Below are 55398 nucleotides of genomic sequence, written 5' to 3' on the forward strand. Positions count from 1 at the left end.
CAGCGCGACGAGCAGGTCCAGCGTCGGGGTCATCCCCGGTCTCCGTTCGGGTCGGCCCCGGCGGCGGCGGGGCTGCGGGCAGGGACCGGCGGGCGGCGCAGCAGCAGCGCGAGGCTGACCGCGAAGGCCGCCCCGGAGCCGATCGCGAAGGCCAGGCCCGCCCGGGCGACCAGCCCCGGGGCGACGGCGAACACGACCGCGGCCACGGCCAGCCCCGCCGTCCAGGTGAGCGCGACGTCCCGGTGCCGCGCGGCGGCGAGCAGCGCCTGGGCGGTCACCAGCAGGCCGAGGTAGAGGCCGCTGCCGGCTGCCAGCAGGGCCATGGCCCCGCCGCCGAGGACGTAGCGGTCGCCGAAGAGCAGCCGGACCAGCAGCGGGCCGGCGACCCAGCCCAGCAGGGCCCCGGCGGCGGCCAGCCCGGCGACCGCGCCCGCCGTGCGCAGCGCCAGCCGGCGCACCCCGCCGGGGACCTCGGCGGCCCCGGTCAGCGCGGGCACGAGGGCGCCCTGCAGCGGGACGGCGACGAACAGCGGCAGCCGCACCAGCGTGAAGCCGGCCACGAACTGGGCGGCCAGGACCCGCTCGTCCGGCGCGGCGGCCGCCGCGGTCACCAGGACCGGGGCGGCGTTGAGCAGCGCCTGCCCGCAGACCGTGCCCACCACGAGGTGGCCGATCGCGGCGGCCCGCACCGGCGGCCCGGGGTCCGGGGCGCCGGACCGCCCGCCGCGCAGCAGCCACGCCAGCAGCGGGACGTGGGCCAGCACGACGGCGGCGACGAGCGTCCAGCCGAGGTCCGCGGCGGTGCCGGCGGAGCCGAGGACGACGACCGCCCCGGCCAGCAGGCAGCGGACGAGCGCGTCGAGCAGCAGGACGACGCCGTGCGCCAGCAGCCGGCCGCGGCCGAGCAGCAGCCCGCGGAGCACGAACTGGGGCCCCGACGCGAGCACCAGCACGACGAGCGAGGCCAGCAGGGCCGGGCTGCCGCCGAGCACCGGGCCGAGCAGCGGCCAGCCGGCGAGCAGCACCAGCAGCGTGAGACCGCTCACGCCTCCGGCCGCCCGGAGCGTGCCCGGCGGCAGCGGCGCGCCCTCCGGGCGCAGGTGCACGACCCGGGCGAGCTCCAGCTCGAGGGGCAGGAAGGCCCCCAGCCCGATCACCAGGGCCACCGACCAGAACGCGCCGAAGACCGCGTACTCGGGTGGTGGCACCGCCCGGGCGACCACGGCAAGGTAGAGGTAGGTGAGAATGCCGGAGACGACGATGCAGGCCGCGACCCAGCTGAGCGAGAACGCCAGCCGCGGGCTCCGGCGGCTCAGGACCCGGCCTCGTGCGCGCCTCGGTGCCGCTGGTGCCCGGTTCCCACGGCGACCACGGTAGCGGCGTGCGCCGGGCGGGACGACAGGGTGGCGGGCGGGGACGGGTAACGGGGAGGACGGGGCGCGCGTGGACGTGATCGACCCGGCACGGTCGGGGGAGCGGGCCCCGGACCCGGCGCCGGCCGGCCGCCGCGGCCGCGTCCGCTCCCTGCTGCCGCTGCTGGTGGCGCTGGTCGCCGTCCTCTGTGCGGTGCTGCTCCCGCTGGCGCCGGTGCGCATGGCCCTGCCGACGGTGAGCTGGCCGCAGGAGCCCACCCGCCCCACCTCGACGATGCTCGAGCTGACCAACCAGACGCCGCGGGCCCTCGACGTGCGGTTCAGCTGCGCCGCGGTGCGCGCCGCCGCGTCGACCGGGGAGGGCCTGCTGCTGTCGACCCTCGTCCCGGGCCAGCCGGCCGCCGACACCGAGGGGCTGCTGGTCACCGCCCGCGACGGCCGGCTGGACGTGCTGCTGCGCGGCGTCCCGCTGCTCGACGCCCCGCTCCCTCCGGGGCAGTGCACCCACCGGCTCCGCGCGGACGGCGAGGGCGCCGTCCTGCAGCGCGACGGCACGGTGCTGGCGTCGGTGGACGAGGACGTGCGGCCGGACGTCGACGTCCTGGCCACGGGGGTCACTTCGCTGCCGGGGGACGACGACCTGCGGGTCGCGCTGGAGGTCGACGCCCAGTTCAACACCACCCCGACCGCGGCCAAGCTGGCGCTGTCGGTCGCCGTCACCGCCGCCGCGCTGGCCTGCCTGCTGCTGCTCGCCCGGGCCGACCGCCGCCGCGGCCCGCCCGCGGCCGACCCCGGCCCCCCGGCGCGGGTCGGGTGGCCCGGCGGCGCCGTCGACGTGCTGGTCGTCGCTGCGGTGCTGCTGTGGTGGTTCCTCGCCCCCGCCTCCGACGACGACGGCTACTACGCCGCGATGGCCCGCAACGCCGGGGTCGAGGGGCAGGTCGGCAACTACTACCAGCTGCTCAACCAGTCCTTCACGCCGTTCACCTGGTTCTACCGGGTGCTGGGCTGGTGGCAGGAGGTCGGCGACAGCCCGGTCGTGCTGCGCGTCCCGGCGCTCGTCGTCGGCCTGCTGACCTGGCTGCTGCTGCGCCGCTACGTCAGCCGGCCGGGGGCGCTGCCGGCCGCGGTCCTCGACCGCCGCGGCGGACCGGCGGCCGCCGTCGTCCTCACCGGGGCCGCCTTCCTCGCCTGGTGGCTGCCCTACGGGATGGGCGTGCGCCCGGAGGCGATCGTCGGGGTGCTCGCGCTGGCGGCCCTGACCGGCGTGGTGACCGGGCTGCGCCGCCGCCGGCTGCTGCCGGTCGGCCTGGGCTTCGCCGCGGCGGCGCTGGCCGCCGCCTGCCACCCCACCGGCCTGGCGGCCCTCGGCCCGGTCCTGGTGGCCCTGCCCCGGCTGGCCGGGCTGGTCCGCGAGGGCGCCGACCGGCTCACCGCGCTCACCCGCACCGCCCTGCTCGTCGCGCCCGGTGCCCTGGCCGCCGTGGCCGCCTTCGCCGACGGCACGCTCAACGACTTCCTCCGCGGCCAGGAGATCTTCCTGTCGGTGCAGGAGCAGGACGCCTGGTACGACGAGTTCCAGCGCTACGCCTTCCTGCTCAGCGAGATCCCGATGGGCTCCTACGCCCGCCGGACCGCCGTCCTGCTCGGTCTGCTGGCCCTCGTGTGGTTCCTGGCGCTGGCCGCCGCCGCGCGGGTCCGCGGCGTCGCGGTACCGCTGCCGCTGCTGCTCGCCGGCTCCTCGCTCGGGGCGGGGTTCCTGCTGCTGTGGATCACCCCCAGCAAGTGGACCCACCACTTCGGCGCCCTGGCCGGCGTGGGCCCGGCGTTCCTGGGGCTCTTCCTCGTCTCGCTGCCCTGGCTGGTCCGCCGGGTGACCCGGGACCGCCCGGCCGGGACCGGCGTCCGGGTCGCCGCCCTCGGGTCGCTGGTGCTGGCCTGCGCGCTGGCGTTCCAGGGCCCCAACCAGTGGGCGTACAGCTGGCTGCCGGGCATGCCGCAGCCCATGGTGGCGCCCTACCTGGGGCCGGTCGAGCTGGGCAGCCCGGTGGTGTGGGCGCTGGTCGTCCTCGCGGTGCTGGGCGCGCTGACCCTGCTGCGCCGGCGCACCGGCCGGCCCGCGGACCGCACCTGGGTCGCCGTGCCGGTCGCCGTCCTCGTCTTCCTCGGGACGTCGCTGACCTACCTGCTGGGCAGCTTCTCCTACGCCACGCTCACCACCCTGGACGGCTGGTCGCCCTGGGCCGACGCCCTCACCGACCCGCTCGCGACCGACTGCGCGGCCGCGGGTGGCATCGAGGTCTACGACGTGACCGCGGGCGACCCCCTGCCCGCCGGGCCGCAGGGGGCCGCCGACGCCGCGCCGGAGGCCGTCCCGTCGGACGCCTTCGCCACCGGCGCCGGGTGGTTCGGGGTGAGCCCGCCGCCCTGGGCGGACGGCGGGGCGGCCGGCGGTGCGGCACCGCAGGTCTGGGGCAGCCTCACCGGCCCGGAGGAGGAGGACACCACCGGCACGCTCACCACCGGGTGGTACGAGCTGCCCGCCGGTGCGGGCGGGGAGGCCCCGGTCGTGCTGGCCGCCGGGCAGCTCGCCGGCGGCAACGGGCTGCGGGCCGAGTACGCGGTCGCCGGTCCCGCCGGGACGCCCCGGGTCACCGGCGCGCAGGAGCTCACCGACGCCGTCGACTCGACGGCCTGGCGCAGCTTCGTCCTGGACCCCGCGACCGCCGGCGCCGACGCCGCGGACCTGGTCCGCCTGGTGGCCGAGGACCGGTCGGGCGGGCCCGGTGGCTGGCTGGCGTTCGCCGCGCCGGTTCTGGCACCGGCGGTGCCGCTCGGGCAGTACCTGCCCGAGGACGCCGCCGTGGCCACCGCCTGGCAGATCGCCTTCCTCTTCCCCTGCCAGCGGCAGCCCGAGATCCGGCTCGGCATCACCGAGCCGGTGACCCACGGCGTCGTGTGGCGCCCCGGCCCCGGCGGCTGGGGCCTCGCGGACAACACCTGGCAGGTGCCGCGCGGCGGGCTGTTCGCGCCGGTGCAGCGCACCTCCGGGGTGACCGAGCTGGCCACCCGGTTCCCCGCCTGGCCCGACGTCCGCGACGTGCAGGCGTTCGAGTTCGACCTGCCCTACCCGACCGGCGGCTACGACCTGGCCGTCGACCGGGCGACGGTCGGGGGCTGGTCGGGTCCGCCGACCGGGTGAGCCCGGCGTGTCCTGGCCCACCCCGGCCCGGGTGCACTGGCGTCCGCGGCCCGGGGCGGGGAGGCTCGGCGGGGGCCGCGCCGCGGCCCGCCGACCCGGGGGACGACAGGAGGGCCAGTGGACGTCGAGGGGGAGACCCGCAGCACCGCGGTGCGCCGCGGCGACGGCGCCCGGCGCGGCGGGGGCGAGGCCGTGCGCTACCGGGACAACGTCGTTGCGGACCCGCCGGCCCCCGCCGCGGCCCCGGCCCCCGCCGCGAGCCCTGCCCCGGCTGCGGCACCGGCCGCCGCTGTGACGCAGTCCCCGCCGGCGCCCCGCACCACCGGCGGCGTGCTCGGCGGCCTGGTGCGCACCATGCGGCCGCGGCAGTGGGTCAAGAACGTGCTGGTCTTCGCCGCACCGCTGGCGGCCGGCTCCATCCTCGACCCCGACGTCCTGCTGCCGACCCTGGTCGCCTTCGGGCTGTTCTGCGTGGTGGCCAGCGGGGTGTACCTGCTCAACGACGTCCGCGACGTGGAGGAGGACCGCCGGCACCCGGTCAAGCGGTTCCGGCCCGTCGCGGCCGGGGTGCTGCCGCCGCCGGTGGCCGTGGTCGCGGGGGTCCTGCTCATCGCCGGCGCGCTGGTCGCCGCGGTGCTGCTGACCCGTCCCGCGCTCGCCGCCGTGCTGGGCAGCTACGCGGGCATCTCCCTGGCCTACGCCTACTTCCTCAAGGACCAGCCGGTCATCGACCTCGCCGTCGTCGCCTCCGGCTTCCTGCTCCGCGGGGTGGCCGGTGGCGCCGCCGCCGGGATCGCGCTGTCCCAGTGGTTCCTGCTGGTGGCCGCCTTCGGGGCGCTGTTCATGGTGGCCGGCAAGCGGTACGCCGAGCTGGTCGCGCTGGGGGAGCAGGCGGCCACCCGGCGCTCGCTGAAGGAGTACTCGGCCAGCTACCTGAGGTTCGTGTGGAGCCTCTCGGCCGGCGTCACCTGCACGGCCTACTCGCTGTGGGCCTTCGAGCTCCGGGAGGACGACCTCGGCTTCCCCTGGCAGACGATCTCCATCGCGCCGTTCGTGCTCGCCCTGCTGCGCTACGCCGTGGACGTCGACCGCGGCGAGGCCGGGGCGCCGGAGGAGATCGTGCTGCGTGACCGGGTGCTGCTCGGTCTCGGGACGGTGTGGGCCGTCTTCGTCGGCCTGGGGGTCTTCACCGGCTGACCACCGCGGGTGGCCAGGGGCACGGGCCGCGAGCGCGGGGGGTGGCCGGCCTCCCGGGCGGGCGGCGGCCCGCGCCTCAGCCGAGCAGCCGGGACACCGCCGCCAGCCGCTGGTCGCCGGCCATCGCGGCCAGCCAGGCCGACCACCCGGGCCGGTCCCGCATCGCCTCCAGCGCCGCCCGCGCCGCGGCCCGGTCGCCCCGGCGGGAGGCGGCCAGCGCGGCGTAGAGGTCCCGGGCGCCCTCGGGGGCGAACAGCGCCAGGTGCTCGTAGTCGCCCTCGTCGTAGGCCCGCTGCAGGTTGCGCAGCATCCGCAGCTGGGCCACCGGGTCACCGGAGTCGTCGACCCGCAGGTCGATGCGGACCCCGTCGTCCTCCTCGCCGGCCGGCTCGCCGCTGACCACGAGCAGCGCCGCCGACTGCCGGCCGCGCACGTCGCCCCCGGCGTCCTGCCCGGCGCCCAGCGCGGCGAGCAGCCGGTCGGCCAGGTCCCCGCGCGCGGCGGTCCAGGCCTGCAGCATCGCGGGCAGCACCTCGGCCGAGGCCAGCATGTTGCCCTGCACGCCCACCTGGTCCCCGAGCAGGTGGCCGCTGACCGGGAACGACCCCCGCCCGGTGTCCGCGGCGACCGCTCCTGCGGCGTCGAGGACGGCGATCTGCCGGTCGACGTCCTCGGCCGCGTGCGCCGCCGCCCGGACCAGCTCCGCGGGCTGCCGGCCCGCCTCCAGCCCGGCCAGCAGGCTGCCCCCGAGGCCCCGCCGGCTGCGCGCCTGGACGGCGACCACCCCGACGCCGGGCCGCGCGCTGGGCACGGCCCGGCCGACGGCGAGGATGCACGAGGAGACGGCGATGCCGAGCTCCCCGGTCGCCGGGTCCCGGGCGACCACGGAGAAGGTCACGCCGCCGGCACCCCGGATCGCCGGTGCACGACGGTGGCGGGGGATCCGGCGCTCACGCCCCGAGCCTAGGGGCCGGTGACCTCCCCGCTCGCGCGCGCGTAGGTCAGCGTGCCGCCCTGGAAGCGCTGCCGCAGGCCGCCGTCCACGGTCCGCGCGGGCTCGAGCGGGTAGCCCAGCGGGCCGGAGACCCCGCCGGCCGCGGTCCACGCCTCGAGGAACGGGGCGGTGACCGGCTGCGCCCCCGTCGTCGGGGACCACAGCACGGTGCCGCGCACGAACGACTGGGACGAGCCGCCGCCGGGCAGGCCGTACACCTCCTCGCCGGTCGGGTACCCGAGGGCGCCCCACTCCGACCCGGCGGCGGCCCACGCGGTGCGGATGCCGCCGCGGACCACCTGGGCACCGGTCTTCGCGGTCCAGTAGACCGACCCGCCGTCGAACACCTGGTAGCAGCCGCCGTCGGCCAGACCGCAGAGGGTGTAGGTCCGCGGGTAGCCGAGCAGCCCGCCCTCGGCGCCCAGGGTGCGCCACCGGTCGCGGATCGGCCCGCGGAGGACGAGCGCCCGGCTGCCGGTCCAGGAGATGGTGCCCCCGCTGAACTCCTGCCGGCAGCCACCCGAGGGCAGCCCGCAGGTCTCGCCGCCGAGCGGGTAGCCCAGGGCACCCCACTCGGCCCCGGCGGCCTGCCAGGCGGTGCGGATCCCGCCGTACACCGGGTGCGCCCCGGTGGCCGGGCTCCAGTAGATCGAGCCGCGCTCGAACTGCTGGTAGCAGCCGCCGCCGGCCAGCCCGCAGATCGTGTCGTGCAGCGGGTAGCCCAGCCCGGCCTCCCGCCGGAGGAGCCGCCAGCGCTCGGCGATCTCCCCGGACACCACGCGGGCCCCGGACTGCGCGGTCCAGACGACGACGCCGTGCTGGAACGTCGACAGGCAGCCCCCGCCGCGCATCCCGCAGGCCTCGTCGGCCGTGGGGTAGCCCAGCGGGCCGTTCTCGCTGCCGGTGCGGACCCAGCGCTTGCGGATGTCGCCGCGCACCATCCACGCGGGCCCCCCGGCCGTGGCCGCGTAGAGCGCCGCCCCCTGGTGGATCTGGTAGCACCCGCCCCCGACGAGACCGCAGGTGACGTCCATCAGCGGGTAGCCGACCCCCGCGCCCTCGTACCCGAGGGCGCGGTAGCGGTCCCCGAAGGGCCCGGCCGGGACGATCCACGCCCCGCTGCCCGGCGACCAGTAGACCGACCCGCCGGCGAAGCGCTGGTAGCACCCGCCGCGCAGCAGGCCGCAGACCAGGGCGGAGGAGACCTCGCCGAGGGGGCCGGTCGCGCCGCCCGAGGAGGTGTAGCGGGTCCAGATGGCCGAGCCGCCGACCGACTGGGTGGAGCCGAACCAGTCGGTGAAGTAGTTCCAGAAGTTCCGGTTGCCGTAGGAGGAGCACGGGTCCCCGGTGCCGTACCCGGCGGCGAGGGCGGCCTGGTTGGGGCGGTAGGGCGTGTAGTTGTACAGACCGGCGGTGGCCTGGTTGACGATGTAGACGTCCGACCGCCCGCACCCCGAGTTGGGGTGGTACAGGATCGAGTTGACGCGGCCGGCGCGGTAGCCGTAGGACGTCGGCTGGGCGGCGTACCGCTGGTACTGCCGGGCGGCGCTGTAGAGCTGGTTGACGAACCCCGCGTAGAGCAGGTCGCAGGGGGCGGTGTCGGGGCAGGCGAAGCCGGTGGCCTTCTGGTACCGGGTGGCGCTGGGGTTGGTCCCGCTGACCAGGCTCTGCTCCTTCTGCAGCAGCACGAGCAGCACCCGCGGGTTGGTGGAGCAGGACCGGGCGACCTTGGCGATGATCGTCGCCGCGCTCTCGCGCGCGGCGCCCCGGTACCCGTCGCAGAGGTCGTCCGCGGCCCGGTCGACGGTGTCCTGGACGTGGTCCTTGAGGCACGGGCTCCCGTCGGTGCCGCGGACGCAGCGGGCCCCCTTCGCCTCGAGGAAGGCCTGGATCGCCGGGGCGTCCATCGCCAGCGCGTCCCAGAAGACCGCGTCGCTGATGATGTTGCCGGGATCGAAGTACCGCAGGTCGGCGGCCCGGGCGGTGTCGGCCGGCACCGGGGTGGCCACCGGGACGGCGACCGCCGCCGCGGCCACGACGGCGCCGACGACCAGCCGGAGCAGGCGCCTCACGGGACGACGACCTCGAACGGCTCCGAGGCCGCGGTGGAGGTGGGCGAGGTGTAGACGACGCTGCCCTGCCACGTCCCGGGGGCGAGCCGGTCACCCGGGACCGCGAGCAGCGAGCAGGCGGTCGACGTGGCGTCGGCCGTGGCGGGGGAGGTGGTCTCGACGGCGACCCCGTCCCGGGACAGCGTCAGGGCGCAGGAGCCGGTGTCCTCGACCACCCCGGGGACGTAACCGGCGGCCTCCACGGTCCCGTCCACCTCGGCCCACCCGGCGTAGGTGAGGACCAGGTCCCCGCCGGTGACGGGCGCGGGGGTCTCCACCGGCGGGGCGTCGGTCGCCACCGCGGTCGGCTCGGGCCGGACGGGCACGGGCGCGCCGTAGGTGCCCGGGGCAGGAGCCGCCTCGGGGGTGGGCGTGCCGGCGGCGGACGGGGTGTCCGCCGCCGGGAGGCGCATCGTCCCGCTGACGGCGAGGCCGGCGCCGGCGACGAGTGCGACGGCTCCCAGGCCGAGGACGATCCGGCGGCTCCGGGCCATGGCTGTCTCCACTCCTGCTGTCCCGGGCGGCCGCGAGGGCGGGCCGCGAGGGCTGCCGGGGCCGTTCCAGCCGCCGGAGGACGCAGGGAGGTTACTGCCCGGAGCCGCCCGATCACCGCAGCGACATGGGAGTGGGACGGACGAGGTCGTCCCGGCCGGTCAGACGCCGGCCGGCAGGCGCATCTCGGGCACGTCGTCGGGCACGGTCAACGGCGCGCCGGTGTTCTCCGCGACCTCCTCGGGGCTCACCCCGGGGGCGGTCTCGACGAGGAAAAACCCGCCGGGGGTGACGTCGACGACCGCGAGGTCGGTGATGACGCGGTCGACGCAGCCCTTGCCGGTCAGCGGCAGGGTGCACTCCTCGACCAGCTTCGGGGACCCGTCGCGGGCGACGTGCTCCATCATGATGACCACGCGTCGGGCGCCGTGGACGAGGTCCATCGCGCCGCCCATGCCGTTGACCATCTTGCCGGGGATGAGCCAGTTGGCCAGGTCGCCGCGGGGGTTGACCTGCATCGCGCCGAGGACGGCGAGGTCGAGGTGCCGGCCGCGGATCATGGCGAAGCTGGTCGCCGAGTCGAAGAACGACGCGCCCGGCAGGATCGTCACCGTCTCCTTCCCGGCGTTGATGAGGTCGGGGTCCTCCTCGCCCTCGTAGGGGTAGGGGCCGACGCCGAGGATGCCGTTCTCCGAGTGCAGCACCACGTGCACCCCGTCGGGGATGTGGTTGGGCACGAGGGTCGGCATGCCGATGCCGAGGTTGACGTAGGCGCCGTCGGTGAGGTCGGCGGCCACGCGGGCGGCGAGCTGGTCGCGGGTCAGGGTCATGGTCAGTTCCCCTCGGTGGTGGCCTCGTCGCCGCCGGCGGCCGGGGTGGCCGGCGCGGGACGCGGGCGGGTGGTGCGCCGCTCGATCGACTTGCCCTCCGGCCCGACCTCGACGACGCGGTCGACGAACACCCCGGGCAGGTGGACCTGCTCGGGGGTGATCTCGCCGGGCTCCACCAGCCGCTCGACCTCGGCGATCGTGACCCGGCCGGCCATCCCGGCCAGCGGGTTGAAGTTCATCGCCGACTCGTGGAAGACCAGGTTGCCGTGCCGGTCGCCCACCGCGGCGCGCACCAGCCCGAAGTCGGCGGTCAGCGCCGTCTCCAGCACGTACTGGCGGCCGTCGAACTCGCGGATCTCCTTGGGCCGGGAGGTCTCCACGACGTTCCCGTCGGCGTCGTAGCGCACCGGGATGCCGCCGTCGGCGACCATCGTGCCCACGCCGGTCGGCGTGTAGAAGGCCGGCACCCCCGCGCCGCCGGCGCGCAGCCGCTCGGCCAGCGTGCCCTGCGGGGTGAGCTCGACCTCCAGCTGGCCGGAGAGGTACAGGCGCGCGAGCTCCTTGTTGCCGCCCACGAAGGAGGAGATCGTGCGCCGGATCCGCCCGGCGTAGAGCAGGACGCCCAGCGCCTGGTCGTCGACGCCGCAGTTGTTGCTGATGGTCGTGAGGTCCTTCGCGCCCTGCTCCAGCAGGGCGTCGATGAGGACCACCGGTACACCGCACAACCCGAAGCCGCCGACGGCGAGCACCGCGCCGTCCCTGACGTCGGCGACCGCCTCAGCGGCCGACCCGATCACCTTGTCCACGTGCACCACCGTCCGTCGGGCGGGCTGGGACCGGTCGGTCAGTCGGGGCGGCCCAGCTCGCGGATGCCCTCGATCGTGGCGCCGAGCGTAGCCGTGACCCGTTCCCCGGCTGCACGGGCGGGCAGCCGGCCCGGGTCGGCGCCGCGGACGAGCACCACCGACGCCCCGGCCGCGAGGGGCGCCAGCAGCCAGGCGACCGGCCCCGCCTCCGCCGCGGTCGCGGCGTCCACGAGCAGCCGGTCGCCCGCGACGACGCCCAGCCGGCCGGCCAGCTCCTCCGCGGCCGCGACCAGCCCGCCCAGGGTCAGCTGCAGGCCGCCGGCCAGCAGCCCCGGGTCCCCGGGGGCCGCCGGCTGCCACGGGGTGAAGACGTCCCCGTGGGCGCGGACCTCGAGGGCGAAGTCGCGGGCCGGCCCGGCGTACCCGGCCATCCCCGCGCCGAGCGGGTGCAGCGAGAGCCCGAGCAGCTCCGGGACGCCGGCGTCCTCCAGGGGGGCCAGTCGGTCCTGCGCGGCGAGGACGACGGCGACGTCGTCGAGCCGGCCGTCGTCCTCGGCGGCGGTGTCGAGCACCGCCGCGCCGCAGCTCCACACGCCGAGCAGGACCGCGGCGGTCTGCCAGTGCACCGGCAGCGCGACGGCCACCGTGCCGCCGGGCGCCACGTCGAACTCCTCCTGCAGCAGGTTGGCCGTCTTGGCCACCCAGTTGGCCAGCGTGGCAGCCGACAGCTCGACCCGGGAACCGGCGGCGTCGTCGTAGTCGGTGAGCAGCGGCGCGGCGGCGTCGCGGCGCAGCGCCCGGGCGAGGAGGTCGGCGGGGAGGGCGGCGGGCTGTGGCACGGACCCAGCCTGGCAGGCCCGGGCGGCACCGGCCGCCGGTACCCCTACAGTCGGCCGGCGTGCTGACCCGACTCGACCACCGCCTGCTGATCGCCACCCGCCGGGTGCTGGGCGGGACCCCCGCCGTCCCGCTCGCGCGCGGCCTGTCGGTGTTCGGCGAGCACGCGATCGGCTGGCTGGTCGTGGCGGGCGCCGGCTGGCTGACCGGCCGGCACCGGCGCGAGTGGGTGGACGGCGCGGCCGGTGTGCTGGCCGGGCACGCGGCCGGCGTCGTCCTCAAGCGGCTCGTCCGGCGCAAGCGGCCGCTGCTGGCCGAGGTCCCCGCGCTGGTGCGCACCCACCCCAGCTCGCTGTCGTTCCCCAGCGCGCACAGCTGCTCGTCGGCGGCGGCCGCGCTCGGCTACGCGCCGCTGCTCGGCCGGCCGCTCATGGGCACGCTGCTCGGCGGGATGCTGGTCTCCCGGGTGCTGCTCGGTGTGCACCACCCGAGCGACGTCGTGGTCGGCGCCGCCGTCGGCGCGGCCGCCGCCCGCGGGACCCGAGCCGTCCTGGCCCGGGTCCGCGCCGCGCGGCCCACCCGACACGCGGAAGAGGCCGCCGTGCCCGTGTCCAGCAGCGCCTGACGCAGGCACGGCTTCCTGTCCCGCGGGGAGGCCCCGTCCAGAGGCTCACCCCGAGCGTGCGAGGGGTGAGGAGGACGGGGTCCTTCTTCAGTTGATGCAGTCGGTGTCGGCCGCGGTGAAGGCGTCCTCGCCCTCCACCGGCTCGGACGGCGCGGCCGGCGCCGGCGGGGTGACCGCCTGACCGACGCCGTTGAAGTCGCTGCCGAGGACCAGGTGGACGGTGCCGGTGGCCGGGTCCTCGCTCTCCACCGTCGTCGCACCCGGGATCCGGTCGGCCAGCGTCCGCGCCAGGGCCTCGTCCCCGGCGGCGTGCCGGATCTCGGTGACCTCGTAGTCGGTGGCGTCGGCGTTCCCCGTGCTGCTCACCGTGAAGCCGGCCCCCTCCAGCTCCGCGGCGGCCTCGGCGGCCAGGCCGGGCACGCCGGAGCCGTTGAACACCTCGACGGAGACCTGGGAGGGCGCCACCGTCTCCGGTGCGGCGGGGGTCTCGGCGGCCGGCGCCTCGGCCTCGGCCTCCGGCTCGGCCGACAGCTCGGCGAAGAACTCGTGCAGCGTCTCGGTGTCCTCCAGCCGGAGGATGTAGCGGTCCTGGTCGTCCCGGTCGTCCCCGACGTAGGGGATGGTCTGGAACTCGATGCTGCCGGCGGTGACCGACTGCATCTGCCCGGCGAGGGCGAACAGGTCCAGGGACTGGTCCACGGTCAGCGACTCGGCGGCGGCCTGCACGAGCTCCCGCTGCTTGCCGAGGTCGAGCAGGACGTTGTCCGAGAGCATCTTGCGGATCATCCCGGCGATGAAGGTCTGCTGGCGGATGATCCGGTCGAAGTCGCCCCGCGGCAGGCCGTGCCGCTGGCGGACGAAGGCCAGGGCCTGCTCACCGCTGATCGTGGACTTCCCGGCGGGCAGGTCCACACCGGAGAAGTCGTCCTGCGCGGCCTGGCAGAGGTTGACCTCCACGCCACCCACGACGCTGGAGAGGTTGAAGAAGCCGAGCAGGTCCACCTCGGCGTAGTGGTCGATCATCAGGCCCGACAGCTGGCTGATGGTGCGGATGAGCAGCTGCGCCCCGGCCGCCTGGCGCTCGCCGGCCGAGGCGCCCTCGTCCGGCTCCGCGTAGCCGTAGGCGTAGGCGGCGTTGAGCTTGTCCCACCCGTAGCCGGGGATCTGCACGTAGGAGTCGCGGGGGAAGGAGACGAACGAGGCGCGCGACCCGTCGGCCGGGACGTGCACCAGGATCATCGTGTCGGTGTTCTGGCCGGAGTTGCTGCCCGTGCTCAGCTGCGAGGCCTGCTCCTCGCTGAGGGACGCCCGGCTGTCGTTCCCCACCAGGAGCAGGTTCATCGCGGCGCGCTCGTCGCCCGAGCCGTCGTTGCCGTCGAGGGGGATGGCGTTCGTCCGGTTGACGCTGGCGTCGGCGACCTGCCCGAGGTACCAGCCCCAGCCGCCGGTGCCCAGCAGCACGACGGACAGCACGCCGGCGACGACGCGGACGGCGGTGGCCACCCGGCTGCCCCGGGAGCGCTGCGGGCGCCGGCCGGCGGCGGTCCCGCCCACCGGTGCGTCCGACGCGGCCTCGCGGGCCGGCGGTCCCTCGGGCTGCCGCTGGCGGGCCGGGCGCCCGGCGCGGGGGTCCAGTCGCCCGGGGAGCGGACGGCCTCCTCGGTCGCTCGGCTCTCGGCTCACGTCGTGTCCTCACTGCTGGGTCGCGCCGACCACGGCACGGGTCGGGCCCGGGCCCGTCGCGCCGCCGGCGTCGTGGCGTCTCGCGGCGATGGTAGGTGCGTCCGCGGGCCGTCCCGGCCCACCGACATGCCCGCACCTGGTGCGGGCGGTCCCCGACGGCCCAGCGGACCCATCCGTCACGCGCCGGCCGACTCACACCCCGGGAGGATGCAGACGGGGCCGCGGGCGGGGGAGCATGCCTGCCATGCGCATCCTCGTCACCGGCGGGGCCGGCTTCATCGGCTCCCACTACGTCCGGACGATGCTGTCCGGTGGCTACCCCGGCTTCGAGGACGCCGAGGTGACGGTCTTCGACAAGCTGACCTACGCCGGCAACCTCGCGAACCTGGCCCCGGTCGCCGACAGCCCGCGCTACCGCTTCGTGCGGGGCGACATCTGCAGCCAGGCCGACCTCGACGCCGCCGTCCCGGGGCACGACGTCGTGGTCAACTTCGCCGCCGAGTCGCACGTCGACCGGTCCATCCACGGTGCGGCCGACTTCGTGCTCACCAACGTGCTCGGGGCCCAGCAGGTCTTCGAGGCCGCGCTGCGGCACGGCGTCGGGCGGGTGCTGCACGTCTCCACCGACGAGGTCTACGGCTCCATCGACGAGGGTTCATGGCAGGAGGACCACGTCCTCGAGCCGAACTCGCCGTACTCGGCGGCCAAGGCCGGCAGCGACCTCATCGCCCGAGCCTACGCCAAGACCTACGGGCTGAACATCTCGATCACCCGGTGCAGCAACAACTACGGGCCGTACCACTTCCCCGAGAAGGTCATCCCGCTGTTCGTCACCAACCTGCTCGACGGGCACCGGGTGCCGCTCTACGGCGAGGGCGCGAACGTCCGCGACTGGCTGTTCGTCGACGACCACTGCCTCGGCATCCAGCTCGTCCTCGAGGAGGGCCTGCCCGGCGAGTTCTACAACATCGGCGGCGGTCGGGAGCTGTCCAACAAGGAGCTCACGGAGAAGCTGCTCGAGGCCACCGGCCGCGACTGGAGCTACGTCGAGAACATCGTCGACCCGCGCGGCGGCGGCCACGACCTGCGCTACTCGGTGGACTACTCGAAGACGGCCGCGCTCGGCTACGCCCCCCGGATGACCTTCGAGGACGGCCTGGCCCTGACCGTGCAGTGGTACCGCGACAACCGCGCCTGGTGGGAGCCGCTCAAGGCCGCCGCGGCGACGGCCCACCGCACGGCGGGCTCGCAGGACGCCCGGGCGTGAGCCAGGGCACGAGCACCGCCTGGCTGGTCACCGGCGCCCGCGGGCAGCTCGGGCACGACCTGCTCGAGGCGCTCGCCGGCCGCCCCGGGGACGACGTCACCGCCGCCGGCCGGGCCGAGGTGGACCTGACCGACGAGGCGTCGGTGCGCGCCGCGGTGCAGCGCTGGCTGGCCGGCGTCCGGGCCGACCGGGCCGTGGTCGTCAACGCGGCCGCCTACACCGCGGTCGACGCCGCCGAGACCGACGAGGGCACCGCGCTGCTGGTCAACGGCCGCGCGCCCGGCTGGCTGGCCGAGGAGCTCGCCGGCCGGGGCCGGCTGCTGCACGTGTCCACCGACTACGTCTTCGACGGCCAGGCGACCCGGCCCTACCCGGTCGACGCCCCGACCGCGCCCCGCTCGGCCTACGGCCGGACCAAGGCGGCGGGGGAGCGGGCGGTGGCCGCGGCCGGCGGGGACGCCTGCGTCGTGCGCACCGCCTGGGTGCACGGCCGCCACGGCGGCAACTTCGTCCGGACGATGACCGCGCTGGAGGCGACCCGGGAGACCGTCTCGGTCGTCGCCGACCAGGTCGGCGCCCCGACGTGGTCGGCCGACCTCGCCGCCGGCCTGGTCGAGCTCGGCCTCCGGGAGGACGCCGTCCCCCGGGTGCTGCACTGCACCAACGCCGGGCAGGTCAGCTGGCACGGCCTCGCGCAGGCGGTCTTCGAGGAGCTCGGCGCCGACCCCGCCCGGGTGCTGCCGACGACCACGGAGGCCTTTCCCCGCCCCGCCCCGCGGCCGGCCTACTCGGTGCTGGACCTGTCGGCCTGGCACGCCGCCGGTCTGACCCCGCCCCGCCCCTGGCGGGCGGCGCTGCACGCCGCCATGGCGGACGCGCCGGCCTGACCGGAGCGCGGCGACGGCGGGTTGCCGGATCGCCTCAAGCCCGGGCCCGCTGCCGCCGATGACTGTGGTGCACCTGGTGCCCCCGGGGCACCCCCGCACCGCAGCACTCGGAGGACTTGTCCGTGCGACGCATCCTGGTCGGCTCGACCGCGTTCCTCACCGCGACCGCCACCGTCCTGGTGCTCCCCGTCTACGCCGCCCCCCTCCCGGAGCCGCACCCCGTGGCCGCGACCACGGAGGAGCTCCCGATGGGGTCGGTGGAGGCCCCCGCCGCCGAGGCCGACGTCCAGGCGGGCACCACCGAACCGGTGGACGGCCTGGCGGGCGACGCGCCCGTGCTGACCCTGCAGCAGCTCGACGTCGAGGAGTTCTCGCTCGTGGGCGTCACGTGGGCGCCCGACCCCGCGGTGACCGACACCCTCGTGCAGCTGCGCGTCCGGGACGCCGACGGCTCCTGGGGCGCGTGGACCGAGCTGGCGGTCGAGGACGCCGAGCAGAGCCCGGACGCCGACGCCGGCGCCGCGCCCCGCGGTGGCACCGCGCCGCTGTGGACCGGGCCCAGCACCGGCGTCGAGGTGGAGCTGGTCACCCGCGCCGGGGCGGCGCCCACCGACGTGCAGGTCGACCTCGTCGACCCGGGGAACAGCGCGGCCGACGCCGCGCTCGACACCCCGGCCATCACCGACACGGCCGAGGCGGCCATGGCGATGCCGCCGGTCTACTCGCGGGCGCAGTGGGGCGCTGACGAATCCATCCGCACCTGGGACCCGCAGTACGCGCCGACGATCAAGGCCGCGACGATCCACCACACGGCCGACAGCAACGCCTACTCGGCCGACGACGTGCCGGCCATCATGCGCTCGATCTACCGCTACCACGCGGTCAGCCGCGGCTGGGGCGACATCGGCTACAACGTGATCGCCGACCGGTACGGCCGGCTCTGGGAGGGCCGCTCCGGCGGCCTGGCCAGCACGGTCGTCGGTGCGCACGCCGGCGGCTGGAACTCCGGGACGTTCGGGGTGTCCATGCTCGGCAACTACGAGCAGGTCGAGCCGCCGCGGGTGATGCTCGACGCCGTCGCCGACATCATCGCCTGGAAGTTCTCGCTCTACGGGGTCGACCCCCGCGGCACCGCGAGGATGACCGGGGGCGGGGGCACGTCGAGGTACGCGGCCGGCAGCACCGTCACGCTGCCCACCGTCTTCGCCCACCGGGACGTCGGCTACACCGCCTGCCCGGGCCGCTACGCCTACGCCCGCATGGGCGACCTGCGGGCGCGGGTCGCCGCGCAGGTCGACCTCACCATGACAGCGATCGAACGCCGGTACGCCTCGGACGCGGGGCTGCGGTCCTGGCTGGGCGCGCAGGTCGGGGACGAGCGCTCCGGCAACGGCTTCGCCTGGCAGGAGTACCAGCACGGGCGGCTGTACTGGTCCGCGGCCACCGGGGTCCGGTTCGTGCGGGGCGACGTGCTGGCGGCGTGGCTGGCCGCGGGCGGGCCGGGCGTGCTGGGCGTGCCGACCACCGACGAGGGCCCGGCGGGCAACTGGGGTGCCTACCAGCACTTCAGCAAGGAGGCGTCGGTGTACTGGACGGCCGAGACCGGCGCCCAGGTCGTGCGTGGGGGCATCCGGAGCCGGTGGCTGGGCCTGCGGGCCGAATGGGGGCTGGGGTTCCCCCGCACCGGGGAGCTCGCCGTCCCGGGCGTGCCCGGGGCGGTCGTGCAGGAGTTCGTGTCCGGGCTGGTGTTCTGGTCGCCGTCGACCGGTGCGCAGCCGCTGCGGGGCGGGATCGGCGAGGCGTTCGCGGCCGGGGGCGGGGCGGCCCGGTTCGGGGTGCCCCTCGGCGGCGAGGTGACGGTCCGGAACGGGGCCGCGACCCAGGAGTTCTCCCGCGGGTACTCCCTGGTGTGGACGACGTCGGGTGTGCGGCTGGTGGCCGGGGGCATCCGGGAGGCGTGGCTGGCGCGCGGCGGTGCCGACGGCGCGCTCGGGCTGCCGCTCGGCGACGAGGCCGACACCCCCTCCGGCGGTGGCCGGTTCAGCGCCTTCACCGGCGGCACGATCGTCTGGTCGCCGACGTCGGGGGCCGTGGTGCTGTCCGGGGCGATCGGGCGGCGCTGGGTGGCCGCCGGTGGGCTGGACTCCTCGCTGGGCCTGCCGACCGCTCCGCAGCGGGCGGTCCCCGGCGGGCAGGGCCAGGAGGTCCGGTTCCGGTCGGGGGCGGGCATCTACCAGGCCACCGGGGCCGAGAAGGCGTTCCTCGTCCGCGGCGGGGTCGGTGACCGGTGGGCGGCCATGGGCGGCCCGTCGGGGCTGGGGCTGCCGGTGACCGACGAGACGGCCTTCCAGAACCGGGCGGGGGTCTACCAGGTCTTCGCCCGCGGCAAGGTGATGTGGTCGGCGACCACCGGTGCGCACCCGGTGTACGGGGCGATCGGTGCGGCCTACGACAAGGCCGGGGCGGAGTGGTCCCGGCTGGGGCTGCCCACCCGCGGTGAGTACGGCGTCGCCGGCGGCACCCGCGCCGACTTCCAGCACGGCACCATCACCTGGAACGCCACCACCGGCGCGGTCACGATCCGGTACCGCTGACCGGACGCCGACGCAGGAGGGCCCCGTCGCACGACGGGGCCCTCCTGCGTCGTCAGGCGGGGGTCGCCACCCGCTGCTCGCGGCCGGCGGCCGGCGGCGCCCCGCCGGCCCGGTCCCCGCCCGCCGGCGCCGCCGCCGCGGCCCGCCGTGCGCGGTAGCGGCCGGTCACCTGCCGGCCCAGGAGCTGACCGGGCTTCTCGATCCAGTGGTAGGTGAGGACCGAGGCGCCGAGGGTGACGGCGAGCATCGTGGCGAAGGCGGGCACCGGCGGGAGGTCCGGCGTCGGCAGCAGCAGCACCAGCGCGTGCACCAGGTACACCGAGTAGCTGATCGTGCCGAGGTAGACGAGCACCCGGGGGTAGGCCCGGCCGCGGAGCAGGAAGAGCGCACCGAAGACCAGGTACGCCGAGACGAACGTGGCCGCCTCGGTCCACCACTGCGGAGTGGCCCCGGTGGTCGCCTCGGGCGCGCCGACGTGGTAGCAGAACTGCACGACGACGATGCCGGCGACGGCGAGGCCGAACGCCCCCGCGGCACTGCGCCCGTCCAGCTGCCCCACGTCGTACCGGTAGAGCGCGGTCCCGACGAACATCGAGGCCAGCAGCAGCAGCGCGAACCACAGGTCGTGCGGCCGGTTGAGGACCAGCAGCAGGACGGCGGCGGCGAGGGTCAGGGCCACGGCCCGCTCCCGGCCGGCCAGCCGGGGGAGGACGACCACCGCGGCGAGCACGAGCAGGCCGAGGACCACCGCCGGCCACGACCGGATCTGCGTCTGCACGAGGAAGAACGGGACGAGCGCGCCACCGGCCACCAGCGCGGTCACGACCAGGCCGGTGGCGATGCCGGCCGAGCGGCGGTGCCAGCCCAGCATGAACAGCACGGTCATCAGCAGGTAGAAGACCATCTCGTAGCCGAGGGTCCAGGAGGCGCCGATGACCAGCGGCCGGGTCGTGAAGACCTGCAGCATCGTGGTGTTGAGCAGCGTGTCGGTGACCGGCCGGTAGCCCGCTCCGGGCGTGGCCCACGGGGTGGCGAAGGCCGCGACGGCGACCAGGAGCACCGCGAGGTACAGCGGGAAGAGCCGGAACACCCGGCCGATCCAGAACTCCGCGAGGTCCCCGCGGCGCTCCATCGACGCCGGGATGATGAACCCGCTGCAGAGGAAGAAGACGAGCACGCCGAACTCGCCGGGCCGCCACCAGGTGTGGGAGAAGACGACCACCTCGGGCCAGACGTGCTCGGCGAGGTGCTGGACGGCGACGACGAGGGCCGCGACGCCTCGGAGGGCGTCGAGGAACTCCAGCCGGCCGTTGCGCGAGCGCGCGGCGTGCACCCGGTCGCCCGCGTGCGTGGCGGGGGCCACCGTCTCGGGGGTCGTCGTCACAGGGCTCCTCACGCTCAGCGGTGGGACCGGCCCGGCTGTGCGCGGTCGGTCAGGCACGGTCACGGGCCCGGCGGAACACTCCTGCCCCGACCCCGGGGAGTGGCATCGGGGGAGGACGCTACCGGGACAGACCGGTCCGTCCCGTCGCTGGCGAGGTGGCTGGTTCTCCCGGTGTGGGAGGTGCGGAAGATCCCGCGCGGGAGGGCCGGGGGCCGGGAGGTGGGCCGTGCCCGGAGAGCACCGGGCCCCGGCACCTGGGCGGGTGCCGGGGCCCGGTGCTGTGGGGTCAGCCCGACGTGGTCCCGCCGGATCCGCCCGCCGACGGGGTCGGCTGCGCACCGGTTCCCGCGAGGGTCTCCTCCCGGAGCCGGCGGATCTCGGCCGCGACGACGTCGAGGCTGTTGGCGGTCGCGGCCTGCAGCTGGTCGACCCGGGACGCCAGCGGTGCGATCTGCCACGTGGTCAGCCGCTGCACGAGCCGCTTGACCACGGGCGCTCCCGGCCGGGTGGACGTCGCCGGCGGGACCACGTACGGCGGCAGGCGCCGGACCATCCCCGCGCTGCGGTCGACCGGGGTCACGTCCTGCGCCCTGCCGGGGCCCTCGGCCGGCCGGGTGGCCCGTGGCGCGCTGCCCCGGGCGAGCGCCGCGCGCGCGGAGACCGTGGCCTGCAGGTCCGCCCACCCGATGTCGTCGTCGATGTCGGTGGCGACGTCGCCGAGCCGCACGGGGACCTGCGCGGCGGCGGCCATCTCGGCGAGGAGGGCCGCGTCGTCGTCGACGAAGACGACGTCGCGCCCCCCGGCCTGCTGCTCCAGCCCGCCGACGCGGCTGGCGATCACCCGCCGGTCGAAGAGGGCGGCCCGCTCGAGCACCCCGGAGGACCAGATCTCCCGGTAGGGGAGGACGACGGTGTCGGAGGCGAGGATCCACCGGTCGAACAGCTCGTCGGAGACGTAGCCGGTGTGCAGCCGGGCACCCTCGGTCTGGTCGGTCAGCAGCTCGAGCTCCGCGAGGTGGGCGAGGAACTCGGGCTCGTCGAGCCGCGTGGAGCCGACCACGTCCAGCCTGGCCCGCGGCGCGTCGAGCGCGGCGAAGCCACGCACGGCCCTGTCGAACCCCTTGTGCCGCTGGATGAAGCCGATGCAGAGGAACACGAACTCGTCGGGCGCGATGCCGAGCGAGGCCCGGGCCTCGTCGCGGCCCATGGCCGTCCGCCGCCGGAAGGACTGGCCGTGCTGCTCGACCCGGGTCCGGCCGGCGTCGACCGGCACCGCCTCGAGGAAGAGGTCCCGCTCGCGCTCGGAGTGGAACACCAGGGTCGCCCGCGAGAACGCGGCCCGTGCGGCCCGGCGGCGCGCCGGCGACCGCAGGACCTCGGCGTACTCGTACTCGTGCACCCAGATCTCGACCTCGGGGACGAGCCGGAAGACACCGGCCATCGCGAGATCGATCGACGAGCGGTCGACCACCGAGCTCGACCGGTAGAAGAAGGCCGGGTGCCACTGGATGACGATCTTGTCGAAGCCGCGGGCGCGACGGGCCAGGGCCGCCCAGGCCCGCGGCCCGGCCATGAAGTCGATGTGCAGGTGGGCCGCGGACGGCTGGGGGGACAGGACCACCACGTCGTGCCCCTGGCGCATCAGGTCGGCCACCGCCTGGGCGGCGTAGTTCGCGATGCCGTCGCGCTGCGGCGGGTAGGGGCTGATCACCAGGATGCGCATCAGGCGCCGCCTCCCGTCCGTGCGGCGCCGACCCGGTCCGGCACCGGCTGCCCCCCGCCGGTCACGCCGGTGGGCGGCGGGGTCCAGTCGAGGATCGACCGCTCGATGCCGTCCAGCACGGTGTCCCACTGGTAGCGGGACATCACGTACTCCCGCCCCCGCCGGCCCATCTCGTCGGCGATCCGCGGGTGCCGGAGCAGGACGGCGAGGCTCTCGGCGAAGTCGTGGGCGTCGTCGTAGAGGAGGCCGCCGCGGCTGGTCTCGACGTGGTGCCGCACCACACCGCCCTCGCCGATGCCGACCACCGGCCGGCCCGCCAGCCAGGACTCCATGATGGTGCGGGAGAAGGCCTCGTACCGGGACGGCTGAACGTAGGCCAGCGCCCCCGCGTAGGCGTCGTCACGCTCGTCGTCGGGCAGGAAGCCGACGTCCACGACGCGGTCCTCCAGGCCCTGCGGGGGGCGGACCTCCCCGGCGCCCATCGTGACCAGCGCGAGGTCGAGCCCGCGCCCGAGCACGGCCGTCCGGAAGTGCTGGAGGAGCTCGTCCCAGCCCTTGGCGCCCTCCCGGCGCCCCGCGTAGAGGACGTAGGGCCGGGTGATCCCGTACCTGGTGCGGAAGGCCTCCGGGTCGTACCTCGAGGGGACCTCCACACCGCATCCCACGACCGCGTGCGGGGCCAGCTGCGGGAAGATCCGGTGGGCCAGGTCGTGCTCGGGCTCGGTCTGCAGGAAGAGCCCGGCCACACCGGACAGGAGCGGGCGGTAGATCTCCTGGTAGGCGGCCGGCTCGTCGTGCAGGCAGGTCCACAGCAGGGACCGGTCGGGTGCCACCTGCGAGCAGGCGTACGAGGGCCAGAACAGGTAGGGGCCGAAGATCAGGGCCCGGTACTCGCCGGCGTGCAGCAGCAGGTGGTGGTAGAGGCCCGGCACGCGGACGTCGTCGTTGATCCACCGCTCCTGCTCGGTCAGCGTGAGCCGGTCGCCGGCGAGCATGCGGTGGCCCAGGTCGGAGCGCTCGGCCCCGGGCGTGGACTTGACCGCCTCGAAGCGGCGCACGGTCAGGCCGTCCTCGACACGGCACCCGACCGGCTGGTCGTTGGTCCAGCTGAAGTAGTCGGTGGCCGCCGTGGTGAGGACCTCGACGTCCCACCCGCGGCCCTGCAGGCCCTGGGCGATGTGCCGGAGGACGATCTCGGCGCCACCGACGATCTCCGGGCCGAACCGGGCGGGGACGACCGCCACGCGACCGGCGCGGTCGACAGCTCCCACCGCGCTCATCGGACCTCGACCTCCGGCTCCAGGTAGACGGGCCCGACCTGCTGGCGGTCGGAGTAGACCTTGAAGTTGGCCACTCTGTTCTTCCTCGCGTACTCGATGCCCTCGCGGCTGTGGACCGCCACGGTGAGGTGGTAGTGCCCCTCGCCCAGCGTCAGCTCGGGGATGCGGAACCGCACCGTGCGCTGCCCGGTGATGGGCTCCAGGTGCCGGCCGAGCATGTTGCTGTTGACCCCGTAGCAGAGCTGGTCGAGGTGGTTCTCGATCGCGATCCCGCTGACCCAGTCGTCGGTGCGGCTCGCGGAGGCGACGTCGAACTCGACGACGCAGGGCTGGCCGGGGGTCAGCCGCGAGATCGGGGACCCGGACCCGTCGAGCAGCCGGACGTCGCCGATCGACATCGCCCCGTTGCCCTCCTCGGCGTCGGGGATGTCCCGGGCCGCGGCCTCGGTGACGGCCTGTTCCTGCCAGGTGTCGCGGATGATCCGCACGGCCTCCACGGGGTCGCCGTCCACCACCATGCGGCCGTGGTCCAGCAGGACGACCCGGTCGCACAGCTCCCGGACCAGGTCCAGCCCGTGGGTGACGAAGACGATCGTCCGCCCCTCGCGCTGGAAGGTCTTGATCTTGTCCAGGCACTTGCGCTGGAACGCCTCGTCGCCGACCGCCAGGACCTCGTCGATGAGCAGGATCTCGGGGTCGACGTGGATGGCCACCGAGAAGGCGAGCCGCACGTACATCCCGGACGAGTAGAACTTGACCTGGGTGTCGATGAACTTCTCGATGCCCGAGAAGGCGACGATGTCGTCGAAGTAGCGGTCGGTCTGCTGCCGGCTCAGGCCGAGGATCGCGGCGTTGAGGTAGACGTTCTCCCGGCCGGTGAGGTCCCCGTGGAAACCGGCGCCCAGCTCCAGCAGGGCGGCCATGCGCCCACGCCGGCGCACCGATCCCTCGGTCGGCGTGAGGATCCCGCCGACGACCTTCAGCAAGGTCGACTTGCCGGAGCCGTTGTGCCCGATGAGGCCGAGGGTGGTGCCGGCCGTCACGTCGAAGCTGACGTCGCGGAGGGCCCAGAAGTCCGCCGTGTTCGACCGGGTGGTCCTCCGGTTGACGACCATCTCCTTGAGCGACTTGTTGGAGTTGATCCGGAAGCGCTTGCTGACGTTCTCGACGCTGATGACCGTGGGGTTCACTCAGAGCTCCTGGGCGAAGTCGCCCTGCACGCGGGCGAAGTAGCGTTGCGCCAGCCACAGGAGACCGGCTCCGACGAGGAGCAGCACACCCAGGCGGGGCCAGAGGTCGGCCTGGAACGTGTACTCGGGGCCCATGGTGTAGAACGCGCGCTGGAACGCGGCGATCACGTTCAGCATGGGGTTGGCCAGGTAGGCCGTGAGCAGGGCCTGGTGCCCGTTGGCCGCGAAGGCGTTGAGCGGCAGGGTGATCGCGTAGACGATCGGGACCAGCCAGAACAGGGCCAGCAGGACGACCTCGATGAGGTGCTGCAGGTCGCGCAGGTACACGGTGGCCGCGGCGAGGAACAGGCCCAGCGCGGTCGCCCACACGATGCAGACCGCCAGGGCCAGGGGCACCAGGGCGAGGTCCCAGGTGGGGGTCACCCGGTGGCCGGTGACCGCCGCGAGGCCGAGGGCCAGCAGCAGCACCACGAGCTGGAAGAGGAAGTTGACGATCGAGGCCCCGACGACCGACAGCGGGAAGATCTCCCGCGGGAAGTAGGTCTTCTTCAGCAGCCCGCCGTTGCCGACGATGCTGCCGGTGCAGCCGCCGACGATGTCGGTGAACAACCCCCAGACGACCAGGCCCGAGAAGATGAAGATGGCGTAGGCCGGCTGGGTGTTGCCGAGGAACAGCGTGAACGCCACGTAGTAGATGACCAGCTGGATCATCGGTCGGACCAAGGTCCAGAAGAAGCCGAGGACGGAGTCCTTGTACTTCACCTTGAGCTCTTTTCGCACCAGCTGTGCCAGCAGGCCTCGGTAGGACCAGATGTCCCTGGCGTCACTGGAGAAACCACCGAGGAACGACCGCCGGGCGTGCACGACGGTCATCGGCAGCTGCGCCACGTCGACGTCGGTGTGGCCGCGGTGCTCCAGCGTCGTGGCGGTCGACTCCCGGTTGCGCGGCTTCTCCGGGGCCGTTTCTGCAGGCCGAGGCGTCGCGGTGGTGGAAGGCATGCGAATCCTGTTCTGACGGCGGGAGACGGCTCCGGAGGACGTCGGGCGGTCCGCGATGGTCGCTGTGTCCGTCGGCCGTCGAGGGTAGCCGGGGGGAAGATGACACCCGGCCCGTCGAGCGAGTGCGGCGGGTCACCGACACGAGGAGGCGACTTGACCGACGCCGGTCCCCACGAGACCCCGCGGACCCGTGCCCGCATCGCGGCACGGGTGCTCCGCCGCCTGCCGTTGGTGCGCCGCCTGGCGATCGGCAGGGTGGGGCCCCTGGAGGCCGGGCTCGCGGAGGTGCACGCCGAGCTCGCCCGGCTGGGCGCGGCCGTCGCCGACGCGCGCAGCGCCGTGCAGCAGGTGGCGGCCGACCTCGGCCACCTCCACGCGGACGTCGCCGCCGTGTCGCACAACCACGAGCTGCTCAAGGGCGAGCTGTGGGACACCAGAGTCGAGCTGACGGCCGGTCGCGTCGCGGAGGTGCGCGAGCAGGTCACCGCGCTCGACCGCCGGCTCCGGCGCGCGGAGCGCTCGGCCCGTGAGCCCTCGGCGGGGACCGCGGTGGTCGGCGCCGGGACCGGGGCGGCGCAGCCGGTCGCACCCGCGGACATCTCCTCGACGCTGTTCGACTACGTCGGCTTCGAGCGCCGGTTCCGCGGTGATCCCGAGGTCATCAACGCCGTCCTGCACGACCGCTACGCCGATGTCCTGCGCGACCACCAGCCGGTCGTCGACATCGGCTGCGGCCGGGGGGAGCTGCTCGAGCTGCTCGCCCGGGAAGGGGTCGAGGTGGTCGGCGTGGAACCCGATCCCGGCATGGCCGACGAGGCCCGCGCCCGGGGGCTCGAGGTGCACCAGGTCCTGGCGCACGAGTACTTCGCGACCGTGCCCGACGACAGCCTGGGGGCGATCATCAGCACCCACGTGGTCGAGCACCTGCCGCTCGACGTGCTCGTCGACTTCCTGGAGACCAGCGCCCGGAAGCTGCGACCCGGCGGGGTCTTCATCGCCGAGACCCCCAACCCGGCCACGCTGGTCGTGCTCGGCTCGCACTTCATCATGGACCCGACGCACGAGTGGCCGCTGCACCCGGACCTGCTTCGGTTCCTGAGCGAGTCCGCCGGGTTCCGCCAGGTCCGGACCGAGTTCTTCTCACCGGCCACCAACCTCCAGCTCCCGCTGGGCGACGGGCCGGATCCCGCGGCGCCGGAGCTGGCCGCCCGGGTCGACGAGGGCTTCGCGCGGCTCAACCACGTGCTGTTCGGCCCCCAGGACTACGCCGTCTTCGCGGTCGCCGGGCCCTCGGCCGGCACGCCGGTCGAGGGGGCCGACGCGGGACCGCCGGAGGACCTCAGCTGAGGGCGCGGCGGTAGGCGGTGCGCGTGCGGTCCGCGCACCGCGCCCACGTCCACGCGCGGGCGTGGCCCCTGCGGGAACCGGGGTCCCCGGGGAGGGTGCCGTCGACCGCCTCGACCAGCGCGTCGACGAGCTCCTCCGACGACCCGGCCAACCGGGCCGCACCGCCCAGCACCTCCCGCGTGACGGGCAGGTCGGAGGCGACGACGGGGACGCCGCAGGCCAGGGCCTCGAGCGGGGGCAGCCCGAAGCCCTCGTACCGCGAGGGGAGGACGAGCGCGCGGGCCCCCGCCACCGTGCTGCGCAGGTCGTCGTCGGTGAGGTAGCCGGTGAACCGCACCGCGCCGGCGGGGAGGGAGCCCACCTCCAGTGCGGCCCCCCAGCCCTCGGGGCCGACGAGGACCAGCGGCGGCGCCTCCGGGCGCACGGACAGCAGCGCCCGGTAGGCGGTGAGCAACGCGGGCAGCCCCTTCCTGGGCTCGATCGTGCCCACGGCGACCAGGTAGTCCTCGGGCAGGCCCAGGCGACGCCGGTCGCCGGGACCGGGTGGGGTCGCCCCGAACCAGGCCTCGTCCACCCCCAGCGGGGTGACGGTGACCCTGTCCTCCCCGAGCCGGTAGGTCTCCCGGAGCTCGGCCGCGACGGCCGCGCTGGGCACGACGACCTGCGCGGCCCGGGCGATGCTGCGCGGGACCAGCTCGCGGTAGGCCGCCGAGGCGCGCGCGACGGTGTCCGGGTGGTGGAGATAGGCCAGGTCGTGCACGGTGACCACCCCGCCGGCCCGCCCCGTCGGGGGGAGGGTGAAGTTGGTCCCGTGGAAGACGTCGGCCCGCCCGCCCAGGAGGGTCACGGGCACGAGCTCGGTCCGGGACCACACCACGCGCAGCAGGCGGGCGGGGGCCGGACGCGGCCGGGCAGCGACCCCGGCGGGCAGGACCGCCGGCAGTCCCCGGCCACCGCGCAGGGTGAAGGCGGTGACCCAGACGTCGTCCCGGGGGGTGGCGCCGGTGGCGTCCTCGACCGCATCGCCCGCGGTGGCGACGAGCGCACCGAGCAGGCCGGACACGTACCGCCCGACACCGGTGGGCCGGCCGAGCAGGGGGGTGCCGTCCAGGCCGATCCGGATGCGGGCCTCCTCGGGTCTGCCGACGCCCGGGAGCCCCTGTTCCCTAGGCTGGGGCCCCGTGCGGTTGGCGATTCTCCTGGAGCAGGTGCTCGCACCCGTACCCGGGGGCACGGGCCGGTACTCCGCCGAGGTCGCCGCCGCGCTCGCCGCGACGGCCCCCGGCGGGGCGACGGTGACCGGGTGGACGGCGTGGCACCGCCGCACCGGCGCCGCCTGGCTGCCCGGTGTCGCCGGGCCCCGGCGCCTGGCGCTGCCACGGCGCCCCCTGGCGGCGGCGTGGGAGCGGGGCCGGGGGCCCCGGCCGCGCGGCGCCGACGTCGTCCACGCCCCGACCCTGCTCGTGCCGCCGGCCGGCGACCGGCCGCTGGTGGTCACCGTCCACGACGCGGTGCCCTGGACCCACCCGGAGACGCTCACCCCGCGCGGCGCCCGCTGGCACCGCGCCATGGCCGAGCGGGCCGCGGCCACCGCCGCAGCCGTCGTCGTGCCCACCGCCGCGGTCGCCGACGAGCTCGACCGGGTCCTGCCGCTGCGGCGTCCCCCCGTGGTGGTGGGGCTCGGGGTCAGCGGGAGCCTGGCCGAGCCGGCCGACGCCGCCGACCGGGCCCGGCGGCTCGGGCTGCCCGGCGGCCCCTTCCTGCTGACCCTGGCCACGCTCGAGCCGCGCAAGGGGCTCGACGTCCTGCTCGCCGCGCTCGCCCGCCCCGAGGCCCCCGACGTGCCGTTGCTGCTGGCCGGCGCCCCCGGCTGGGGCGGGGTGGACCCGGTCCGGTCGGCCGCCGAGGCGGGGCTGCCGGCCGGCCGGGTCCGCCACCTGGGCCGGCTCCCCGACGACGACCTCGCCACCGTCCTGCGCCGGGCGACCGCGCTCGTCGCGCCGAGCCGCGCGGAGGGGTTCGGGCTGCCCGTGCTGGAGGCCATGGCGGCGGGCACCCCGGTGGTCAGCTCCGACGCCCCCGCGCTGGCCGAGGTCGGCGGCGGGGCCACGCTCACCACGCCCGTCGGCGACCCCGCCGCCCTGGCGGCCGCACTCGGGCGGGTCGTGGGCGACGCGGGGCTGCGCGCGCAGCTGAGCGCGGCCGGGCTCAGCCGGAGCGGCGTGTACTCCTGGGCCTCGGCCGCCCGCACCCTCTGGGACCTCTACCGGACGCTGTGAGTCGCGGCCCGAGTGCCCCCTGGGGTCGGTGGGAAGGGAGCACCGCATCACGTGACGACTCGCCCACGCCAGGTCACCGGACGGCGCCACGGCGTCCGTACCGTCGGAGCACACCCGAGCGAAAGGGAGCCGCCGTGGCCGCCACCACCGGGCCCCGCGTCCTGCTGGACGCCACCGCCGTCCCCGCCAACCGGGGCGGCGTCGGCCGCTACGTCGACCAGCTCGTCCCCGCGCTCGACGCGCTGGGCAGCGACCTGGTCGTCGTCTGCCAGCAGCGGGACGTCGAGTACTACGGCAAGCTCGCGCCCTGCGGGGACGTCGTCGCGGCCCCGGCCGCGGCGTCCCGGCGCCCGGCGCGGCTGGTGTGGGAGCAGACCGGCCTGCCCCGGCTGGCCGAGCGGGTCGCGGCCGACGTGCTGCACTGCCCGCACTACACGATGCCGCGGTACAGCCCGGTCCCGGTCGTCACGACCCTCCACGACGCCACGTTCTTCACCCACCCCGACGTGCACCAGCCGGTGAAGCGGGCCTTCTTCCGCCGCTGGACGACGTCCTCGCTGCGCCGCGCGGCGCGGGTGGTCGTCCCCTCGCAGGCCACCCGCGACGAGCTCGCCCGGGTCACCGGCGGCGTGCGCGGCCAGGTCGACGTCGCCCACCACGGCGTGGACCCGGCGACCTTCTCCGTGCCCGACGTCGAGCACGTCCGGGCCGCCCGGGAGCACCTCGGGCTGCGGGCGGCGCGGTACGTGGCCTTCCTGGGCACCATCGAGCCGCGCAAGAACGTGCCCTTCCTGGTCGAGGGCTGGCGCCGCGCGGTGGCCGATCTCGAGGACCCCCCGGCCCTCGTGCTCGCCGGCGGCCGGGGCTGGGACACCCGCATCGACGAGGCGCTGGCCGCGGTGCCGGCCGGCCTCGAGGTGCTGCTGCCCGGGTACCTGCCGCTGGACCTGCTCGCCGGCTTCCTCGGCGGCGCGGAGGTGGTCGCCTACCCCAGCCTCGGCGAGGGCTTCGGGCTGCCCGTGCTCGAGGCCATGGCCTGCGGCGCCCCCGTGCTGACCACCACCTCGCTGGCGCTGCCCGAGGTCGGCGGGGACGCCGTCGCCTACACCGACCCCACCGCCGCCGGCATCGCCGCGAAGCTGGCCGCGCTGCTGGCCTCACCCGCCCGGCGGGCCGAGCTGTCGAGCGCGGCGACCGCCCGTGCGAGCGGTTTCACCTGGACCGCGTGTGCAGAGGCGCACCGGCGCACGTACGCTCGCGCGGTAGCGGCCTGACCTCCCGGTCGGGCGCTCGACGGCGACCGACACGTGAGGAGGGGGGCTGTGATGGCGGCTCCCCCGAAGGCCCCCGCGGTCCTCGACCCGGTGACCGCGCCCAGCATCTCCTTCGCCCGGGCGATCGACGACCTCCGCCGCGGCTGGCAGCAGCGCGCCCTGTGGGGGCACCTGGGCTGGCAGGACATCCGGCAGCGCTACCGGCGCTCGGTCCTCGGGCCGGTGTGGATCACCATCAGCATGGCGGTCACCGCCGTCGCCCTGGGGATCCTCTACGCCGGGCTGTTCGACCAGGACCTCGACGTGATGCTGCCGCACGTCCTCGTCGGCTTCATCGTCTGGGCGTTCATCAGCGGGTGCATCGCCGAGGGCTCCGAGGTCTTCATCGCCAACGAGGGCCTGATCAAGCACCTGCCCGCTCCGCTGTCCGTGCACGTCTACCGGCTCGTCTGGCGCCAGCTCCTGTTCCTCGCCCACAACATGATCGTCTACGCGGTCATGCTCGTGTTCTTCCCGCAGGACCTGAAGTGGACCGCGCTGGCGGCCATCCCGGCCGTCGTGCTGCTGGCGCTCAACGGCGCCTGGGTCGCCCTCGCCGTCGGGGTCATCACGACCCGCTTCCGCGACATCCTGCCGATCACGCAGAGCGTCGTGCAGCTGATGTTCTTCCTGACGCCCATCGTCTGGATCTACGACCAGCTCGTGAACAGCCCCAACCCCGCGATCGCCGAGCGGGCCCGGCTGGCCGAGTTCAACCCGTTCCTGCACTTCGTCGAGGTCGTCCGCCAGCCCCTGCTCGGCCAGGACCAGGTCTGGCGGCACTGGATCGTCGTCCTCGCCATCACCGTCGTCGGCTGGGGGATGGCGCTGCTCGTCCTCCGCCGGTACCGGTCCCGCGTCTCCTACTGGGTGTGAGCGTGTCCCAGAGCACCGGCGGTCCGGTCAGCATCGTCACCAAGGACGCCTGCGTCGACTTCCCGATCTTCGACGCCAAGAGCCGCTCGCTGAAGAAGACCGTCGTGGGCCTGGTCGGCGGGAACATCGACAGCGGCGCCAAGATCCCGGTGATCGAGGCGCTGCGGGACGTCACCCTCGACCTCCAGCACGGGGCCCGGGTGGGCCTCGTCGGCCACAACGGCGCCGGCAAGTCGACCCTGCTGCGGCTGCTGTCGGGCATCTACGAGCCCACCCGGGGCGTCGCGGAGATCCGCGGCCGGGTGGCGCCGGTGTTCGACCTCGGCGTGGGCATGGATCCGGAGATCTCCGGCCTCGAGAACATCATGATCCGGGGCCTGTTCCTCGGGATGACCCGCAAGCAGATGGAGCAGCGGGTCGACGACATCGCCGACTTCACCGAGCTCGGCGACTTCCTCCGCATGCCGCTGCGCACCTACTCGACCGGCATGCGGGTGCGGCTGGCCCTCGGCGTGGTCACCAGCATCGACCCGGAGATCCTGCTGCTCGACGAGGGGATCGGCGCGGTCGACGCCGCGTTCCTCGAGAAGTCCAAGCAGCGGCTGGTCGAGCTCGTCGAGCGCTCGGGCCTGCTCGTCTTCGCCTCGCACTCGGAGGAGTTCCTGCGCCAGCTCTGCGACACCGCGCTGTGGCTGGAGCACGGCCGCGTCAAGGCCCAGGGGGACCTCGATTACGTCCTGCGCCGGTACGGGGGGCAGCCGGGGTGACCGCCGCGCCCCGCGACCGCATCCTGTCCGACGACGTCGTCATCGCCGTCGTCGTCACCAAGGACCGCCCGTCGACGCTGGCGACCAGCCTGGAGGCCATCTGCGCGCAGACCCGGCCGGTGGACCACGTGGTCGTCGTCGACAACGGCGACGACGCGAAGGTCGCCGAGATCGTCGCCGACCTGCCGGTCCGCGGCACCTACGTGCCCTCCAAGCGCAACCTCGGCGGCGCCGGCGGGTTCGCCCTCGGCATGCTCACCGCGCTGGCGCTGGGCGCCGACTGGGTCTGGTGCGCCGACGACGACGGCCGCCCCGCCGACGACGCGGTGCTCGAGACGCTGCTGCAGGAGGCCGTCGGGCTCTCGCTCGACGAGATCTCCCCGATGGTGCTCGACATGAACGACCCGCGGCGGCTGGCCTTCCCGCTGCGCCGCGGGCTGCGCTGGCGGAGGTGGCACGCGGACTTCCGCGGCGTCCGGCTGCTCGACGGCTACGCCTCGCTGTTCAACGGGGCGCTGTTCCGCTCCAGCGCGCTCGAGGTCATCGGCGTCCCCGACTACCGGATGTTCTTCCGCGGCGACGAGACCGAGATGCACCGCCGGCTGATGCGCTCGGGCCTGCGGTTCGGCACCTCGACCGGCACCGCCTACCTGCACCCGAGCGGCACCGGCGAGTTCAAGCCGATGCTGCGCGGTGCGCTGTCCGCGCAGTACCCCGAGGACGACGTCAAGCGGTACTACACCTACCGCAACCGCGGCTACCTGATGGCGCAGCCGGGGATGCGGTGGATGCTGCCGCTCGAGTGGCTCCGGTTCAGCTGGTACTTCCTGCTGCGCCGGCACGACCCCGAGGGCTGGCGCGAGTGGCGCCGGCTCACCCGCGCCGGTCGGTCGGAGCGCTTCGACCGTCGGTGACCCCGAAGGCCTGCGCCCAGCTGCCCGGCGCGGTCAGCTCCTCCAGGTGGCCCCGGTACACGCGCTGCAGCCGGGGGAACTCCCGGTAGAGCCGGGCGTGCAGGCGCACCGACCGGCGCAGCATCGACCAGAACGTGGCCGGCTGGCGGCGGCGGAAGGTCACCCCCCGCCCGTCGGCGGTGCCGACCGTCGCGCTGTCCAACCGGGAGAGCAGGAACCAGCGGGCGTCCTGCGCGCTGATGTTCAGCTGCGGGCGCTGGGTGGTCTCTTCCCGCGGCGGGCGCACGTTGTGGGCCAGCGCGGCCAGCAGGGTGCGCCCGATGGTCAGCGGGGTGACCGGCGGCTTCATGAAGCGTTCCGCCCGGGTGCCGCTCATCGACGGCAGCGGGAGGTCCGAGGAGGAGGGGACGACGACGCCGTCGGGGTGGTCGCCCTGGTGCTCCAGCGCCGTGGGCAGGGCGGTGGGCAGCAGGGGGAACAGCCGCTGCGGCCCGGCCAGGAAGTCCTCGTAGGCGCGGTGGTGCAGCCCGGCGGTGGCGTACTGCATCATGATCAGGAACTTCAGGTCGAACTTGAAGGTGTCCCGCAGCAGCTGCCCACCGCGCTTGTACTGGCTGTGCAGGGCCGCGGCGACCAGCCGGTTGCGCGTGTGGAAGTAGGCCTGCCAGCCGGCGGTGTCGTCCTTGTCGCTCCAGGACAGGTGCCAGACCGCGACGCCGGGCATGGTGGCGGTGGGGAAGCCGTGCTCGCCGGCGCGCAGCCCGTACTCGGCGTCGTCCCACTTGATGAAGACCGGCAGCGCCAGGCCGAGCCGTTCCACCGCGATCCGCGGGATGAGGCACATCCACCAGCCGGTGTAGTCCACGTCGACCCGGCGGTGCAGCTGCGGGGACCGGCGCAGGCTCCGCTGCGCGAAGTCGTGCGCGTACTCGGTGTTGGGGGCCGCCCGCCAGAAGAACTTCTCCGGCGCGACGACCTCGCCCATGGTGTGCAGCACCGAGCGGTCCTGCAGGGCCAGCATCTGCCCGCCGACGAGCATCGGGCGCTTGGCGAAGCGGGCCACCGCGAAGGCCCGGGCCACGCTGTCGGGCTCGAGGATGACGTCGTCGTCGAGCAGCAGGTGGTGGGTGGCGCTGGTGTGCTCCAGCATCTCGTACATCGTGCGGGAGAAGCCGCCGCTGCCGCCGAGGTTGGGCTGCTCGACCAGCCGCAGCCGGTCGCCGAGCGCCTCGGCCGCCGCGGGGAAGCCGCCGGCGTCGCGGACCTTCTTCGTGCCCTGGTCGGCGACGATGACCGTGTCGATCAGCTCGCGCACGACGGGGTCACCGGCCAGCGCGGCGAGGGCGTTCACGCAGTCGTCGGGGCGGTTGTAGGTGCAGATCCCGACCGACAGCCGCGCCTCGCCCGCGGGCGCCTGGGGCGCCCACCACGCCGCCCGGTGCACCGTGACCGGGGCGTCGTCGGCGGTGACGTCGAACCAGTACCAGCCGCCGTCCTCGAACGGGGTGAGGTCGAGCTCGAACTCCAGGGTGCGGTCGTCGCCGGAGGCCGTCGACCCGGTGACGTGGATGATGCTGCCGTCGGCCTTGGACCGGTAGACGTCGACCCGGCCGGGGCCGGACAGCCGCATGCCGAGGACGACCTGGTCCAGGACGGTCCAGCGACGCCAGTAGCTGGCGGGGAAGGCGTTGAAGTAGGTCGCGAAGGAGACCTCGCTGCCGGCCGGCACGGTCACCTCGGACCGGTCGCGGACGCGCACGCGGCGGGTGCGGTCCTCGTCGACGTAGAGGGAGCGGACCTTCAGCGGGTCGCCGGGCCGCGGGAGGATCACCCGCTGCAGCAGCGTGACCGCCTTCCCGGTCGCGAGGTCGGCCGCCGAGGGGTCGCTCACGCGCTCCGGGGACACCGGGGAGTCGGTGGTGGTCATCGCGGTGCTCAGTCCTCCAGTCGGCCGTCGAGGGAGGCGCCCTCGGCGAAGTACGGGCGGATCCGGTTCTCGTACATGGTCAGGGCCGAGCCGATGGCCATGTGCATGTCCAGGTACTTGTAGGTGCCCAGCCGGCCGCCGAAGAGCACCTGCTTCTCCGCGGCCTCCTTGGCGGCCAGCTCGCGGTAGCGCTCGAGCTTGGCGCGGTCCTCGGGGGTGTTGATCGGGTAGTACGGCTCGTCGCCGGTCTCGGCGAACCGGGAGTACTCGCGGACGACGACCGTCCGGTCGGTCGGGTACGCGCGTTCCGGGTGGAAGTGCCGGAACTCGTGGATCCGGGTGTAGGGGACGTCCTCGTCGGCGTAGTTCATCACCGACGTCCCCTGGAAGTCACCGGTCGGCAGCACCTCGGTCTCGAAGTCCAGGGTGCGCCAGCCCAGCTCGCCGGCCTCGTAGCCGAAGTACTTGTCGATGGGCCCGGTGAACACGACCGGGACGTCGGCGGGCAGGTCGGCGCGGACGTCGAAGAAGTCCGTGCCGAGCCGGACCTCGATGAGCTCGTGCTCGGCCATGCGGGTGAGCCAGGCGGTGTAGCCGTCGACCGGGAGGCCCTCGTAGGTGTCGTTGAAGTAGCGGTTGTCGAACGTGTACCGCACCGGCAACCGCGCGATGACCGCGGCGGGCAGCTCGGTGGGGTCGGTCTGCCACTGCTTCTTCGTGTAGCCGCGGATGAACGCCTCGTAGAGCGGGCGGCCGATCAGCGAGATCGCCTTCTCCTCGAGGTTGGCCGCCTCCCGCGTCTCGATCTCGGCCGACTGCTCGGCCACCAGGGCGCGCGCCTCGTCCGGGGTGAAGCTGCGACCGAAGTACTGGCAGATGGTGGCCAGGTTGATCGGCAGCGAGTAGGTCTGCCCGCGGTAGGTGCTGAAGACCTTGTGCTGGTAGCCGGTGAAGCCGGTGAACTGGTTGACGTAGCGCCACACCCGCTCGTTCGAGGTGTGGAACAGGTGCGCGCCGTACCGGTGCACCTCGATGCCGGTCTCCGGCTCGGCCTCGGAGTACGCGTTGCCGCCGATGTGGTCCCGCCGGTCGAGGACGAGGACGCGCTTGCCGAGCTGGGAGGCCACCCGCTCGGCGACGGTCAGGCCGAAGAAGCCCGAGCCGACGACGATCAGGTCGGGAGCGCCGGATGCCATGTCGCTCGACAGTACCGGCGTCGGGCCGCGCCCACCGCCGCGGTCCCGGTGGTCACCCGAACGGCGACGGACGGTCACGGGCTGCTGTCGTTAGGGTTCCGTGCGTGGACCAGGGGACGGCGCCGGAGCCGCTGCGCGTGGTCGCGGTGACCTACTCCCCGGGGGAGGCGCTCGCGGGGTTCGTGGCCACACTGCGGACGGCGACCACCCGGCCGCTGGACGTCGTGCTCGCCGACAACGGCTCCACCGACGGGGTGCCGGAGCGCGTGGCGGCCGCGTCCCCCGACGTCCGGGTGCTGCGCACCGGCGGCAACGTGGGTTACGGCGCGGCGGTCAACGCCGGGCTGGCCGACGTCCGCACCGGCTGGGCGCTGGTGGCCAACCCCGACGTCCGCTTCGAGCCGGGCTCGGTCGACGAGCTGCTCGCCGCGGCGCGGCGCTGGCCGCGGGCGGCGACGATCGGCCCGGCCATCCGCACCCCGGACGGCGAGCTCTACCCGTCGGCCCGCGACCTGCCGCGGCTGTCCACCGGCGCCGGCCACGCGCTGCTGGGCTGGGCCTGGCCGGCCAACCCGTGGACGGCGCGGTACCGGCGCGAGCGCGAGGCCCCCCGCGAGCGCACCGCCGGTTGGCTGTCGGGGTCGTGCTTCCTCGTCGACCTGGCCGCCTTCCACTCCGCCGGCGGTTTCGACCCCGGCTACTTCATGTACTTCGAGGACGTCGACCTCGCCGAGCGGCTGGGGCGGCGCGGCTGGCTGCACGTCTACGTGCCCGCGGCGGTCGTCGTGCACGAGGGCGGCCACGCCACCCGGCGCGATCCGCACCGGATGCAGCGGGTGCACCACACCAGCGCCCTGCGCTACCTGGCCGGGCAGTACCCGCACCGCCGGCACGCGCCCCTGCGCGGGGCGCTGCGGGTCGGGCTGGGCGGCCGGATGCTCGTCTCGTACGTCAGCGGCCGGGTGGCGGCGGGAGCGCGGTTCCAGCGGCGGGCCGACTCCGTCGGCCGGGGGGATGGGGAGATGCCATGCGACACGCGGTGATCATGGCCGGCGGGTCGGGGACCCGGCTGTGGCCGCTGTCCCGGGCCGACCGGCCCAAGCAGCTGCTGGATGTCGTCGCCGACGGGGCGGGCGGGGCGCACAGCCTGCTGGCCGAGGCGTGGGACCGGCTGGTCGCCGTGCTGCCGGCCGAGAACGTCTGGGTCTGCACCGCCGCGCGCTACGGCGACCAGGTCCGCGCCGCCCTGCCCGGCTTGGGTGCCGACCGGTTGGTGCTGGAGCCGGTGGCCCGGGACACCGCCAACGCCGTCGGGCTCACCGCCGCCCTGGTGGCCGGCGTCGACCCGGAGGCCGAGCTCGCGGTCGTGAGCGCCGACCACGTCATCCGGCCGGTGGAGACCTTCGCGGCGACCCTGCGCACGGCCTACGACGCGCTCGCCGTCCGGCCCCGGGCGCTGGTCACCCTCGGCATCCGGCCGACCGCCCCGGCGACCGGCTTCGGCTACGTGCAGCGGGGGGCGGCGACCGAGGTGGCCGGCGTGGCCGAGGCCGCCTCGTTCCGGGAGAAGCCCGAGCGCGCGACGGCCGAGGCCTACCTCGCGTCCGGGGAGTACCTCTGGAACTCCGGCATGTTCGTCTGGCGGGCGCGCACGGTCCTCGACGCGCTCGCCGACCACCTGCCCGAGACCGCCGCCGGGCTGGAGCGCATCGTGGCCGCCCCGGCGGGGCCGGCGCGCGACGCGGTGCTCGCCGAGGTGTTCCCGACCCTGCCGAAGATCAGCGTCGACTACGCGGTGCTCGAGCCCGCGGCCACCGAGCCGGGCCGGGTGCTGGTGGCCGACCTGGACGTCGACTGGCTCGACGTCGGCTCCTGGCCGGCGCTCGCCTCGACCCTGGCCACGGCCGACGGGAACGCCGTGCACGGGCTCGTGGTGAGCCTCGACAGCGCCGGCAACGTCGTGTTCAGCGCCGACCCCGACCACCTGGTGGCGCTCGTCGGCGTCCGGGACAGCGTCGTGGTGCACACCGCCGACGTGACCATGGTCTGCCCCGTCCGCGACTCCGAGCGGGTCAAGCAGTTGCTCGCCGAGGTCCAGGAGCGGCACGGGTCACAGTTCAGCTGAACGACCTGGCTAGCCTGCCCGGCATGAAGAACTTCGACGTCGCCGCCGTGGTCTCCGGCGGGGCCTCCGGGCTCGGCGAGGCCACCACCCGCGCCCTGGCAGCCCGCGGGGCGGCCGTGACCATCCTCGACCTCCAGGAGGACAAGGGGGAGAAGCTGGCCGCCGAGCTCGGCGGGCACACCACGTTCGTGCGCACCGACGTCACCGACGAGGCGTCGGTGGAGGCGGCGGTCGCCGAGGCGACCGGCAAGGACCGGCCGCTGCGGATCGCGGTCAACTGCGCGGGCATCGGCTGGGCGCAGCGCACCGTGGGCAAGGGCAACGTCGCCCACGACCTCGACCCGTTCGTGAAGACCGTCATGGTCAACCTCGTCGGCACCTTCAACGTGCTCCGCCTCGCGGCCGCCGCCATGGCGGCCACCGAGCCGGGGGAGGACGGCGAGCGCGGCGTCGTGGTGAACACGGCCTCGATCGCCGCCTTCGACGGCCAGATCGGGCAGGTCGCCTACTCGGCGTCCAAGGGCGGGATCGTCGGCCTGACGCTGCCGGCCGCCCGCGACCTCTCCGGCGTCGGTGTCCGCGTGTGCACCATCGCCCCCGGCCTGGTGGACACCCCGCTGCTGGGCAGCCTGCCGGAGGAGGCCCGGGCGGCCCTGTCGGCAGGGATACCCTTCCCGAAGCGCCTCGGCCGGCCGGAGGACTTCGCCGAGCTGGCCCTGGACATCGTCGAGCACGGCTACCTGAACGGCGAGGTCATCCGGATGGACGGCGCCCTGCGCATGGCCCCCCGCTGACCTCCCCGTCCCTCTTCCCCGGGGAGCACCGGTGAGCACCACCACCCTCGACGCGCCGGTGTTCACCGACGCCTGGCGGCCGCACTGGTCGCTGGACCTCCGGCGCGCCCTGTCGCCGAGCCTGCGCGGGACGGCCGACCCGACGCTGCGCTTCACCCCCGACGGGGCGTGGCGCACCACCAGCACGCCCGACGGGCCCGCCACGGTGCGCATCGTGCTGGGCGCCGGCGAGGTGCGGGTGACGGCCTGGGGCCCCGGGGGGGAGCGGGCGGGGGCGGCGGTGCCCGGCTGGCTGGGCGCCGCGGACCGGCCGGAGGAGTTCGACCCCGGGCAGCACCCCCTGGTCGTCCGGCTGCACCGCAACGCCCCGTGGCTGCGGCTGGGCCGGACCGGGCGCACCTGGGACGCCCTGGTGCCCGCCGTCCTCGAGCAGAAGGTGACCACCGTCGAGGCGCACCGGGTCTTCCGGGCGCTGCTGCGGCTGGCCGGGGAACCGGCGCCCGGCCCGGCGCCGGAGGGCATGCGGGTGGTGCCCACCCCGGAGCGGGTGCTGGCGGTGACCGACTGGGAGTGGCACCGCTGCGGCCTGGACGGCGCCCGCCGCCGCGCGCTGCGGGCGGTCACCTCGGTGGCCTCGCGGCTCGAGCCCTCCCCGGGGTGGGACGCCGCGACGCTGTCCGCCCGGATGCGCACGGTGCCCGGCATCGGCGTCTGGACGGCGGCCGAGGTGGTGCAGCGGGTGTTCGGCTGCCCCGACACCGTGAGCTACGGCGACTACCACCTGAAGAACCTGGTCGGCTGGTCGCTGGCCGGCCGGAAGACCGACGACGACGGGATGATGGAGCTGCTCGAGCCGTGGCGCGGGCAGCGGCAGCGGGTCGTCCGGCTGCTGACCATCGGCGGCAGCCGCCCGCCGCGGCGCGGCCCGCGCGTGGCGCCGACCGACTACCGGCGGCTGTAGCCGGACCGGCGGCCTCCCTGCAGGCGCCCGCTGCGAGCTCGCGAGCGGCGGGGGAGGAAGGACCCCGTCCTCCCCACCCCTCGCAGGCTCGGGGCGGGACCCGGGCCGGGGCCGGTCAGACCAGAGGGTCGTCGAGCAGGCCGAGCAGGTAGTCGCCGTACCCGCTCTTGCCCAGCGGCACGGCGGCCCGTCGCAGGCCGTCGTCGTCGAGCCAGCCCTGGCGCCAGGCGACCTCCTCGATGCAGCCGATCTTGAGCCCCTGCCGCTCCTCGACCACCGAGACGAACTCGGTGGCCTGCCGGAGCGAGGCGAAGGTCCCGGTGTCCAGCCACGCGGTGCCCCGGTCGAGGACCGTGACGGTCAGCCGCCCCTCGCGCAGGTAGTGCTCGTTGACCGCGGTGATCTCCAGCTCCCCCCGGGCGCTGGGCCGGATGCCGCGGGCCACCTCGACGACCGAGCCGTCGTAGAAGTACAACCCGGGCACCGCGTAGGAGCTGCGCGGCCGGGCCGGCTTCTCCTCGATCGACAGCACGCGCCGGTGGTCGTCGAACTCCACCACGCCGTAGTCCTGCGGGTTGGCGACGTGGTAGGCGAAGACGTGCCCCCCGTCGGGTTCGGGCAGCCGGCCGAGGGCGGTCCCGAGCCCGGCGCCGTAGAAGATGTTGTCGCCCAGCACCAGGGCCGCCGAGGAGCCGTCGAGGAAGTCCGCGCCGATGAGGAACGCCTGGGCCAGGCCCTCGGGGCGCGGCTGGACGGCGTACTCGATGCGCATCCCCAGGCGCGACCCGTCGCCGAGCAGCGCGCGGAAGGCGTCGCGGTCCCCCGGGGTGGTGATGACCAGGACCTCGCGGACGCCGGCCATCATCAGCGTGGACAGCGGGTAGTACACCATCGGCTTGTCGTAGACCGGCATGAGCTGCTTGCTGACCGCCTGGGTGATCGGGAAGAGGCGGCTGCCGGTGCCCCCGGCCAGGATGATCCCCCGCATGGTGGGGGACCGTACCGAGCGCGCGCTGCCGCGGCCGGTCCCCGCGGGCAGGCCCACCCCGGAGGGGGGAGCCTCCCGGCCGCCGGGCGGCGCGGTGCTCGGCCGCCGGGCGGTGTGCTCAGCCGGCCGCGCGGAGCTCGGCGTAGCGGGCCAGGCACTGCTCCATCGTCGGCAGCAGCCCCTGCTCCCGGGCCTCCTCCAGCGTCGGGGCGGCCCGGTCCTTGGCGGAGAGCTCGAACTCCACGTCGGCCGGCCACGGCAGGTCCAGCGCCGGGTCGAGCGGGTGGACGCCGAACTCCCGGCCCGGGGAGTAGCCGGTGGACACCAGGTACGTGACGGAACTGCCCTCGGCCAGGGAGACGAAGGCGTGCCCGAGGCCCTCGGCCAGGTACAGCGCCCGCGGCTGCTCGCTGTCGAGCAGCACGCTGTCGTGGACCCCGAACGTCGGGCTCCCGACCCGCACGTCGACGACCACGTCGAGGACCCGCCCGGCCGGGCAGTACACGTACTTGGCCTGCCCGGGGGGCACCAGCGCGAAGTGCACGCCGCGCAGGACGCCGCGGGCCGAGACGCTGTGGTTGGCCTGGGCCAGCGGGAGCGGGTGGCCGGTCGCCGCGGCGAGCACGTCGGCCCGGTACCACTCGGTGAACCGGCCGCGGGGGTCGCCGTGGGGGACCAGGTCGAGGACGTAGCTGTCGGGCACGGCGAGCTCACGGACGTCCACGGACCCGACGGTAGCGAGCCGGCCGCCCTCAGGTCGGCGGCGAGCCGAGCCACAACCTCCCGACGAGTGAGCTGCCGCCCGGCGTGCCCACGGGCTCCCAGCGCGTCGTCCAGCCCTCGGCGTGCAGCTGGACGACGACCGCGCCGAGCAGCGCCCCGAGGTTGAGCGCCGTGGTGGTCGTGGCCCGCTCCTGCAGGTGGACGTCGACCACCCCGTCACCCTCCCCGCCGTAGCGGACCACCACGGGGAACTCCGGCAGCGCGGCGACCGCCACCCGGAAGGCCTCGGCGACCGCGTCGAGCTCGCCCGGTCGCGGCACCAGGTCCGCGCCGGGCGCCCGGGAGCCGACGAGGTCGCGGCTGCCGTAGGGGAACAGGTCGCCGGGCCCCAGGCGGACCAGCGGCCGCGTACCGGCGTCCTCGGCGGGCGGGTCGAACGCCAGCCCGCGGACGACGGCCACCGGGACCCCGGCGAGCTTGCCCTTGACCAGGTCGGCCGCGGCGGCCAGCTCGTCGACCACGGCCACCTGCGTGGTCTCCAGCCGGTTGCCGTGGGCGTCGACGTCCCCCCGGTGGTCGGTGAGCGCGGCGATGCCGGCCGAGCCGACGGCGACGTCGGTGAGCCCCTCCCGCCAGGTGCGGCCGAAGGTGTCGCTGACGACCACGGCGACCTGCACGCCCAGCAGCGCTCGCAGCCGCTCCCGCAGCGCCCGGGCCGAGGCGTCGGCGTCCTCGGGCAGCAGGACCAGGGCATCACCGGCCACGTTGGAGGCGTCGATGCCGGCCGCGGCCACCACCCAGCCGTGCCGGGTCTCCACGATGCGCAGCGGCCCGCGGCGGGCGACGACCCGCACGGTCTCCGCCTCGACCGCCCGCTGCCGCGCCACCTCGCGGTCGGTGCCGGGCTCGACGCGCACCAGGCGGCCCTCGACCTTCGACACCACCTTGGAGGTCACGACGACGACGTCACCGTCGGCCAGCCACGGCGCGGCGCCGGCGACCGCGGCCGCGAGGTCGTCACCCGGGGCGAACTCGGGCAGTCCGCGCACCGGAAGGAGAAGGACCCCCTCCTCCTCAGCCCTCGCAGGCTCGGGCCGGGCCTCTGGAGGGGGCCGGTCTTCAGACATCGGCGGCGTCCAGCGCGGCCCGGGCCAGCGCCGCCGTCGCGTCGGGGTCGCTCATGAGCAGCGGTACCTGCCGGACGTCGACCCCCGGCACGTCGGCGGTGTCGTCGGGGGCCACGAGCCAGGCGTCGAGCAGCCCGCCGCCGGAGCGGGCCCCGTAGTGCCGCCCGACGCCCTCGGCGCTCACCTCGACGCCGATCGCCGGCAGGCAGCGGTCGGCCATGCCCCGCACGACGGCGCCCCCGATGACGGGGGAGACCCCGACGACCTTCCCCGGCGCCGCGCGGACGGCGTCCCGGACGCCCGGCACGCCGAGCACCGTGCCGATCGACACCACCGGGTTGGAGGGGGCGAGCAGCACGGCGTCGGCGGTGGCCAGCGCCTCCACCACCCCGGGGGCCGGCCGGGCCGCCTCGACGCCGACCTGCACGAAGGCGGCCGGTTCCGGGGCCGCGCGGTGCCGCACCCACCACTCCTGGAAGTGCAGGGCCCGCCGGCGGCCGTCCTCCGGGTCGGTGACCACCACGTGGGTCTCGACCCGCTGGTCGCTCATCGGCAGCAGCTCCACGCCCGGCTGCCAGCGGTCGGCCAGCGCCGCGGTCACCTGGGAGAGCGGGTACCCCGCGTCGAGCATGCGGGTGCGCACCAGGTGCGTGGCGATGTCCCGGTCGCCCAGCCCGAACCAGGTCGGCTCGGCGCCGTAGGCGGCCAGCTCCTCCTTCACCGTCCAGGTCTCACCCGTGCGGCCCCACCCGCGTTCGGGGTCGATGCCCCCGCCGAGGGTGTACATGACGCTGTCCAGGTCGGGGCAGATCCGCAGCCCGTGCATCGTCACGTCGTCGCCGGTGTTGACCACCGCGGTGATCGACGACGGAGGCGTGACGGCCCGGAGCCCGGCCAGGAAGCGGGCTCCGCCGATGCCTCCGGCGAGGACGACGATCTGCACGAAAGTCATCGTGCCCGATGGGCAGTTGTCGACTGTTCGCCGGGCGTGTCGAGGGTCCCCACGAGATGTGACGAACGCCCTGTGACGCGTGGGGCGCGTGTGGCCGGCCGCTTACACCGGGCGAAGTTGACGGCCACGGAGCGACACGCGTGTAATTCCGGCGGTGTCATCGAGCGGTCAGCGGCCCGGGAGCGTCCCGAGGAGCGCGCTCCCGGACGAGAGCGAGAGGGGACGCGTCGTCATGGCAGAGGTCTCGTGGCTGAGCGACTACGTCAGTGCTTCCGAGCGGTCGGTGGACCCGGCCCCGGCCGGGCCGGGTCAGGTCTTCACCGGGCTGTGGAGCATCGGCCTGGAGGCCGACGCCCAGTCCTGGCAGGAGCGCGCCCTGTGCGCCGAGACCGACCCCGAGGCGTTCTTCCCGGAGAAGGGCGGCTCGACCCGCGAGGCCAAGCGGATCTGCACCGGCTGCGAGGTCAAGGCCGAGTGCCTGGAGTACGCGCTGGCCAACGACGAGCGCTTCGGGATCTGGGGCGGGCTCTCCGAGCGGGAGCGCCGCCGCCTCCGCCGCCGCGCCGTCTGAGGAAGGACCCCGTCCCCCTCGCCGCTCGCAGGCTCGCGGCGAGCCTCCGGACGGGGCCACCGCCCCCACCACTCGCAGGCTCCCGGCGGGACCCTGCAGCAGGGCCGGCACACAGCGCCGTGTGACACCACCGGACGACCACCCGCAGCCGCCGACGCACCCGCGTCGGCGGCTGCGGTGCTGTCCGGCCCTGGTCAGCCGACGACCCGCAGCACATCGACCCCCGGGCCGCCGCGGGAGCCGGCCCGGTCGGTGCCGAGGAAGAACGTGCCGGTGGCCGGCGCGGTACCCGCCCGCAGCGGGCCGTCCGCGGCCACGGCCACCGTCACGTCGTAGACCCGGCCGGTGTAGGTCGCCGGCCCGCCCAGCGGACGGGTGTAGGTGGGGAACCGGCCGGTCAGCCGCAGGGCCGCCCCGTCGCGCTCGACGCCCAGGGCCGGGGTCGGCAGCTCCGCGTACGCCGTGCGCGTGCGCACGCAGCCGGCCTCCTCCGGGTCGTCGGGGGCCTCGCCCGCCAGGCAGTTCCAGGTGTCCAGCCGGAGGTGGGCCAGGGCCGCGGTCACCGGGTCGCCGGTCGCGGTCACGCTGACCGACGGGTAGGCCACCGTCACGCCGACCGCGTGGCGCTCCAGCACGACGCCCCCGAAGGTCAGCCGGGCGGCCACGCCGTCGGTGCCCAGCGGGACCGACCGGGCGGCCAGCGCGCCGGCGCCGCCCTCCCCGGGCAGCGGCTCGGCCGGGACGCCGGGCAGCTCCGGGGCCGGGGCCGGCGGGGCCGGCGGCCCCGGCGGCGCTCCCGTGCCGGGGGCCGGCCCGGCGACCGGGGGCGGGTCCCCGGCCGGGTCCGCACCCCCGGTGGTGCCGGCGACGACGGCGAGCGCCGCGACGAGGACGAGCGCCGCCCCGGCCATCGCGGCGACCGGGCGGGCGGCGTCCGGGGCGCGCCCTCCGGGCTCCGGGGGGAGGGCCGGGGCGGGCGGGGACGGCGGCTCCGCCGCGGCCGTCCCGGGCGGCGCGGCCAGGAACCCGGGCAGGTCGTCGTGCGCCCAGCGCGGGCCCGCAGCGGCGGACGGTGTCCCGCCCCTCTCCGGCTGCGGCCCTGGCCCCGGCGGCGGGCGGCGGTGGGCGGCCCGGACCGCGGCCACCCCCAGGACGGCGAGGGCCGTCAGCGCGACCGCCAGCACCACCCAGGGCACGGTGGCCGGTGCGGAGGACTCCATCGCCGCCCAGCATCGCAGCCGCCCGCGGCCGCGCCGGGGAGGTCCGCGGGGCCGGTCGGTGCCGCGCTGCGGCGCGCCGGGCGGGCTGGGAGCATCCCTGCGGTGACCGGCAGCAGCGCACGCGACGGCGCCGTCCGTGACCGGGTGGCCGCGCTGCTCGCCGAGCTGGGCGTGGACCAGCCGCTCACCGGGGTCACCGACCACTCGGCGTCCCTCGGCGTCGTCCAGGGCGTGCTCGCCGACCGGGTGGTCGACCTCGCGGTCACCGAGAGCGGCCGGCGGCGGCTGCGGGCCGAGCTGCGCGGGCGCCGCTGGGCGGAGGAGCGGCGGGTGGGGGTGCCCGAGGTGCTCGCGGCCGCCGAGGACGGCCGCTGGTTGCTGTCCCGCCGCATCCACGTGGTCCCGCCCGGAGGACCCGAGTGGGCCGAGCGCGCGGTCGAGGCCGCGATCCGCATCGCCCCGCTGCCCGCCCCGCCCGAGGACCCCTGGACGCCGCCGGCCGGCCCCGTCCTGCGCCGCGCGCGGGCGTCGGTGGCCGACGCCGGGCGCCTCGCGCGCGCCGGGGTCCGGCGCGGTGAGCTGCGCGCGGTCCGTGCCGCCGCCGCGCAGCTGCCGCTGTCGGAGGTGACCCACGGCGACCTCCGCGCGGCCAACGCCGTCCTCGGCCCCGACGGCGGCCTCGTCGTCCTCGAGTGGACCGGCGTCCGCCCCGGCCCCCGGCACCGGGACCTGCTGACCCTCTGGTCCTCGACGCCGGGCGAGGAGGACCGCGCCGCGATCGCCCGCGTGGTCCTCGACCGGACCGCGGGCTGGGAGGAGCCGGACGTCGGGCTGCTGTGGCACGCCGTGGCGCTCGAGCAGCTCGCCGCCCGCGTCGCCCGGCCCGACCGCGGCGACGGCCTCGACCTCGCCTTCTGCCGGGCCCGGCTGGCCGATGCGCGGGGCATCGCCGCGGAGCTCGGCAGCCCGGTCGGCACCCGCTGAGGAAGGATCCCTGCCCCACCGGTGGAGGACCCTGCAGGGGGCCGGGGGCGCTCAGCCCGTGGGGTCGATCTCCTCCGGGTCGCGGCCCAGGAGCACCGCGACCTGGTCGACGACGACGTCGCGGACCAGGTCGGCGAGGTCGTCCCGGTCGTGCGCGCGCAGCTCCAGCGGCCGGCGGTAGACGACGATCCGCGGCGGGACCTCGCGGCCGTTCTCCCGGTGCGCCGGCAGCACGCGGGCCAGCGGGACGCTGCCGTCGTCCAGGACGTCGGAGTCGAGCACCACCTCGTCGGGGCTGGTGTGCTCCACCCAGGGCACGTCCTCCACCGCGAACTCGACCCCGGCCAGCTCCTGCTCCCACCGGCGCTCGAGGTCCTCGACCGCGTCGAGCACCAGGTCGTCGAACTGCTCCCCGCGGCTGCGCGCCAGCGGCACGCCGTCGGGCACGAGACGTCCGCGCAGGCCGCGGCCGTGCCGGTCGCGACGGGATCGGGTGGGTCGGCTCATGGCGGGGGAGAGCCTACGGCCCCCGGCCGCCGGCCACCGCGCCGCGCGGCCGGCCGCGGAGCCCCCACGGGGCCGTGGTGCACGGGGCCGTGGTGCAGGGTGGGGCTGCTGCTCCGGGGTGGGCCGGAAACCCGGTGTGCCTCCTGTCGCCCGGGAGGCGACGCGTCTACTGTGCCGTTCGTGAGGAACCGGTGGTGAGGCAGTCACGTCGCTGCTCGCGCAGCGGCTGCGCGCAACCGGCGGCAGCGACCCTGACCTACGTGTACGCGGAGTCGACCGCCGTCGTCGGCCCGTTGGCGACCTTCTCGGAGCCGCACAGCTACGACCTCTGCGAGTTCCACGCCGAGCGGCTGACCGTGCCCCGCGGGTGGGAGGTCGTCCGGCACGAGATCGACGTGGAGGACACCGGCCCGACCGGGGACGACCTGCTCGCCCTGGCCGACGCGGTCCGCGAGGCCGCCCGTCCCGAGCCCCCGCGCAACCCGGCCGACGACGGCTCCGGTACCCGCCGCGGCCACCTCCGGGTCCTGCCCGACCTGACCTGACCCGCGCGGCCGCGACCCCGGCGCCCGGCCGGGCCGACGTCCCGGCCGCGGGCCCCCCGGCGTCCGGCCGACGGGTGCCCGCACCGCACGTGGCGGCGCCCGTGCACCCCCCGGCGCCCCGGGCCGCCACCGCCGAGGGCGCGTCCCCGCCCTCCTGGCTAGGGTCCTGCTGGCGCCGTCGGCCGACTCGGCTACCGGCACGAACCACACACGAAGGTGTCTCCATGTCTGGTCTGTCGTCCATCGTCAAGGCATACGACGTCCGCGGGGTGGTCCCCGACGAGTGGGACGAGGGCGTAGCCCGCCGGCTCGGGGCCGCCTTCGCCGAGCTGGTGGCCACCGAGGACGGCGCCACCGCGCTGGTCACCGCGCACGACATGCGCGAGTCCTCGGTCCCGCTGTCGCGGGCCTTCGCCGAGGGGGCGCTCTCCCGCGGGGTGGACGTCGTCGAGGCCGGGCTCGGGTCGACCGACCTGCTCTACTTCGCCTCCGGCTCGCTCGGCCTGCCCGGGGCGATGTTCACCGCCAGCCACAACCCCGCCCGGTACAACGGCATCAAGCTGTGCCGCGCGGGGGCGGCCCCGGTGGGGCAGGAGTCCGGCCTGGCCACCGTGCGGGACCTCGCCGAGCGCGACCGCTACGACCGAGACCCCGGCCGGGTCGGCAGCGTCGAGCAGCGGGACCTGCTCGAGGGCTACGCCGCGCACCTGCGGACGCTGGTCGACCTGTCGGCGATCCGGCCGCTGACGGTGGTCGTCGACGCGGGCAACGGCATGGGCGGGCACACCGTCCCGGTGGTGCTCGCGGACCTGCCGCTGACCGTGATCCCGATGTACTTCGAGCTCGACGGGTCCTTCCCCAACCACGAGGCCAACCCGCTGGACCCGGCCAACCTCGTCGACCTGCAGGCCGAGGTCCGGCGCGCCGGGGCCGACCTCGGGCTGGCCTTCGACGGCGACGCCGACCGGGTCTTCGTCATCGACGAGCGCGGGGAGCCGGTGAGCCCCTCGGCGATCACCGCGCTGGTCGCCACCCGGGAGCTGGCCAAGGGCCACGGGACGACGGTGATCCACAACCTGATCACCTCGCGGGCGGTGCCCGAGATCGTCCGCGAGCACGGCGGGCACCCGGTGCGCACCCGGGTCGGGCACTCGTTCATCAAGGCCGAGATGGCCCGCACCGACGCCGTCTTCGGGGGGGAGCACTCGGCGCACTACTACTTCCGCGACTTCTGGCGCGCTGACACGGGCATGCTCGCCGCCATGCACGTGCTCGCGGCGCTGGGGGAGCAGAGCCGGCCGCTCTCGCAGCTCACCGCCGCCTACAGCCGCTACGCCGCGTCGGGGGAGATCAACTCGACCGTCGCCGACGCCGCCGAGCGGACGAAGGCCGTCCGGGAGCTGTTCGAGGGCGAGGACGGCGTCACGTTCGACGAGCTCGACGGGCTGACCGTCGACCTGCCCGACGGCTCGTGGTTCAACCTCCGGGCCAGCAACACCGAGCCGCTGCTGCGGCTCAACGTCGAGGCGCCCGACGCGCAGCGCATGGCCGCGCTGCGCGATCAGCTGCTGGAGGTGGTGCGCGCATGACCGGTCCGCTGGGGCTGGACCCCGCCGTGCTGGAGATCCTCGCCTGCCCGGACACCCACCACAGCCCGCTGGAGGTGGACGAGGCCGCCGGGGAGCTGCTCTGCACGACCTGCGACCGGGCGTTCCCGGTGCGGGACGGCATCCCCGTGCTGCTGCTGGACGAGGCGCGGCACCGCAGCGAGGGCGACCCGACGTCATGACCTCGCCGGAACTGGCCGAGGAGGTCCTCGACGACCTCGACCTGCTGCGGATCCGGGACCCGCACGGGCTGCTCCCGGCCGTCGCCGGGGCCGGTGCCCAGGTGCGGGAGACCGCCCGGCTGACCGAGGAGGCGGAGCTGTCCCGGGTGACCGGGGGCGGCCGCCCGCGCGGGCTGGTCATCGTCGCCCGTCGCGAGGGCGCGGTCGCCGCCTCGGTGCTGCGCGCGCTGCTCGGGCCCTCGAGCCCGGTCACGGTGGACGTCGTCCCCGGGCCCGACCTGCCGGTGTGGACCGGACCCAGCGACATCGCCGTGGTCGCCACCCGCACCGGCGCCGGGCGCTACGCGGTCACCCCGGCCTACGAGGCGGCCCGCCGCGGCGTCTCGCTGGTCGGCATCGGCGCCGACGACGCGCCGCTGCGCGCCGCCTGCTCGACCGCCCGGGCGCCCTACGTGCCGCTCCCGCGGTCGCGGGTGCGGCACACCACGCTGTGGTCGCTGCTCACCCCGCTGCTGTCCCTGGCCGTCGAGCTGGAGCTGATCGGGCCCGCCGCCGCCGACCTCGGCGCCATCGCCGACGCCCTCGACGAGGTGGCCACCGAGTGCGGGCCCGCCCAGGAGTCGTTCGTCAACCCGGCGAAGACCCTCGCGCTGGAGCTGCTCGACGCGCTGCCGGTGATCGTCGCCGAGGGGCCCCTGGCCGGGACCGCGGCCGCGCGCATCGCCGACCAGCTGGCCACCCTCGCCGGGCTGCCGGCCACCACCTTCCGGATGCCCGACCAGCGGGTGGCCGCCTGCGCGGTCCTGCGCGGGCCGCTGGCCCCGCGGGACGGCGCCGACGACTTCTTCCGGGACCGCGCCGAGGACACCGACCGCCGGTTGCGGCTGCTCACCGTCCGCGACACCGACGGCGGCGAGCACGACGGTGCCGGGGAGCGCGAGCCGCGCTCGGCACGTGAGGCGCTGCTCGAGGCCCTGCACACGGCGCAGTCGGCCAACGTCCCGGTGAGCGGGCTGGCCGAGCACGGGGAACCGGAACGCTACGGCCGGCTGCCCCGCCTGGCCCGGCAGCTGGCGGTCGCGGACTTCACCGCGGTGTACCTGGCGCTGGCCCTGGACGCCGAGCGCGCCAACCCCCGGTGAGCGCCGCCGCCGGCGCGCGCGGTCACCCTCCCCGCGGAGCGGCGTCCCCGCGCTGACCCGCCGGCGGGCGCCGCCGTCCCGACCGCCTCGGTCGGGGCGTTCGGGACCCGCCCGGACGGGTACCACCGCCGCCGGGCACCCAGCGGGTGGCCGGGCGCGGTCCCCGCGCGCCGGGCGGCCGGGGGGACCACCATCACCGGGACAGCACACCGGTGCTGACCGAACGGAAGGACCTCTCGTGGCCGGTGGACTCGTGGCTCTGCTCGACGACGTGGCGACCCTGGCGCGGGCCGCCGCCGCCTCCGTCGACGACATCGGCGCCGCGGCCGGGCGGGCGAGCGCGAAGGCCGCCGGCGTCGTCGTCGACGACACCGCCGTCACGCCGCAGTACGTGCGCGGCCTGGCCGCCGAGCGCGAGCTCCCGATCGTCAAGCGCATCGCGGTGGGCTCGCTGCGCAACAAGCTGCTCATCCTGCTGCCCGCGGTGCTCCTGCTCAGCCAGTTCCTGCCGTGGCTGCTCACCCCGATCCTCATGATCGGCGGCGCCTACCTCTGCTACGAGGGTGCCGAGAAGGTGTGGCACAAGCTGCGGGGCGGGCACGACGACCACCCCGCCGCGGCCGAGGACACGATGCCCGACGAGGACACCGTGGTGTCCGGGGCCGTGCGCACCGACTTCATCCTGTCCGCCGAGATCATGGTCATCTCGCTGAACGAGGTGGTCGACGAGGGTTTCTGGTCCCGGGCGGTGATCCTCGCGGTGGTCGCGGTCGGCATCACCCTCCTGGTCTACGGCGTGGTCGGCCTCATCGTGAAGATGGACGACATCGGGCTGAAGCTGTCCCAGCGGCCCGGGAAGGCCGTGTCGCGGTTCGGGCACGGCCTGGTCAAGGCGATGCCCCGCGTCCTCGCCGTCATCACCGTGGTCGGGACCGCCGCGATGCTGTGGGTCGGCGGTCACATCCTGCTGGTCGGCAGCGACGAGCTGGGCCTGCACGCCGTCTACGGCGCCGTGCACCACCTGGAGGAGGTGGCGCACGACGCCGCCGGGGCCCTCGGCGGCCTCGTGGGGTGGCTGGTCAACACCCTCGCCAGTGCCCTGGTCGGACTCGTCGTCGGAGCCCTGGTCGTGCTCGTCCTGAACCTCACGATCCACCGGCGCAAGGCGCGGGCGGCCGGCGGGACCACGTCCCACTGAGCGACCGCACCCGGCTGTCCCCGGAGCGCCGCCGGGCCGACCGCGCGCGGCTGCCGGAGGAGGTCGTGGACGTCCTGGTGGCCGGCGGCGGGGTCACCGGCGCGGCCGCCGCCCTGGACGCCGCCAGCCGCGGGTTGGCGGTGGCCCTGCTGGAGGCCGCGGACTGGGCGAGCGGCGCCTCGGGCCGGCCCGTTGCGCTGGTCCCGGCCGGGTCGGCCGGGCCGCTGCGCGCGGTCGCCCCGCACCTGGCCCGGCCGGTGCCGGTCCTCCGCCCGTCCGGGCGGGCGGCGCTCGGGGCCGCCGCGGGTGCGCTGGCCGGCCTGCTCGCCGCCGGCGGGGGAGCGGCCGCACCCCGCTGGCTGCCGCCCCGGGCCGCGGCGGCGGTCCTGCCCGGCCTGCGGCCCGCGGTGCTGGCCGCAGGCGCGGTCGGCACCCGCGATGCCCGCGTCGACGAGGCCCGCCTCGTCCTGGCGCTGGTCCGGACCGCGGCCGGCTACGGCGCGCGGGCCCTCACGCGGGCCCGCGTCACCGGTCTCCTCGGCCCCGGCGGGCCGGTCCTGGGGGTGAGCGCCACCGACGGCACCGACGGGTCGGCGTTCCGGGTCCGGGCCCGGGCGGTGGTCCTCGCGCCCGGGGTGGCGGACCTGCCCGGGGTGCCCGGGGCGCGCACGACCGGCGCCACCCTGCAGGCGCTCCTGCCGCCCGACGCCGTCCCCGGGCGGTGCGGGGCCGTCGTCGGGACGCCCGGCGGGGAGCTGTCACTGGTCCCGGCCGACGGCTGCTGGGCGCTGGCGACCACCGGGCCCGGCGCCGGCCTCGCCGGGCTGCTGGACCTCGCCGGCCGGGTGCTGCGCCGGCCCCCCGCCCCGGGGGCGGTCCTGGGCCTGCACGCCGCGACCGTCGCGGCCCGGGAGCGCCGGACGCCCGCGCCCGGGCTGGTGCTGCTGCGCGGGGTCCCGCTCGCAGAGGTCCGGCGCGCGGCCGCGGAGGCCGTCGACGCGGCCACGGCCGGCTTTCCGGGGGTCGCGCCGTCCCGGACGGTGCACCTGCCGCTGGTGGGCGCCCGGGCCGCGGACGCCGTCCCCCCGCTCCCGCCCGGCCTGCCCGCCGGGACGACCGAGCGGCTCCGGACCCGCCACGGGGACCGCGCGGCCGAGGTGCTCGACCTCGTGCGGGACGACCCGGCGCTCGGCCGCCCGCTGCCCGGCGCGCCGGGGGTGCTGGCGGCCGAGGTCGTCCACGCGGTGACCGCCGAGGGTGCGCTCGACCTCCGCGACGTGCTGGTCCGGCGGGCCCGCGTGCTGCGGCCCACGGAGGCCGCCGCCCGCGCCGCGGCGGCGCTGGTCGCCGGCCCCCTGGGGTGGGACGACGGGCGGCTGGCCCGGGAGGTCGCCGCCGCGGCGCTCCCCACTCCGTGACCGGGCGTCACTGTGACGTAGCTCCCCGACACCCGCGTACCACCACCCGCTCGCGTCACCGGGACACCCCCGGGCGCCGCGTGCGTGAGTAGCCTGCTCCTCGATGTGGCAGATGACGAACGCCGTGCGGCACTACCCGTGGGGGTCGCGCACGGTCATCCCCGAGCTGCTGGGGCAGCCGAGCCCGGCCGAGCAGCCCTGCGCGGAGCTGTGGCTGGGCGGGCACCCCGACGACCCGAGCGTGCTCTCGGACGGGACGCCGCTCGACAAGGCCATCGCCGCCGACCCGGAGAAGCTGCTCAGCCCGCGGGTGCGCGAGCGGTTCGGGGACCGCCTGCCCTTCCTCATGAAGGTGCTCGCCGCCGAGTCGCCGCTGTCCCTGCAGGCGCACCCGACGATCGAGCAGGCCCGGGCGGGCTACGCCGCCGAGGAGGCGGCCGGTGTCCCCGCGAACGACCCCACCCGGACCTTCAAGGACCCCTGGCACAAGCCGGAGCTGATCCTCGCGCTGACGCCGTTCGAGGCGCTGTGCGGGTTCCGGCCGGTGGAGGAGTCGCTGCACTGCCTGGCCAAGCTCCAGGTGCCCGAGCTCAAGCCGACGATCGCCGCGCTCGCCCGGGGCGGGCTGCGCGCCGCCGTCCCGCAGCTGCTGGCGCTGGACCGGCAGCACCGGTCCTCGCTGGTCGGTGCCGTGGCCGCGGCGGCGGGCCGGTTCGTGGCCGCGGCCGACCCGGAGTTCATCAACACCTACCGCTGGGCCGCCCGGCTGGCCGACACCTACCCGGGTGACCCCGGCGTGGTCATCTCGCTCATGTGCAACCACCTCAAGCTCGCCCCCGGTGAGGCGGTCTTCCTGCCCGCGGGGAACCTGCACGCCTACCTGTCCGGCGCCGGCGTCGAGGTGATGGCCAGCTCGGACAACGTCCTGCGCGGGGGGCTGACCAGCAAGTACGTCGACCTCGCTGCGCTGATCGAGGTGCTGGACTTCTCGGACGGCCGCATCCCGGTGACCCACCCGGTGCTCGGGCCCGGCGGTCTGCGCTACCCCGTGCCGGTCGAGGACTTCGACCTCACCCGCGTCTCCCTGGACGAGGGCTCCGGCGTGCTCACCACCCGCGGGCCGCAGGTGCTGCTGTGCACCGAGGGCCGCGCCGTCCTGGCCTCGGCGCACGACGAGCTGGTGCTCGAGCGCGGCGACTCCGCCTTCGTGCCCGCGGGGACGCCGGTCAGCGCCCGCGGCCCCGCGCTGCTCTACCGCACGACCACCAACCTCCGCTGAACCGGAGGGGGCGCGGTGGTGTGACCTCGCCGGACCGGGCGCCCACCGGGTGCCGTCCCCTGCTCCGCCGGGCCGTGGCGGCGCTGGTGGCCGGGACCGCCCTCACCGCCTGCGGGCCGCTGCCCGGCGGGGACCCCGACGCCGGCAGCCCCGTCCCGGCGGGCGGCGGCGCCGCGGTCGCCGGGGAGGCCCGCTCGGCGCTGGCGGAGGTCCCGGTGCGCGGCCGGGCCCCGCGCACCGGCTACGACCGCGACCTGTTCGGTCCTGCCTGGGCCGACGTCGACCGCAACGGCTGCGACACCCGCAACGACGTGCTCGCCCGGGACCTCGCCGACGTGTCGTTCCGATCGGGCACCCGCGGCTGCGTCGTGGCGGCCGGGACGCTCGCCGACCCCTACTCCGGGGCGACCGTCGAGTTCCGCCGCGGCCAGGACACCAGCGACGACGTGCAGGTCGACCACGTGGTCGCGCTGTCGGACGCCTGGCAGAAGGGCGCGCAGCAGTGGGACGACGGCACCCGGCTGGCCTTCGCCAACGACCCGCTCAACCTGCTCGCCGTCGACGGCGCGCTCAACCAGCAGAAGGGGGACGGCGACGCGGCCACCTGGCTGCCGCCGGCCCGGGGGTACCGCTGCGCGTACGTGGCCCGGCAGGTCGCCGTCAAGCTGGCGTACGGGCTGTGGATGACGCAGGCCGAGCACGACGCCGCCGCGGGCGTCCTCGACGGCTGCCCCGACGAGCCCCTGCCGCAGCCCTCGCCGGTCACCCCCACCGGGGCGGCGCCCCCCGGCACACCGCGGGAGACCGCCTACGCCGACTGCACCGAGGTCCGGGCGGCCGGGGCGGCACCGCTCCGCCGCGGCGACCCCGGGTGGCGGGACGTCTTCGACGGGGACGGCGACGGCGTCGGCTGCGAGTGACCCCCGGTGATCAGCTGACCTGGTCGTCGCGGGTCCTGGCTCACCGCCGGTGGTGAGCCAGG

General features: G+C 75.8%; 49 protein-coding genes (1 of these 49 running past the window's edge). 26 read left to right on the forward strand and 23 right to left on the reverse strand.

Annotation, left to right across the window (positions count from 1 at the left end; translation table 11 throughout):
• Positions 1-33, reverse strand: the 5' portion of a protein-coding gene (locus ACI8AC_RS01715) for a glycosyltransferase family 4 protein (RefSeq protein WP_456894570.1). The gene continues 1083 nt to the left of window position 1, outside the view; the window shows 33 of its 1116 coding nt (coding positions 1-33); it begins with the start codon at positions 31-33; its stop codon lies beyond the left edge, outside the window.
• Complete coding sequence (locus ACI8AC_RS01720; protein WP_456894572.1) at positions 30-1208, reverse strand: hypothetical protein; 1179 nt, start codon at positions 1206-1208, stop codon at positions 30-32. Before ACI8AC_RS01720 ends, ACI8AC_RS01715 begins: the two co-directional genes overlap by 4 nt.
• A gap of 235 nt (positions 1209-1443) precedes the next feature.
• On the opposite strand from ACI8AC_RS01720, the gene ACI8AC_RS01725 reads away from it, so the two are divergent.
• Both ACI8AC_RS01725 and ACI8AC_RS01730 read left to right on the forward strand, forming a co-directional pair.
• Positions 1444-4575 carry an arabinosyltransferase domain-containing protein gene (locus tag ACI8AC_RS01725; RefSeq protein ID WP_456894574.1) on the forward strand — a complete coding sequence of 1044 codons (3132 nt, stop codon included), beginning with the start codon at positions 1444-1446 and terminating at the stop codon, positions 4573-4575.
• A 117-nt stretch (positions 4576-4692) separates the two neighbouring features.
• A complete protein-coding gene (locus tag ACI8AC_RS01730; protein WP_456894575.1) occupies positions 4693-5772 on the forward strand; it encodes a decaprenyl-phosphate phosphoribosyltransferase in 1080 nt (359 codons plus the stop codon).
• Between the two features lie 76 nt (positions 5773-5848).
• Here ACI8AC_RS01730 and ACI8AC_RS01735 read toward each other — a convergent pair whose 3' ends face one another.
• The 6 genes from ACI8AC_RS01735 to ACI8AC_RS01760 form a co-directional block, all read right to left on the reverse strand.
• On the reverse strand, positions 5849-6670 hold the full coding sequence (locus tag ACI8AC_RS01735; protein ID WP_456894577.1) for a DUF1028 domain-containing protein: 822 nt from the start codon (positions 6668-6670) through the stop codon (positions 5849-5851).
• A 65-nt stretch (positions 6671-6735) separates the two neighbouring features.
• Positions 6736-8838 carry an LGFP repeat-containing protein gene (locus ACI8AC_RS01740; protein WP_456894579.1) on the reverse strand — a complete coding sequence of 701 codons (2103 nt, stop codon included), beginning with the start codon at positions 8836-8838 and terminating at the stop codon, positions 6736-6738.
• Positions 8835-9371, reverse strand: coding sequence for a hypothetical protein (locus tag ACI8AC_RS01745; protein WP_456894581.1), 537 nt, complete (start codon positions 9369-9371; stop codon positions 8835-8837). Before ACI8AC_RS01745 ends, ACI8AC_RS01740 begins: the two co-directional genes overlap by 4 nt.
• Positions 9372-9530: 159 nt before the next feature.
• The gene (locus ACI8AC_RS01750) at positions 9531-10199 is read right to left on the reverse strand and encodes a CoA transferase subunit B (RefSeq protein ID WP_456894583.1); all 669 of its coding nucleotides are present in this window, start codon (positions 10197-10199) and stop codon (positions 9531-9533) included.
• 2 nt (positions 10200-10201) lie between these two features.
• A complete protein-coding gene (locus ACI8AC_RS01755) occupies positions 10202-11005 on the reverse strand; it encodes a CoA transferase subunit A (protein ID WP_456894585.1) in 804 nt (267 codons plus the stop codon).
• A gap of 38 nt (positions 11006-11043) precedes the next feature.
• Positions 11044-11844 carry a TIGR03089 family protein gene (locus ACI8AC_RS01760; protein ID WP_456894587.1) on the reverse strand — a complete coding sequence of 267 codons (801 nt, stop codon included), beginning with the start codon at positions 11842-11844 and terminating at the stop codon, positions 11044-11046.
• A gap of 59 nt (positions 11845-11903) precedes the next feature.
• Here ACI8AC_RS01760 and ACI8AC_RS01765 point away from each other — a divergent pair, with 59 nt between their 5' ends.
• Complete coding sequence (locus ACI8AC_RS01765; protein ID WP_456894589.1) at positions 11904-12467, forward strand: phosphatase PAP2 family protein; 564 nt, start codon at positions 11904-11906, stop codon at positions 12465-12467.
• A gap of 87 nt (positions 12468-12554) precedes the next feature.
• On the opposite strand, the gene ACI8AC_RS01770 is transcribed toward ACI8AC_RS01765, so the two are convergent.
• Entirely contained in the window at positions 12555-14021 is a 1467-nt protein-coding gene (locus ACI8AC_RS01770) for an LCP family protein (RefSeq protein WP_456894591.1), read from the reverse strand.
• A gap of 373 nt (positions 14022-14394) precedes the next feature.
• On the opposite strand from ACI8AC_RS01770, the gene rfbB reads away from it, so the two are divergent.
• From rfbB to ACI8AC_RS01785, 3 genes are all read left to right on the forward strand, one after another.
• The gene (gene rfbB, locus ACI8AC_RS01775; protein ID WP_456894593.1) at positions 14395-15417 is read left to right on the forward strand and encodes a dTDP-glucose 4,6-dehydratase; all 1023 of its coding nucleotides are present in this window, start codon (positions 14395-14397) and stop codon (positions 15415-15417) included.
• Complete coding sequence (gene rfbD / locus ACI8AC_RS01780; RefSeq protein WP_456894595.1) at positions 15414-16304, forward strand: dTDP-4-dehydrorhamnose reductase; 891 nt, start codon at positions 15414-15416, stop codon at positions 16302-16304. The genes rfbB and rfbD overlap by 4 nt, the downstream gene beginning before the upstream one ends.
• Before the next feature lie 122 nt (positions 16305-16426).
• Positions 16427-18898, forward strand: a complete 2472-nt coding sequence (locus tag ACI8AC_RS01785) for an N-acetylmuramoyl-L-alanine amidase (protein ID WP_456894597.1) — start codon at positions 16427-16429, stop codon at positions 18896-18898.
• A gap of 52 nt (positions 18899-18950) precedes the next feature.
• On the opposite strand, the gene ACI8AC_RS01790 is transcribed toward ACI8AC_RS01785, so the two are convergent.
• The 5 genes from ACI8AC_RS01790 to ACI8AC_RS01810 all read right to left on the reverse strand — a co-directional run bounded on the left by ACI8AC_RS01790 (position 18951) and on the right by ACI8AC_RS01810 (position 25474).
• Complete coding sequence (locus ACI8AC_RS01790; protein ID WP_456894599.1) at positions 18951-20282, reverse strand: acyltransferase family protein; 1332 nt, start codon at positions 20280-20282, stop codon at positions 18951-18953.
• A 286-nt stretch (positions 20283-20568) separates the two neighbouring features.
• Positions 20569-22005, reverse strand: a complete 1437-nt coding sequence (locus tag ACI8AC_RS01795; RefSeq protein WP_456894601.1) for a glycosyltransferase family 4 protein — start codon at positions 22003-22005, stop codon at positions 20569-20571.
• A complete protein-coding gene (locus ACI8AC_RS01800) occupies positions 22005-23285 on the reverse strand; it encodes a glycosyltransferase family 4 protein (protein ID WP_456894603.1) in 1281 nt (426 codons plus the stop codon). Before ACI8AC_RS01800 ends, ACI8AC_RS01795 begins: the two co-directional genes overlap by 1 nt.
• A complete protein-coding gene (locus tag ACI8AC_RS01805; protein WP_456894605.1) occupies positions 23282-24475 on the reverse strand; it encodes an ABC transporter ATP-binding protein in 1194 nt (397 codons plus the stop codon). Before ACI8AC_RS01805 ends, ACI8AC_RS01800 begins: the two co-directional genes overlap by 4 nt.
• Entirely contained in the window at positions 24476-25474 is a 999-nt protein-coding gene (locus tag ACI8AC_RS01810; RefSeq protein WP_456894607.1) for an ABC transporter permease, read from the reverse strand.
• Positions 25475-25627: 153 nt separating this feature from the next.
• Between ACI8AC_RS01810 and ACI8AC_RS01815 the strand changes: the two genes are divergently transcribed.
• Positions 25628-26821 (forward strand): class I SAM-dependent methyltransferase, encoded by a 1194-nt coding sequence (locus tag ACI8AC_RS01815; protein ID WP_456894608.1) that lies wholly within the window; start codon positions 25628-25630, stop codon positions 26819-26821.
• On the opposite strand, the gene ACI8AC_RS01820 is transcribed toward ACI8AC_RS01815, so the two are convergent.
• Complete coding sequence (locus ACI8AC_RS01820) at positions 26814-27884, reverse strand: glycosyltransferase family 4 protein (RefSeq protein WP_456894610.1); 1071 nt, start codon at positions 27882-27884, stop codon at positions 26814-26816. The two genes, ACI8AC_RS01815 and ACI8AC_RS01820, sit on opposite strands and share 8 nt — an antisense overlap.
• A 118-nt stretch (positions 27885-28002) precedes the next feature.
• Here ACI8AC_RS01820 and ACI8AC_RS01825 point away from each other — a divergent pair, with 118 nt between their 5' ends.
• The 5 genes from ACI8AC_RS01825 to glfT1 all read left to right on the forward strand — a co-directional run bounded on the left by ACI8AC_RS01825 (position 28003) and on the right by glfT1 (position 32970).
• The gene (locus ACI8AC_RS01825) at positions 28003-29100 is read left to right on the forward strand and encodes a glycosyltransferase family 4 protein (protein WP_456894612.1); all 1098 of its coding nucleotides are present in this window, start codon (positions 28003-28005) and stop codon (positions 29098-29100) included.
• A gap of 134 nt (positions 29101-29234) precedes the next feature.
• A complete protein-coding gene (locus ACI8AC_RS01830; protein ID WP_456894614.1) occupies positions 29235-30374 on the forward strand; it encodes a glycosyltransferase family 4 protein in 1140 nt (379 codons plus the stop codon).
• Between the two features lie 51 nt (positions 30375-30425).
• Positions 30426-31289 carry a galactan export ABC transporter permease subunit Wzm/RfbD gene (gene wzm / locus ACI8AC_RS01835; RefSeq protein ID WP_456894616.1) on the forward strand — a complete coding sequence of 288 codons (864 nt, stop codon included), beginning with the start codon at positions 30426-30428 and terminating at the stop codon, positions 31287-31289.
• On the forward strand, positions 31286-32056 hold the full coding sequence (wzt, locus tag ACI8AC_RS01840; RefSeq protein ID WP_456894618.1) for a galactan export ABC transporter ATP-binding subunit Wzt/RfbE: 771 nt from the start codon (positions 31286-31288) through the stop codon (positions 32054-32056). Before wzm ends, wzt begins: the two co-directional genes overlap by 4 nt.
• The gene (gene glfT1, locus ACI8AC_RS01845) at positions 32053-32970 is read left to right on the forward strand and encodes a galactofuranosyltransferase GlfT1 (RefSeq protein WP_456894619.1); all 918 of its coding nucleotides are present in this window, start codon (positions 32053-32055) and stop codon (positions 32968-32970) included. The genes wzt and glfT1 overlap by 4 nt, the downstream gene beginning before the upstream one ends.
• Here glfT1 and ACI8AC_RS01850 read toward each other — a convergent pair.
• Both ACI8AC_RS01850 and glf read right to left on the reverse strand, forming a co-directional pair.
• Positions 32930-34897: a glycosyltransferase gene (locus ACI8AC_RS01850; RefSeq protein ID WP_456894621.1), complete on the reverse strand. Its 1968-nt coding sequence runs from the start codon at positions 34895-34897 to the stop codon at positions 32930-32932. The two genes, glfT1 and ACI8AC_RS01850, sit on opposite strands and share 41 nt — an antisense overlap.
• A gap of 8 nt (positions 34898-34905) precedes the next feature.
• The gene (gene glf / locus ACI8AC_RS01855; RefSeq protein ID WP_456894623.1) at positions 34906-36093 is read right to left on the reverse strand and encodes a UDP-galactopyranose mutase; all 1188 of its coding nucleotides are present in this window, start codon (positions 36091-36093) and stop codon (positions 34906-34908) included.
• Positions 36094-36197: 104 nt separating this feature from the next.
• Here glf and ACI8AC_RS01860 point away from each other — a divergent pair, with 104 nt between their 5' ends.
• The 4 genes from ACI8AC_RS01860 to ACI8AC_RS01875 are packed head-to-tail and all read left to right on the forward strand — an operon-like array spanning position 36198 to position 39973.
• Complete coding sequence (locus tag ACI8AC_RS01860; RefSeq protein ID WP_456894625.1) at positions 36198-37136, forward strand: glycosyltransferase family 2 protein; 939 nt, start codon at positions 36198-36200, stop codon at positions 37134-37136.
• Positions 37121-38218 carry a mannose-1-phosphate guanylyltransferase gene (locus tag ACI8AC_RS01865; RefSeq protein WP_456894627.1) on the forward strand — a complete coding sequence of 366 codons (1098 nt, stop codon included), beginning with the start codon at positions 37121-37123 and terminating at the stop codon, positions 38216-38218. The genes ACI8AC_RS01860 and ACI8AC_RS01865 overlap by 16 nt, the downstream gene beginning before the upstream one ends.
• Before the next feature lie 23 nt (positions 38219-38241).
• Complete coding sequence (locus ACI8AC_RS01870; RefSeq protein ID WP_456894629.1) at positions 38242-39012, forward strand: SDR family NAD(P)-dependent oxidoreductase; 771 nt, start codon at positions 38242-38244, stop codon at positions 39010-39012.
• A 31-nt stretch (positions 39013-39043) separates the two neighbouring features.
• Positions 39044-39973, forward strand: coding sequence for a DNA-3-methyladenine glycosylase family protein (locus tag ACI8AC_RS01875; protein ID WP_456894631.1), 930 nt, complete (start codon positions 39044-39046; stop codon positions 39971-39973).
• A 115-nt stretch (positions 39974-40088) separates the two neighbouring features.
• On the opposite strand, the gene rfbA is transcribed toward ACI8AC_RS01875, so the two are convergent.
• The 4 genes from rfbA to cofD all read right to left on the reverse strand — a co-directional run bounded on the left by rfbA (position 40089) and on the right by cofD (position 43754).
• Positions 40089-40961: a glucose-1-phosphate thymidylyltransferase RfbA gene (rfbA, locus tag ACI8AC_RS01880; protein WP_456894633.1), complete on the reverse strand. Its 873-nt coding sequence runs from the start codon at positions 40959-40961 to the stop codon at positions 40089-40091.
• Between the two features lie 118 nt (positions 40962-41079).
• A complete protein-coding gene (locus tag ACI8AC_RS01885; RefSeq protein ID WP_456894635.1) occupies positions 41080-41685 on the reverse strand; it encodes a dTDP-4-dehydrorhamnose 3,5-epimerase family protein in 606 nt (201 codons plus the stop codon).
• 28 nt (positions 41686-41713) lie between these two features.
• The gene (locus ACI8AC_RS01890; protein ID WP_456894637.1) at positions 41714-42811 is read right to left on the reverse strand and encodes a coenzyme F420-0:L-glutamate ligase; all 1098 of its coding nucleotides are present in this window, start codon (positions 42809-42811) and stop codon (positions 41714-41716) included.
• The gene (gene cofD / locus ACI8AC_RS01895) at positions 42804-43754 is read right to left on the reverse strand and encodes a 2-phospho-L-lactate transferase (RefSeq protein WP_456894638.1); all 951 of its coding nucleotides are present in this window, start codon (positions 43752-43754) and stop codon (positions 42804-42806) included. Before cofD ends, ACI8AC_RS01890 begins: the two co-directional genes overlap by 8 nt.
• Positions 43755-43995: 241 nt before the next feature.
• On the opposite strand from cofD, the gene ACI8AC_RS01900 reads away from it, so the two are divergent.
• Positions 43996-44334 (forward strand): WhiB family transcriptional regulator, encoded by a 339-nt coding sequence (locus ACI8AC_RS01900; RefSeq protein WP_456894640.1) that lies wholly within the window; start codon positions 43996-43998, stop codon positions 44332-44334.
• Between the two features lie 194 nt (positions 44335-44528).
• Here the strand turns inward: ACI8AC_RS01900 and ACI8AC_RS01905 are convergent, their stop codons facing one another.
• Positions 44529-45554 (reverse strand): hypothetical protein, encoded by a 1026-nt coding sequence (locus tag ACI8AC_RS01905; RefSeq protein ID WP_456894641.1) that lies wholly within the window; start codon positions 45552-45554, stop codon positions 44529-44531.
• 102 nt (positions 45555-45656) lie between these two features.
• On the opposite strand from ACI8AC_RS01905, the gene ACI8AC_RS01910 reads away from it, so the two are divergent.
• A complete protein-coding gene (locus tag ACI8AC_RS01910) occupies positions 45657-46538 on the forward strand; it encodes a phosphotransferase (RefSeq protein ID WP_456894643.1) in 882 nt (293 codons plus the stop codon).
• A gap of 51 nt (positions 46539-46589) precedes the next feature.
• Here the strand turns inward: ACI8AC_RS01910 and ACI8AC_RS01915 are convergent, their stop codons facing one another.
• The gene (locus ACI8AC_RS01915; RefSeq protein WP_117377043.1) at positions 46590-47045 is read right to left on the reverse strand and encodes a metallopeptidase family protein; all 456 of its coding nucleotides are present in this window, start codon (positions 47043-47045) and stop codon (positions 46590-46592) included.
• 194 nt (positions 47046-47239) lie between these two features.
• Between ACI8AC_RS01915 and ACI8AC_RS01920 the strand changes: the two genes are divergently transcribed.
• From ACI8AC_RS01920 to ACI8AC_RS01955, 8 genes are all read left to right on the forward strand, one after another.
• Positions 47240-47590: a DUF3499 domain-containing protein gene (locus tag ACI8AC_RS01920; protein WP_117377044.1), complete on the forward strand. Its 351-nt coding sequence runs from the start codon at positions 47240-47242 to the stop codon at positions 47588-47590.
• 224 nt (positions 47591-47814) lie between these two features.
• Entirely contained in the window at positions 47815-49179 is a 1365-nt protein-coding gene (locus tag ACI8AC_RS01925; RefSeq protein WP_456894646.1) for a phosphomannomutase/phosphoglucomutase, read from the forward strand.
• The gene (locus tag ACI8AC_RS01930) at positions 49176-49379 is read left to right on the forward strand and encodes a Trm112 family protein (RefSeq protein WP_456894648.1); all 204 of its coding nucleotides are present in this window, start codon (positions 49176-49178) and stop codon (positions 49377-49379) included. Before ACI8AC_RS01925 ends, ACI8AC_RS01930 begins: the two co-directional genes overlap by 4 nt.
• Positions 49376-50521, forward strand: coding sequence for an SIS domain-containing protein (locus ACI8AC_RS01935; RefSeq protein WP_456894650.1), 1146 nt, complete (start codon positions 49376-49378; stop codon positions 50519-50521). Before ACI8AC_RS01930 ends, ACI8AC_RS01935 begins: the two co-directional genes overlap by 4 nt.
• 238 nt (positions 50522-50759) lie before the next feature.
• Positions 50760-51719 (forward strand): DUF808 domain-containing protein, encoded by a 960-nt coding sequence (locus ACI8AC_RS01940; protein WP_456894651.1) that lies wholly within the window; start codon positions 50760-50762, stop codon positions 51717-51719.
• A gap of 65 nt (positions 51720-51784) precedes the next feature.
• Complete coding sequence (locus ACI8AC_RS01945) at positions 51785-53137, forward strand: FAD-dependent oxidoreductase (RefSeq protein ID WP_456894653.1); 1353 nt, start codon at positions 51785-51787, stop codon at positions 53135-53137.
• Positions 53138-53240: 103 nt separating this feature from the next.
• Positions 53241-54416, forward strand: coding sequence for a mannose-6-phosphate isomerase, class I (gene manA / locus ACI8AC_RS01950; protein ID WP_456894655.1), 1176 nt, complete (start codon positions 53241-53243; stop codon positions 54414-54416).
• Positions 54417-54436: 20 nt separating this feature from the next.
• Positions 54437-55336, forward strand: a complete 900-nt coding sequence (locus tag ACI8AC_RS01955; protein WP_456894657.1) for a GmrSD restriction endonuclease domain-containing protein — start codon at positions 54437-54439, stop codon at positions 55334-55336.
• Positions 55337-55398: the final 62 nt, after the last annotated feature.

Source organism: Geodermatophilus sp. SYSU D00758, from assembly GCF_054049955.1.

Excerpts from the sequence above, each read along its gene's own strand:
- ACI8AC_RS01745 (WP_456894581.1), bottom strand. The coding sequence starts at position 9,371 with ATGGCCCGGAGCCGCCGGATCGTCCTCGGCCTGGGAGCCGTCGCACTC.
- ACI8AC_RS01750 (WP_456894583.1), bottom strand. The coding sequence starts at position 10,199 with ATGACCCTGACCCGCGACCAGCTCGCCGCCCGCGTGGCCGCCGACCTC.
- rfbB (WP_456894593.1), top strand. The coding sequence starts at position 14,395 with ATGCGCATCCTCGTCACCGGCGGGGCCGGCTTCATCGGCTCCCACTAC.
- ACI8AC_RS01795 (WP_456894601.1), bottom strand. The coding sequence starts at position 22,005 with ATGCGCATCCTGGTGATCAGCCCCTACCCGCCGCAGCGCGACGGCATC.
- ACI8AC_RS01800 (WP_456894603.1), bottom strand. The coding sequence starts at position 23,285 with ATGAGCGCGGTGGGAGCTGTCGACCGCGCCGGTCGCGTGGCGGTCGTC.
- ACI8AC_RS01810 (WP_456894607.1), bottom strand. The coding sequence starts at position 25,474 with ATGCCTTCCACCACCGCGACGCCTCGGCCTGCAGAAACGGCCCCGGAG.
- wzm (WP_456894616.1), top strand. The coding sequence starts at position 30,426 with ATGGCGGCTCCCCCGAAGGCCCCCGCGGTCCTCGACCCGGTGACCGCG.
- ACI8AC_RS01850 (WP_456894621.1), bottom strand. The coding sequence starts at position 34,897 with ATGACCACCACCGACTCCCCGGTGTCCCCGGAGCGCGTGAGCGACCCC.
- glf (WP_456894623.1), bottom strand. The coding sequence starts at position 36,093 with ATGGCATCCGGCGCTCCCGACCTGATCGTCGTCGGCTCGGGCTTCTTC.
- ACI8AC_RS01865 (WP_456894627.1), top strand. The coding sequence starts at position 37,121 with ATGCGACACGCGGTGATCATGGCCGGCGGGTCGGGGACCCGGCTGTGG.
- ACI8AC_RS01870 (WP_456894629.1), top strand. The coding sequence starts at position 38,242 with ATGAAGAACTTCGACGTCGCCGCCGTGGTCTCCGGCGGGGCCTCCGGG.
- rfbA (WP_456894633.1), bottom strand. The coding sequence starts at position 40,961 with ATGCGGGGGATCATCCTGGCCGGGGGCACCGGCAGCCGCCTCTTCCCG.
- ACI8AC_RS01890 (WP_456894637.1), bottom strand. The coding sequence starts at position 42,811 with ATGTCTGAAGACCGGCCCCCTCCAGAGGCCCGGCCCGAGCCTGCGAGG.
- ACI8AC_RS01900 (WP_456894640.1), top strand. The coding sequence starts at position 43,996 with ATGGCAGAGGTCTCGTGGCTGAGCGACTACGTCAGTGCTTCCGAGCGG.
- ACI8AC_RS01905 (WP_456894641.1), bottom strand. The coding sequence starts at position 45,554 with ATGGAGTCCTCCGCACCGGCCACCGTGCCCTGGGTGGTGCTGGCGGTC.
- ACI8AC_RS01915 (WP_117377043.1), bottom strand. The coding sequence starts at position 47,045 with ATGAGCCGACCCACCCGATCCCGTCGCGACCGGCACGGCCGCGGCCTG.
- ACI8AC_RS01925 (WP_456894646.1), top strand. The coding sequence starts at position 47,815 with ATGTCTGGTCTGTCGTCCATCGTCAAGGCATACGACGTCCGCGGGGTG.
- ACI8AC_RS01930 (WP_456894648.1), top strand. The coding sequence starts at position 49,176 with ATGACCGGTCCGCTGGGGCTGGACCCCGCCGTGCTGGAGATCCTCGCC.
- ACI8AC_RS01935 (WP_456894650.1), top strand. The coding sequence starts at position 49,376 with ATGACCTCGCCGGAACTGGCCGAGGAGGTCCTCGACGACCTCGACCTG.
- manA (WP_456894655.1), top strand. The coding sequence starts at position 53,241 with ATGTGGCAGATGACGAACGCCGTGCGGCACTACCCGTGGGGGTCGCGC.